This window comes from Leucobacter sp. cx-42, assembly GCF_014529985.1.
Taxonomy (GTDB): Bacteria; Actinomycetota; Actinomycetes; order Actinomycetales; family Microbacteriaceae; genus Leucobacter.
In genome coordinates this window covers 1-55,625 of record NZ_JACVMU010000013.1, presented here as the reverse complement: position 1 = coordinate 55,625, position 55,625 = coordinate 1, and the positions used below count along the sequence as shown (strand labels likewise).

Annotated in this window: 56 protein-coding genes and 3 tRNA genes (1 of these 59 running past the window's edge); 27 read left to right on the top strand and 32 right to left on the bottom strand. The window is 61.3% G+C overall.

What is annotated here, in order from left to right; genetic code table 11:
* A protein-coding gene (gene pknB / locus ICM05_RS11760) for a Stk1 family PASTA domain-containing Ser/Thr kinase (protein ID WP_188024819.1) crosses the window boundary here: on the top strand, positions 1-333 show its end. Its footprint begins 1,365 nt before the window's first position; the window shows 333 of its 1,698 coding nt (coding positions 1,366-1,698); the start codon falls outside the window, past its left edge; its stop codon occupies positions 331-333.
* A 251-nt stretch (positions 334-584) separates the two neighbouring features.
* Here pknB and ICM05_RS11755 read toward each other — a convergent pair whose 3' ends face one another.
* From ICM05_RS11755 to ICM05_RS11740, 4 genes are all read right to left on the bottom strand, one after another.
* Positions 585-3,263 carry a fibronectin type III domain-containing protein gene (locus ICM05_RS11755; protein ID WP_353055900.1) on the bottom strand — a complete coding sequence of 893 codons (2,679 nt, stop codon included), beginning with the start codon at positions 3,261-3,263 and terminating at the stop codon, positions 585-587.
* 311 nt (positions 3,264-3,574) lie between these two features.
* On the bottom strand, positions 3,575-4,210 hold the full coding sequence (locus tag ICM05_RS11750) for an aminodeoxychorismate/anthranilate synthase component II (RefSeq protein WP_188024818.1): 636 nt from the start codon (positions 4,208-4,210) through the stop codon (positions 3,575-3,577).
* 15 nt (positions 4,211-4,225) lie between these two features.
* The gene (locus ICM05_RS11745) at positions 4,226-4,381 is read right to left on the bottom strand and encodes a hypothetical protein (protein ID WP_188024817.1); all 156 of its coding nucleotides are present in this window, start codon (positions 4,379-4,381) and stop codon (positions 4,226-4,228) included.
* Between the two features lie 9 nt (positions 4,382-4,390).
* Positions 4,391-5,137, bottom strand: coding sequence for a class E sortase (locus ICM05_RS11740; protein ID WP_188024816.1), 747 nt, complete (start codon positions 5,135-5,137; stop codon positions 4,391-4,393).
* Between the two features lie 62 nt (positions 5,138-5,199).
* Between ICM05_RS11740 and ICM05_RS11735 the strand changes: the two genes are divergently transcribed.
* On the top strand, positions 5,200-5,472 hold the full coding sequence (locus ICM05_RS11735; RefSeq protein WP_188024815.1) for a cell division protein CrgA: 273 nt from the start codon (positions 5,200-5,202) through the stop codon (positions 5,470-5,472).
* Positions 5,473-5,592: 120 nt separating this feature from the next.
* On the opposite strand, the gene ICM05_RS11730 is transcribed toward ICM05_RS11735, so the two are convergent.
* Both ICM05_RS11730 and ICM05_RS11725 read right to left on the bottom strand, forming a co-directional pair.
* Positions 5,593-6,345, bottom strand: a complete 753-nt coding sequence (locus ICM05_RS11730) for a rhomboid family intramembrane serine protease (protein ID WP_353055899.1) — start codon at positions 6,343-6,345, stop codon at positions 5,593-5,595.
* A 179-nt stretch (positions 6,346-6,524) separates the two neighbouring features.
* On the bottom strand, positions 6,525-7,034 hold the full coding sequence (locus ICM05_RS11725) for a peptidylprolyl isomerase (RefSeq protein WP_188024813.1): 510 nt from the start codon (positions 7,032-7,034) through the stop codon (positions 6,525-6,527).
* Between the two features lie 177 nt (positions 7,035-7,211).
* Between ICM05_RS11725 and ICM05_RS11720 the strand changes: the two genes are divergently transcribed.
* A complete protein-coding gene (locus ICM05_RS11720; RefSeq protein WP_188024812.1) occupies positions 7,212-7,712 on the top strand; it encodes a DNA/RNA helicase in 501 nt (166 codons plus the stop codon).
* A gap of 215 nt (positions 7,713-7,927) precedes the next feature.
* Here the strand turns inward: ICM05_RS11720 and ICM05_RS11715 are convergent, their stop codons facing one another.
* From ICM05_RS11715 to ICM05_RS11695, 5 genes are read right to left on the bottom strand one after another with little or no spacing between them, the layout of a single operon-like run.
* A complete protein-coding gene (locus ICM05_RS11715; RefSeq protein WP_188024811.1) occupies positions 7,928-8,482 on the bottom strand; it encodes an NUDIX hydrolase in 555 nt (184 codons plus the stop codon).
* A 10-nt stretch (positions 8,483-8,492) separates the two neighbouring features.
* A complete protein-coding gene (locus ICM05_RS11710; RefSeq protein ID WP_188024810.1) occupies positions 8,493-9,530 on the bottom strand; it encodes an alpha/beta hydrolase in 1,038 nt (345 codons plus the stop codon).
* Between the two features lie 32 nt (positions 9,531-9,562).
* A complete protein-coding gene (locus ICM05_RS11705; protein ID WP_188024809.1) occupies positions 9,563-10,531 on the bottom strand; it encodes a DUF4097 family beta strand repeat-containing protein in 969 nt (322 codons plus the stop codon).
* Entirely contained in the window at positions 10,528-11,232 is a 705-nt protein-coding gene (locus ICM05_RS11700) for a response regulator transcription factor (protein ID WP_188024808.1), read from the bottom strand. Before ICM05_RS11700 ends, ICM05_RS11705 begins: the two co-directional genes overlap by 4 nt.
* Positions 11,220-12,452: a histidine kinase gene (locus ICM05_RS11695; RefSeq protein WP_188024807.1), complete on the bottom strand. Its 1,233-nt coding sequence runs from the start codon at positions 12,450-12,452 to the stop codon at positions 11,220-11,222. The genes ICM05_RS11700 and ICM05_RS11695 overlap by 13 nt, the downstream gene beginning before the upstream one ends.
* A gap of 310 nt (positions 12,453-12,762) precedes the next feature.
* Between ICM05_RS11695 and ICM05_RS11690 the strand changes: the two genes are divergently transcribed.
* The 3 genes from ICM05_RS11690 (at position 12,763) to ICM05_RS11680 (ending at position 16,137) form a co-directional block, all read left to right on the top strand.
* Positions 12,763-14,775 carry an Ig domain-containing protein gene (locus ICM05_RS11690; protein WP_188024806.1) on the top strand — a complete coding sequence of 671 codons (2,013 nt, stop codon included), beginning with the start codon at positions 12,763-12,765 and terminating at the stop codon, positions 14,773-14,775.
* Between the two features lie 85 nt (positions 14,776-14,860).
* Entirely contained in the window at positions 14,861-15,202 is a 342-nt protein-coding gene (locus ICM05_RS11685) for an antibiotic biosynthesis monooxygenase (protein WP_188024805.1), read from the top strand.
* 8 nt (positions 15,203-15,210) lie between these two features.
* A complete protein-coding gene (locus ICM05_RS11680) occupies positions 15,211-16,137 on the top strand; it encodes a dihydrodipicolinate synthase family protein (RefSeq protein WP_188024804.1) in 927 nt (308 codons plus the stop codon).
* 53 nt (positions 16,138-16,190) lie between these two features.
* Here the strand turns inward: ICM05_RS11680 and ICM05_RS11675 are convergent.
* The 12 genes from ICM05_RS11675 to dnaA form a co-directional block, all read right to left on the bottom strand.
* Positions 16,191-16,266: transfer RNA gene (locus ICM05_RS11675), tRNA-Ala, on the bottom strand.
* A 186-nt stretch (positions 16,267-16,452) separates the two neighbouring features.
* A tRNA-Ala gene (locus tag ICM05_RS11670) sits at positions 16,453-16,525 on the bottom strand.
* 245 nt (positions 16,526-16,770) lie between these two features.
* A complete protein-coding gene (locus ICM05_RS11665; RefSeq protein ID WP_188024803.1) occupies positions 16,771-17,325 on the bottom strand; it encodes a hypothetical protein in 555 nt (184 codons plus the stop codon).
* Between the two features lie 11 nt (positions 17,326-17,336).
* On the bottom strand, positions 17,337-17,903 hold the full coding sequence (locus ICM05_RS11660) for a M57 family metalloprotease (protein ID WP_188024802.1): 567 nt from the start codon (positions 17,901-17,903) through the stop codon (positions 17,337-17,339).
* Between the two features lie 396 nt (positions 17,904-18,299).
* A tRNA-Ile gene (locus tag ICM05_RS11655) sits at positions 18,300-18,376 on the bottom strand.
* Positions 18,377-18,445: 69 nt separating this feature from the next.
* Positions 18,446-18,853 carry a DUF3566 domain-containing protein gene (locus tag ICM05_RS11650; protein WP_188024801.1) on the bottom strand — a complete coding sequence of 136 codons (408 nt, stop codon included), beginning with the start codon at positions 18,851-18,853 and terminating at the stop codon, positions 18,446-18,448.
* Positions 18,846-21,431: a DNA gyrase subunit A gene (gyrA, locus tag ICM05_RS11645; RefSeq protein WP_188024800.1), complete on the bottom strand. Its 2,586-nt coding sequence runs from the start codon at positions 21,429-21,431 to the stop codon at positions 18,846-18,848. Before gyrA ends, ICM05_RS11650 begins: the two co-directional genes overlap by 8 nt.
* Entirely contained in the window at positions 21,409-23,397 is a 1,989-nt protein-coding gene (gyrB, locus tag ICM05_RS11640; protein WP_188024799.1) for a DNA topoisomerase (ATP-hydrolyzing) subunit B, read from the bottom strand. Before gyrB ends, gyrA begins: the two co-directional genes overlap by 23 nt.
* Before the next feature lie 357 nt (positions 23,398-23,754).
* Positions 23,755-24,171 carry a DUF721 domain-containing protein gene (locus tag ICM05_RS11635; RefSeq protein WP_251364655.1) on the bottom strand — a complete coding sequence of 139 codons (417 nt, stop codon included), beginning with the start codon at positions 24,169-24,171 and terminating at the stop codon, positions 23,755-23,757.
* 77 nt (positions 24,172-24,248) lie between these two features.
* Positions 24,249-25,445 carry a DNA replication/repair protein RecF gene (gene recF / locus ICM05_RS11630; RefSeq protein ID WP_188024797.1) on the bottom strand — a complete coding sequence of 399 codons (1,197 nt, stop codon included), beginning with the start codon at positions 25,443-25,445 and terminating at the stop codon, positions 24,249-24,251.
* A gap of 9 nt (positions 25,446-25,454) precedes the next feature.
* Positions 25,455-26,597 carry a DNA polymerase III subunit beta gene (dnaN, locus tag ICM05_RS11625; RefSeq protein WP_188024796.1) on the bottom strand — a complete coding sequence of 381 codons (1,143 nt, stop codon included), beginning with the start codon at positions 26,595-26,597 and terminating at the stop codon, positions 25,455-25,457.
* Positions 26,598-26,996: 399 nt separating this feature from the next.
* Positions 26,997-28,427 carry a chromosomal replication initiator protein DnaA gene (gene dnaA / locus ICM05_RS11620; protein WP_215401778.1) on the bottom strand — a complete coding sequence of 477 codons (1,431 nt, stop codon included), beginning with the start codon at positions 28,425-28,427 and terminating at the stop codon, positions 26,997-26,999.
* A gap of 399 nt (positions 28,428-28,826) precedes the next feature.
* Here dnaA and rpmH point away from each other — a divergent pair, with 399 nt between their 5' ends.
* From rpmH to ICM05_RS11580, 8 genes are read left to right on the top strand one after another with little or no spacing between them, the layout of a single operon-like run.
* On the top strand, positions 28,827-28,964 hold the full coding sequence (rpmH, locus tag ICM05_RS11615) for a 50S ribosomal protein L34 (RefSeq protein ID WP_188024794.1): 138 nt from the start codon (positions 28,827-28,829) through the stop codon (positions 28,962-28,964).
* 21 nt (positions 28,965-28,985) lie between these two features.
* Positions 28,986-29,369, top strand: a complete 384-nt coding sequence (gene rnpA, locus ICM05_RS11610) for a ribonuclease P protein component (protein ID WP_188024793.1) — start codon at positions 28,986-28,988, stop codon at positions 29,367-29,369.
* Positions 29,366-29,677 carry a membrane protein insertion efficiency factor YidD gene (gene yidD, locus ICM05_RS11605; protein WP_188024792.1) on the top strand — a complete coding sequence of 104 codons (312 nt, stop codon included), beginning with the start codon at positions 29,366-29,368 and terminating at the stop codon, positions 29,675-29,677. The genes rnpA and yidD overlap by 4 nt, the downstream gene beginning before the upstream one ends.
* A 4-nt stretch (positions 29,678-29,681) precedes the next feature.
* Positions 29,682-30,659: a membrane protein insertase YidC gene (gene yidC / locus ICM05_RS11600; RefSeq protein WP_188024845.1), complete on the top strand. Its 978-nt coding sequence runs from the start codon at positions 29,682-29,684 to the stop codon at positions 30,657-30,659.
* A gap of 11 nt (positions 30,660-30,670) precedes the next feature.
* Positions 30,671-31,168, top strand: a complete 498-nt coding sequence (locus ICM05_RS11595; protein WP_188024791.1) for a R3H domain-containing nucleic acid-binding protein — start codon at positions 30,671-30,673, stop codon at positions 31,166-31,168.
* Between the two features lie 18 nt (positions 31,169-31,186).
* Positions 31,187-31,861: a 16S rRNA (guanine(527)-N(7))-methyltransferase RsmG gene (gene rsmG, locus ICM05_RS11590; protein WP_370566783.1), complete on the top strand. Its 675-nt coding sequence runs from the start codon at positions 31,187-31,189 to the stop codon at positions 31,859-31,861.
* Positions 31,854-32,756, top strand: coding sequence for a ParA family protein (locus ICM05_RS11585; protein WP_188024790.1), 903 nt, complete (start codon positions 31,854-31,856; stop codon positions 32,754-32,756). Before rsmG ends, ICM05_RS11585 begins: the two co-directional genes overlap by 8 nt.
* 2 nt (positions 32,757-32,758) lie before the next feature.
* Positions 32,759-33,784, top strand: coding sequence for a ParB/RepB/Spo0J family partition protein (locus ICM05_RS11580; RefSeq protein ID WP_188024789.1), 1,026 nt, complete (start codon positions 32,759-32,761; stop codon positions 33,782-33,784).
* A 120-nt stretch (positions 33,785-33,904) separates the two neighbouring features.
* Here ICM05_RS11580 and trxA read toward each other — a convergent pair whose 3' ends face one another.
* From trxA to ICM05_RS11565, 3 genes are all read right to left on the bottom strand, one after another.
* Entirely contained in the window at positions 33,905-34,228 is a 324-nt protein-coding gene (gene trxA / locus ICM05_RS11575; protein WP_188024788.1) for a thioredoxin, read from the bottom strand.
* Positions 34,229-34,244: 16 nt separating this feature from the next.
* Positions 34,245-35,174, bottom strand: a complete 930-nt coding sequence (trxB, locus tag ICM05_RS11570) for a thioredoxin-disulfide reductase (protein WP_188024787.1) — start codon at positions 35,172-35,174, stop codon at positions 34,245-34,247.
* Between the two features lie 85 nt (positions 35,175-35,259).
* Positions 35,260-37,509 (bottom strand): DUF6049 family protein, encoded by a 2,250-nt coding sequence (locus ICM05_RS11565; RefSeq protein ID WP_188024786.1) that lies wholly within the window; start codon positions 37,507-37,509, stop codon positions 35,260-35,262.
* 41 nt (positions 37,510-37,550) lie between these two features.
* Between ICM05_RS11565 and ICM05_RS11560 the strand changes: the two genes are divergently transcribed.
* From ICM05_RS11560 to ICM05_RS11550, 3 genes are all read left to right on the top strand, one after another.
* Positions 37,551-39,047 (top strand): CCA tRNA nucleotidyltransferase, encoded by a 1,497-nt coding sequence (locus tag ICM05_RS11560; protein ID WP_353055898.1) that lies wholly within the window; start codon positions 37,551-37,553, stop codon positions 39,045-39,047.
* Positions 39,040-39,864 (top strand): PIG-L family deacetylase, encoded by an 825-nt coding sequence (locus ICM05_RS11555; protein ID WP_188024785.1) that lies wholly within the window; start codon positions 39,040-39,042, stop codon positions 39,862-39,864. The genes ICM05_RS11560 and ICM05_RS11555 overlap by 8 nt, the downstream gene beginning before the upstream one ends.
* Positions 39,865-39,978: 114 nt before the next feature.
* On the top strand, positions 39,979-41,043 hold the full coding sequence (locus ICM05_RS11550) for an inositol-3-phosphate synthase (protein WP_188024784.1): 1,065 nt from the start codon (positions 39,979-39,981) through the stop codon (positions 41,041-41,043).
* A 319-nt stretch (positions 41,044-41,362) separates the two neighbouring features.
* Here the strand turns inward: ICM05_RS11550 and ICM05_RS11545 are convergent, their stop codons facing one another.
* Positions 41,363-41,779 carry a hypothetical protein gene (locus ICM05_RS11545; protein WP_188024783.1) on the bottom strand — a complete coding sequence of 139 codons (417 nt, stop codon included), beginning with the start codon at positions 41,777-41,779 and terminating at the stop codon, positions 41,363-41,365.
* Between the two features lie 57 nt (positions 41,780-41,836).
* Positions 41,837-43,060 (bottom strand): glycosyltransferase, encoded by a 1,224-nt coding sequence (locus ICM05_RS11540; RefSeq protein ID WP_188024782.1) that lies wholly within the window; start codon positions 43,058-43,060, stop codon positions 41,837-41,839.
* 215 nt (positions 43,061-43,275) lie between these two features.
* Between ICM05_RS11540 and rpsF the strand changes: the two genes are divergently transcribed.
* The 7 genes from rpsF to ICM05_RS11505 all read left to right on the top strand — a co-directional run bounded on the left by rpsF (position 43,276) and on the right by ICM05_RS11505 (position 48,047).
* On the top strand, positions 43,276-43,638 hold the full coding sequence (gene rpsF / locus ICM05_RS11535; protein ID WP_188024781.1) for a 30S ribosomal protein S6: 363 nt from the start codon (positions 43,276-43,278) through the stop codon (positions 43,636-43,638).
* A 3-nt stretch (positions 43,639-43,641) separates the two neighbouring features.
* A complete protein-coding gene (gene ssb / locus ICM05_RS11530) occupies positions 43,642-44,169 on the top strand; it encodes a single-stranded DNA-binding protein (RefSeq protein ID WP_188024780.1) in 528 nt (175 codons plus the stop codon).
* Positions 44,170-44,221: 52 nt separating this feature from the next.
* Entirely contained in the window at positions 44,222-44,482 is a 261-nt protein-coding gene (gene rpsR, locus ICM05_RS11525; protein WP_188024779.1) for a 30S ribosomal protein S18, read from the top strand.
* A gap of 12 nt (positions 44,483-44,494) precedes the next feature.
* Positions 44,495-44,944 (top strand): 50S ribosomal protein L9, encoded by a 450-nt coding sequence (gene rplI / locus ICM05_RS11520; protein WP_188024778.1) that lies wholly within the window; start codon positions 44,495-44,497, stop codon positions 44,942-44,944.
* Positions 44,945-45,585: 641 nt separating this feature from the next.
* On the top strand, positions 45,586-46,965 hold the full coding sequence (gene dnaB, locus ICM05_RS11515) for a replicative DNA helicase (RefSeq protein ID WP_188024777.1): 1,380 nt from the start codon (positions 45,586-45,588) through the stop codon (positions 46,963-46,965).
* 147 nt (positions 46,966-47,112) lie between these two features.
* Positions 47,113-47,703 (top strand): DUF308 domain-containing protein, encoded by a 591-nt coding sequence (locus tag ICM05_RS11510; protein ID WP_251364654.1) that lies wholly within the window; start codon positions 47,113-47,115, stop codon positions 47,701-47,703.
* A gap of 56 nt (positions 47,704-47,759) precedes the next feature.
* Positions 47,760-48,047: an ABC transporter ATP-binding protein gene (locus ICM05_RS11505; protein ID WP_188024775.1), complete on the top strand. Its 288-nt coding sequence runs from the start codon at positions 47,760-47,762 to the stop codon at positions 48,045-48,047.
* 248 nt (positions 48,048-48,295) lie between these two features.
* Here the strand turns inward: ICM05_RS11505 and ICM05_RS11500 are convergent, their stop codons facing one another.
* The 4 genes from ICM05_RS11500 to ICM05_RS11485 all read right to left on the bottom strand — a co-directional run bounded on the left by ICM05_RS11500 (position 48,296) and on the right by ICM05_RS11485 (position 51,632).
* Positions 48,296-49,138 (bottom strand): siderophore-interacting protein, encoded by an 843-nt coding sequence (locus ICM05_RS11500; RefSeq protein ID WP_188024774.1) that lies wholly within the window; start codon positions 49,136-49,138, stop codon positions 48,296-48,298.
* A gap of 71 nt (positions 49,139-49,209) precedes the next feature.
* Positions 49,210-50,589, bottom strand: a complete 1,380-nt coding sequence (gene purB, locus ICM05_RS11495) for an adenylosuccinate lyase (RefSeq protein WP_188024773.1) — start codon at positions 50,587-50,589, stop codon at positions 49,210-49,212.
* Positions 50,590-50,718: 129 nt separating this feature from the next.
* Complete coding sequence (locus ICM05_RS11490; RefSeq protein WP_353055897.1) at positions 50,719-51,207, bottom strand: low molecular weight protein-tyrosine-phosphatase; 489 nt, start codon at positions 51,205-51,207, stop codon at positions 50,719-50,721.
* Between the two features lie 14 nt (positions 51,208-51,221).
* Positions 51,222-51,632 carry a phage holin family protein gene (locus ICM05_RS11485; RefSeq protein ID WP_188024772.1) on the bottom strand — a complete coding sequence of 137 codons (411 nt, stop codon included), beginning with the start codon at positions 51,630-51,632 and terminating at the stop codon, positions 51,222-51,224.
* Positions 51,633-51,790: 158 nt separating this feature from the next.
* Here ICM05_RS11485 and ICM05_RS11480 point away from each other — a divergent pair, with 158 nt between their 5' ends.
* The 3 genes from ICM05_RS11480 to ICM05_RS11470 all read left to right on the top strand — a co-directional run bounded on the left by ICM05_RS11480 (position 51,791) and on the right by ICM05_RS11470 (position 55,416).
* Positions 51,791-52,984 carry a thiamine pyrophosphate-dependent enzyme gene (locus ICM05_RS11480; RefSeq protein ID WP_188024771.1) on the top strand — a complete coding sequence of 398 codons (1,194 nt, stop codon included), beginning with the start codon at positions 51,791-51,793 and terminating at the stop codon, positions 52,982-52,984.
* On the top strand, positions 52,985-53,986 hold the full coding sequence (locus ICM05_RS11475) for an alpha-ketoacid dehydrogenase subunit beta (protein WP_188024770.1): 1,002 nt from the start codon (positions 52,985-52,987) through the stop codon (positions 53,984-53,986).
* A 65-nt stretch (positions 53,987-54,051) separates the two neighbouring features.
* A complete protein-coding gene (locus ICM05_RS11470; RefSeq protein WP_188024769.1) occupies positions 54,052-55,416 on the top strand; it encodes a dihydrolipoamide acetyltransferase family protein in 1,365 nt (454 codons plus the stop codon).
* Positions 55,417-55,625 lie beyond the last annotated feature (209 nt).

Below are 55,625 nucleotides of genomic sequence, written 5' to 3'. Positions count from 1 at the left end.
TTGCGCGTGGGTGAGATCAACCAGAGTGATGATCCGCTGCCGGCCAACCGCGTGCTCGAGGTCGTCCCTGAACCCAAGACTGAGCTGCGCTCGGGCTCGACCGTCGACATTACGGTGTCGAGCGGCCTCGTCGAGATTCCCGACCTCACCGGCCAGTCGCTCGAGGTTGCGCGCTCGCTCACCTCGTCGCTCAACGTGAAGCTGCAGCTGCGCCCGCTCTCCACTGCCGATACCGGCTGTGAGGTTGGCGAGAGCCTCCCAATCATGGAGCAGTCGCTCATCGGCCGCCAGCCCCAGGGCTCGGCGCTGGAGCTCACCTACTGCACCGGCTAATCTCGCCGACCAGGCCGAACGGCCGACCGCACGAATAGGCCCCGTTCCTGCGAGATGACCAGTTTCATCCGCAAGAACGGGGCCTTTTCGATGGAACGGGGCGTTCTCGGCAGGTTGCAAGCTGCCCGTCACCCGGGTGACAAGATGTGGCGCTCACTCCGCTGCACCGCGCGTGAGCCGGTGTTGCAAAGCCATCGGCCCCAACCGCGTGGAATACGCAGCTGGGGCCGATGACTTCCGGGAGCGAGTCGCTACGCGCTCGCCCGCTGACGTCGGCGGATCACGACCGCCACACCAGCTGCCAGCAGCAGCGCACCGGCAACGCCGAGCGGGAGCAGACCAGCTGCACCGGTATTGGCGAGGCCAGGGGCGCCGTTAGTCGCGGTTCCGTTCGAGCCCGAGCCGGAACCCGAACCACCTGCGGAGCCGGAACCGGAACCGTCAGTCGAACCCGATCCGCCGTCAGCACCACCATCGGTGCCGCCGTCAGTCCCGCCACCGGGCTCGACGGGCGCAGCTGCGGTCACGGTGAGCGGTGTCGAGACCGACTTACCGTTCGGGAGCACGACGACGAGTTCGTGCGGGGTATCGGTCGCGGCGTCCGCCGGGATGGTGACGGTCGTCGAGAACGCGCCATCGGCGTCAACGGTTGCGGTGCCGAGCTCGACCGGGTCAGAGTGAAGTTCTACCTTCAGCTCACTCTCGGGGGTGAAGCCCGTACCTGCGATGGTGAGATCCGCGCCCTGCTGGACCTCGGTTGCGCCGAGCGTCAGCTCAGGTCCCGCCGGTGCATCAACGCCGGGCTCAGTGACCCACTTGGTGTCGGTCGCGTACTTGGTGACGGTGAACTCGTCGAAGAGCTCGCCGACCTGCGGCACTGCCTTCTCGGTGTAGACCGGGCGCTCGCCACTCGCGTCGGTGAGCGTGAAGCTCTGTGCGCTCGCGGGGCGCTCAGCGACGTACGAGCGGTAGGTCAGCTGATCCTCGGTGACGTCGATGACCTGGTAGGTCGTGACGTCCTGGGCGCGGATCCGCTGAATCGCACCATTGTTCGTCCACACGTTCTTCTCTTCGGTCTCGAGGTCGTAGTGCTTCGCGCCCGAGTTCGAAACAGCGTAGACGGGACCGGTCGTAAGGCCGGAGGTGTCGGTGAGGTCGGCGGTGTTGTATCCGCGGCCGTAGGTGTGGTCGTGCCCCATGAGCACGAGATCAATGTTGTTCTCTTCGAAAACGGGAACCCAGTGCTTGCGCAGGACCGCTTCGTCACGTCCCGACGAGGTCGAGTAGACCGGCTGGTGGAAGGTGACGACGTTCCACTTCGATGCGCTGTTCTTGAGCACGTAGTCGAGCCATGCCGCCTGGTACTCGGTCCAGAGCTCCTGCACCTTGCCGCTCGGGCACTCGGTGCCGGTGCACGCGGGGAGGTTATCAGGCTTCAGGAAGGTGGTGTCGCGAGTCGCGTTGAGCGTGATGAAGCGTACGCCCTGGTAGTCCGTGAAGTACACGGTCTCTGCCGCGAACTCTGCCCAGCGCTCGAAGTACGCCGCGTACTGCTTCGCCGCGTCGGTGTCGCCCTGTGCGAGCGCCGCGAGGTCACCGATGGTCTCGGTTCCTGGCTGGTTCAGCGGGTATTCGAAGTGTGCCTTCCACGACTGGAGCAGCTTGTCGCCCGAGTATTCGTGGTTGCCAGGCGCGGCCATGACGTTCGTGCTCGTTGCTGAGCGCTCCATGCCCTTGAACCAGTTCTGCCACTCGACATCATTGCTGCCGGTGTTGATGAGATCGCCAGCGTGCACCGAACCGATCGAATCGGTCGCCTTCGCCTCGGCCTGCTGCACGACCGAGGGCCAGGTCGTGTCGAGGCCGATCTGCGCGTCACCGTAGTACACGAACTGGAAGTCGGTGTCGCTCGGGTCAGCGGTCGTGAAATCAAACCACTCGCTCCACGCGCCGGGCAGGCCGACACGGTAGCGGTAGTCAGTTGCGGGCTCGAGGTCTGCAACCGTCGCCGAGAAGTGCGGGTTGAGGTTGCCGTTGACCTTGCCAGCTTCGTACGCGTCGATCACGCGGGTCGATGCGGGGGCGGATCCCGCTGCCGCATCGCCAACCGCACCAATCTCTACCTGGCCGATCGTGTGACCTGCGTCACCAGCCATCCACGAGAACGACTGTGAGGTGGTGGGAGTCTCGGTCGGGGTGAGGATCACACGCGACGGTGCCGCCGCCACCGGGTCAACCGAGCCGTCTTCGTTCTTCGGCTGAAGCGTGAGGCTCGTCATGTCGAAGTAGGCGTCGGACGACGACTCGCGGTCCTGGTACAGGGCGACCGCGATCGTGTTCGTGCCGTCATGCAACAGCGCCGGATCAATGGCGAACGTGCTCTTCGCTGGGTCACCAGCGGAGTTTCCCGCGTACTGCAGGTTCGACGGGTTCGCATCGTCAACGCGCTCGTCAACAAAGCCCGCCACCTTCTCACCGTTGACATACACGCGCAGTGCGTCGTCGTAGATGACCTCTGACTTCACGGCGCCGATCTGCGCCGCAGCACCCTCAGCGAGCTCGAAGCTCGTCCGGAAGAAGTAGGTCGGCACCGTCGGCGCCGCGGTGTCATTGATGTAGTGCTGCAGCTTGGTCTTCGGGGTGTACGGCCCGACAGCGGCAAGCTTGTTGCCCTTCACACCGAATGCGCCCGGCGCCACGGCCCAAGCATCATCTGCGAAGTCTGGGGCGGTCCAGCTGTTGCGATCCGCGCCCCCTGCCGAGGGATCAACCGCGGTATCGAGGTAATGCCACTCAGTTCCCGTGGTCACGAGCGGAGCAGTCGGGAGTTCGGGCGTCGTCGCGGCAGCAATTGGTGCGGCGAAAGCGGAGCTTGCGACGGGCAGCGCGAGGCCGCCACCAACAAGCGCGGCGAGGGTGACCAGCGTCACACCTCGCCTCACCCGCGGAGCACGGGCAGAGATCATCATCATTCCTTTGGTCGGATGCACATCTTGCACCGGCTGCTGCCGGCCATGTCCATCCCACCTCATGCGAGTAAACCGCTGATCGCCCGAGGGTTGCCCCGCGGTGAACGAGAGTGAACGTGAGTGAGCGGGGCGGGCCCAGACGCAGTAAACCCCTCAAAACAAGGCGATTCTCCCGAGGAGCGGCCTTTCATACGGGTGAAAGGGGCGATCTCGACAGAACGGGCCTGTTTCGAGGGGTTGGACCTGAGGGTCTGGGGGCCTGAGGCGAAAATCTACGAGCGGATCAGCGGCGACAGCGCACGCGCCGTCTCCGCAGCGTTCGTGAGCCCCGCGATGCGGAGCCAGTTGCCGAGCTGCTGGTAGCCGCCCTCGGTGAGCACCGACTCAGGGTGGTACTGCACGCCGAAGATCGGGCGATCGCGGTGACGCACTGCCATGACCACACCATCGGCGGTCTCAGCGGTGATCGCGAGCGACTCGGGCACGGTGCTGCGCACGATCGCGAGCGAGTGGTACCGGGTGGCCGCAAACTCAGGAGCGACGTGCTCGAAGAACTCGTCGCCCGTGTGCTGCACGCGCGAAACCTTGCCGTGCATGAGCTGTTCAGCGTGCGTGACGACGCCGCCGAGCGCCTCTGCGATGGCCTGGTGGCCCAGGCAGACGCCGAGCAGCGGGATGCCCTCGCGGACCGCGAGATTCACCATGGGAATGGAGACGCCTGCCTCAGCGGGAGTGCCGGGGCCAGGCGAGACGAGCACACCATCGAAGCCGCGCACGAGCTCTTCGAGCTCGCCGACCGTCACGTCATCATTGCGAATCACGTGGGTCTCGGCGCCCAGCTGCTGCAGGTAGCCGTTAATCGTGTAGACGAAGCTGTCGTAGTTATCGATCACAAGGATTCGGGTCATCAGGATACCTCTGGGTTATTCGACAGTGACTTCGGGTTCGGGCAGCAGGGTCGCTACCCACGGGTAAATGTAGAAGATGAGCGCGTACACGAGCACAGCTGCCGCGAGGAGCAGGATGATCACGCGCAGCCAGGCAGGTCCGGGGAAGAAGCGCCAAAGAATGGAGAACATATCGCGGCCTTAACCTTTCAACTCAGGGTTCAGCTCGAGCAGCTCGGCCGGCGGGCCTTCGTTGCGCGGCTGGAAGTCTTCAAGCACGGAATACGCAATCACACGCTCGTAAGCACCCCAGTGCTTCGGGTGGCAGCTCGTGAGCGTCAGAATCTGGTCGTCACCCGCTGGCCCTTCCAAGCGCGGGAACGGGTTCAACACGTCTACCTCACTCGGGTCGACATACTCTGCCGACCGGAAGCGGTAGGTGTACCAGCCCTGCTGAGTCTCCAGGAATAGCGGATCACCGATCCGCAAATTCATGATCTCGCGGAACGGCTGCGTGTGACTGCCAGAACGGTGAGCGGCCCAGGCGGTGTTGCCCGGTTCACCCGGCATCGAAGTATCGGTGTAGCGGCCGATACCCTTTTCATCGAGGTCGAGCACGAGATCGCGGTTCGTTCCCTCTGCCACACGGTTCGTATAGGTCTTACCGAATGCCGGGACATGCAGGACCCCGAACACTTCACCCTCAGCGGGACGAGCAACAGCGGGAACGCCCTCGATGCTCGGGTCGTGAACGAAGTCCTCTTCCCACTTCGCGGAATCTTCAGCCGTCAACGTGGTCTGCTTCGCGCCAACCGTGAGATTCACGTACCAGGGCTGCCAGACGATGAATCCGAGCACAGCGATGCCCGCGACCAGCAACAGTTCACCGATCACCGTGAGGGGGCTCAGGCGACGACGCCGAGCCTTTCCAGGTGCGACCCTATTCATAGTCCCTTATCTTACGGGTGACCCATCGAATTTTTCCGGACTCTCGCTGTAGACTCAGGGACATGGTTGCATCAGGAAAGCAAGTGCAGAAGAACGGCAAGGCAGAGGTCGCTAGCGCTGAAGCGCGCCGTGCTGCACGCAGTGAGGCTCCGAACCCCGTATGGTTCAAGCCCGTCATGTTCGGTTTCATGTTGATCGGACTCCTCTGGATCGTGACGTACTACGTCACGAGCTCAACCGTCGGCTTCCCTATTCCTGCACTCGGGAACGGCAACATCTTCGTCGGTTTCGGCTTCGTGCTGATCGGCTTCCTCATGACTCCCTGGTGGAAGTAACCACAAGAATTACACCCATGTAGTTTCTCCCCAGACTGGGGAGAAACCTGTGGATAACTGAAGGCCCCCGGCGCAATGCCGGGGGCCTTCAGTGTTGTATGGCGGATCTATGCTGCCGCGTTAGTTGAGCACCAAGCTTGGCGAAACCACAAAGTACGCAAAGCTCAGGGCAATCAGGAGTGCAGCTTCGAGGGTGAGGAAGGTGATCCGCGCCCCACGCTTGCGTGGTCCCTGCGTGCGCACGAGGATGAACATCGTGAGCGCACCAATCAGGAAGCCACCGAGGTGTGCCTGCCACGCGATACTGACACCGGGCAAGAAGCCAATACCGATATTGATCGCGAGCAGCACAACCAGCGACTTCGTGTCGACCTGCATCGCCTTCATCGCAACGAACATCGCGCCAAGGACACCGAAGATCGCGCCAGAAGCGCCCACCGTGGGAACCAACTGCGCCGACGGCTGAACGTAGGCCCAGAACATGACGCCGAGCGATCCACCGATACCGGAGAAGACGTAGAGTGCGGCGAAGGCCGTACGGCCGATCCGCCGCTCAATCTCGCGACCGAAGACCCACAGTGCGTACATGTTCATCACAATGTGGAGCCAGAACCCGGTCGAATGCGTGAACATCACTGTCAGCATGCGCCAGGGTTCAAAGACCTCGGGGCGTGAGTACAGCGGGGCATACCACAGCGCCGTCGTCACCAGGTCAGAAGCAAAGTAGTGGGTGATGAGCTGCAAGACGAAGACCACAGCGCAGATCGCGATGATCGCCATCGTGACCGGAGTTTCCATCATGCTGATGCGACGCCCGAGCACTCGGGTCGCGCGGCCAGCACGCTTCGCACCACTGGGTGTTGCCTCACGCACGCAGTCAGGGCACAGCAGGCCCACCGCGGACGTTACCTGGCATTCACCGCACACCGTCCGACCGCAGCGCTGACACAGCGTGAAGCTGGGCCGCGTCTTATGGCGGTAACACACGTCATTGGCCCCGTACTCAGCGCGTTCGCCGAATACGGGGCCAGAGCCGTTAGTTGACAACGGAATTAGACCGCAGCGATCTCAACACCGGTGATGACGACGTCCTCAACGGGGCGATCCATTGCGCCGGTAGCAACCGACTCAATTGCGTCAACGACAGCCTTCGAAGCATCGTCAGCGAGCTCACCGAAGATGGTGTGCTTGCCAGTGAGCCATGCGGGCTCGGTGGTGGTGATGAAGAACTGCGAGCCGTTGGTGCCCGAGAGGCGGCCGGTCATGTCGGGGCGCTTGCCAGCGTTCGCCATAGCGAGCTGGTACTTGCGGTCGAACGAGAGCTCGGGGTGGATCTCATCGTCGAAGTTGTAGCCGGGGCCGCCGGTACCGGTGCCGGTGGGGTCGCCGCCCTGGATCATGAAGTCCTTGATGATGCGGTGGAAGATCACACCGTCGTAGAAGCCCTTGTTTGCAAGGTCTTCGAAGTTCTTCACGGTCTTCGGTGCGTGGTCGCCAAAGAGGTTGATCACGATGTCACCGTGGTTGGTGTGAATGGTCGCAACAGAAGTATGAATGGTCATGTACTCAGTCTACGGGGAGGTGCTCTGAGTACAACCGGGCAGATGCGTTGAGTTCACTCGGAAAGCGAGATGAGAAACTGCAGGAAATACCAGGACGCGCAGGCAGATTCGGTGTAGCGTTGGAGCAACTGAAGTGTTCCGCATGGCGCCGACCACGCGGACTGGAGGAGGAGTCGAATGAAGCTCTCACGTAAACGCCGCCGCGAGCTCCGCCGTCTGCGCGCTGAAGCACAGGAGCTGCTCGACCAGCAGCGCGTCGTGCTCGGCCAGGCCGGCGAGGTTCTGAACCACGCAGGTCGCCAGGCCCGTCACCTCAGTGACGAGCACCTCGCTCCCCGCGTCGAGAAGACGTGGAACCGCGTCCGTCCCGGCGTTGAGACTGGCATCGAGAACGCGCGCCGCACCGCAGAGCAGGTACGCATCGCGACCGCTCCCATGGTCACCAACGCACTGCAGGGCACCATTCGTACCCTCGATCGCTTCGAGAACCAGAACGCTGCCAAGCAGGTTCGCCGCTTCGGCGAGCGCACCGGCTACATCGCACCCGCGAAGAAGCGCTCGGGCGCTGGCAAGTGGATCGCAATCTCGCTCGGCGTCGCAGCTGCAACCGCTGTTGGCGTGCTGCTCACTCGCGCGTTCAGCACCGACGAAGATCTTTGGGTCAGCGCAGAGGGTTAATCTCTTCGTGTGATTCCGCGAGGCGGTCAGGGGTTTCCCTGGCCGCCTTTGCTGTGTGTTCTTGCGGCCCGGCGCGGTGGCCCGGCGCGGCCTGCGCGATCCGCCAAACCCGCGAAACGGGCACTTGTTGCCGAGATCGAGAGTTTCTACGCGCAGAAAGGGTCGATCTCGAGAGAAAGGGGTCTTCTCGCGGGGTTCACCCGCACCCGCGAGGGCTATGCGCTCGGTGAACCCGAGTCACCGCCCGAGCCTGAGCCATGACCTTGGCCCCCTTGGTTGCCCTGGCCGCCGTTCTTCCCACCGCGCTTGCCTGCGCGCTTTCGGCGCGGGTTGCGTGCAGCAACGGGACGGTTCTGAATGCCAGCCATCCGCATACCGGTTCGCACGAGCGAAAGTGTCTTGAGTGACTTGATTTCGCGGATCGGAACCCAACGTGCCTCGTCGGAGGAACCGTCAATTTCGTGTACGAGCGGGCCGTCTTGAACAGACGCACGGTACACGATGCGGATGGTGTGCAACTCGGGAGTCTGTCCGTCTTCAACGTCTTCGCGCACCATTACGCGAGAGTCGACACCAAGCAGACGACCTGCCTTCGCGGTCAGACCGGTCTCCTCGAAGATTTCGCGCACAACGGCGTCGCGCGGATCTTCTCCGTCTTCTAGCCCGCCGCCTGGCAACGTCCAGCCGTGCAGGTGCCCACGACGCCAATGCGTCAACAGGATCTTGCCGCGCCGCTCAATGACTGCGTATGCAGCAACTCGTAGATCCATACGTATGAGCTTAGCTTGCTCGCCACCCTGTGACCCAGGAGTTTAACCGCGCGTATGCTTCCGTGCGGGCATCTTTTCGCGACAGGAACACGTCGTGCAGCGCGTTCGGGATGCGTTCGATCGTGACTGAGCGTCCTAGCCTCGTCGCCGCTGACGCGACCGCCTTCACCGACAGCACCGTGTCAGCGGTCGTGAGCGCGTCGCTCCACCGCAAGGGTGCTTCGTCGTGGTCAGACATGATCACGCAGACCGGGATCGTGAGGTGTAGCCCCTTCTCAACACGCTCGTGTCCAGTAAGCACGGCACGGAGCCAACCGCTGTAGACCGCGTGAGACTTGTCTGGCCGCCACTCGTGGTTGAGCCGGTCGAGCACTTCAGTGGGGCCGACCTCACGCTGCGCACGGCTGTAATACCCGAAGTCGAACTGCGGACTCGCCTCGCGAGGAGCGATCCACGCACTCATATTCATAATGGGCATCATGAGCTTGCGCGCAACGGAAGAGAGTTGGAATTCAAGCCAGGGACTGTTCAGTATGAGCGCGCTTGCCACCCCAGGGTTGTTTGCCGCCCAGAGGCTGAGCACAAGCCCGCCCGTCGAGTGGCCGAGGAGGACGAGCTCGCGGCCGGTACTGCCGTGGTTCGCGCCGCTCGCGCTGCCTTCTCCCCCGATGATCGCAACCGCTCGCGCGATCTCGGCGTCGTATTCATCGAGCGATTCGATGTATCCCGGGGTCTGCCCTGGCCGCAAGCTGCGCCCGTACTTTCGCAGGTCGAGTGCGTAGAAACGGGCGCCGCGAGCGGTCCAGTATTGCGCGAGCGGAGTTTGGAAAAAGTAGTCAGACCAGCCGTGGACGTACAGCACGTCGACGTTGGAGAGGTCTGGCTTTTCTGGGGGCGCGGATCGCAGCAGCCGCTGCCACAAGCTCCGCTCTGCAGGCAGGGATCGCACCAGAGTAGCAACGAGGGGACCTTCGGTGTCTTCTCCCAGGTCGATATCGGTGCACTCGAAGCCTTCACCGAGCACATCAGGGCGCCACTCTACAGTCATGGGTTCAGACTAGCTGTGGTGCAGAGTCTTTCCTAGCGAAGTGTGAGCTCTCCCATTTCAGCGCTGACATCAACCACGTTTGGAGATTTCGGATCGTGTGTGAGGAGGTTGGTAATGCTGCCCATCTCAGACTGAGTACTCACTCGATAACCGCCAGCCGGCAATGTCACATCGGCACTACCGAGCTCGACATCGACTGTGACACTCGCAGGCTGTTTTCCTTCGGCCGTGATGGTGGCCTGCCCCATACCTACCGAGGCATCGATAGTGCGTGCCTCGGTGACCTTGAGCGTTGCATCGCCCACGCCTACTTCGAGCTCCACTGCGGTCGCGGTTCCTGTGTAGTCAACACGGCCAGCCTCAACGTTTATGTCGAGCATTACGAAGTCACCCGCGAGCGATAGGTCCCCCGCGCCAACGTTGATTTCGGCACTGAGCTTCCCGTCGTATTCGACAGGAAGTAGAAGAGTTGCTTGTTCGTTGTCGTTCATCTGCATCGGATTCGCGTTGCCAGTGCGCTCGATTTGTAGTGTGCCCTCGTCGTTGTACGCGGACCATTGGTAGCCAAAGTTCCCTTCGATACTCAGCGTCGGGACTTCGATGTCAGTGAACTGAACGGTCATTGCAGACGCTGCCGCGTTCACTTCAATCGCGCGCACGTTCGTGAGATCAAGATCGATCGTCCAACTGCGTTCTCCGTGTTGCTGCGGGTGGACCTTTCCGTCGTTCGCAAAGCCCTGTGAAGTGGCCGCTCGTGACTCGCTCGCAGCAGTCGCTTCATAGGCGAGACTCGCAAGCCAGATGCCAGCAGCGCTAAGCATTCCAAGCGCCACGACACCGCCAGCAATACCGACGCCAATTGCTACACCGCGGCGCCGCTTTGGACGCTGGGCGGAGGCCGGCTGCTGCGGCATCTGCGTTGGTGGGTGCGGCTGTTGCATCGATTGCGGCAACTGCTGCGGTTGCTGTTGCTGCCCTGTGAAATTCTGTTGGTCGGTCATGCGCCCATTCCGTTCTGCGGTCGATTCGTGTGAGCGGGCCCGCCCGCGCTCTCAATATGCGCGATCGCGGCGAGCACTCGACGGTTTCCGTCTTCGGCCTCAAGCCCGAGCTTCTGGAAGATCGCGGTGATGTTCTTTTCGACGCTCGCCTCAGAGATGAAGAGGAGCTCAGCGATCAGCTGATTCGAGCGCCCTTCGGCGAGCGCTGCCAAGACTGAACGCTCACGCGGGGTGAGCTGCTGCATGCGCTCGTCTTTGGCACGGCGGGCGAGGAGCTGAGCTACGACCTCAGGGTCGAGTACCGTCGCACCTTCACTGATCCGTTCAATTGCTGCGATGAAGTCACCGACGTCTGCAACGCGGTCTTTCAAGAGATAACCGAACGCACCAGTTTGCACGCCGCTCGGACCTGCTCCGATGAGCTCGCTCGCGTATCGCTCCTCCACATATTGTGAGAGGACGAGGAGCGGCAGCTCTGGTCGCGTTTGGCGTAGCTCGAGAGCCGCGCGGATTCCTTCATCAGTAAAGGTTGGCGGGAGCCGAACGTCAAAGATACACAGGTCGGGGTTGGCTTCTGCCACCTTTTCCATGAGGCCCGTGGTGTCGGGCAAGGCTGCTACAACCTCGTGTCCACCGTGTTCGAGGAGACGCACAAGCCCCTCGCGCAGCAATACAGAGTCTTCACACATTACGATGCGCATGGCACGCTCACCTCCAGAGTAGTTGGGCCGCCCTTAGGGCTAGCAAGGGTACTCGTGCCGCCCGCTGCAAGCACGCGGTTCTGTACACCGTCTAGGCCACCACCCGGTACTACGGTGGCGCCACCGATGCCATTGTCTTCGATTCGCGCCCAGAGTGTGCCATCATCTCGGAGGCGCACTATGACTCGACATTCACTCGCACGCGAGTGCTTAGCCGCGTTGGTCAGCGACTCTGCAATCACGAAGTAGACGGCTGCCTCAGCTGTACGGCTACACCGACCGGTGAGCTGCACATCGAGAGTTACTGGGATGTGTGACCGTGCGGCGAGCGCGGAGAGCGCTGCGTCGAGACCACGGTCATCGAGAACGGAAGCATAAATGCCTCGGGCGAGCTGACGCAGCTCAGTGATCGCAGCCTTCGTTGAGGTGTGGGCCTCAGCGACGAGCGTCTTTGCTGTTTCAGGATCAGTGTCGATCATCTCTTTTGCGAGCCCAAGGGTCATCGCAGTTGAGACGAGTCGAGGTTGTACGCCATCATGTAGGTCGCGTTCGACTCGGGTGCGCTCAAGATCTGCTGCGCGTACCGCGCCTTTGCGCTGTTCTTGCGATGCCGCAGCTCGCTCTTCGAGCTCTGCTTCTCGCACGGCCGAACCGATGAGCGCGATCGAGAGCAGTCGGTGCAGCATGGCTGCGCCGTACAGGCTGCCCAGCCAGAAAAAGAAGCCCGCAACCGCGATTCCCATTCGCACTCCCGAAGATGCCGCAGAGTTACCCCAAATGAGGGACTGCACCGCATCAAACGACGTTTGGAAAACCCACTGCAAGATCACGAGGAGCACGAAACCCAGCGCAATGGTCAGGAGCGAGTTCGCGAGCGCGCGCCACATGCGTGCATCAACCGACTGCCGCAGCACTGCCTTCAGCCACCCGCCAAACGTCGGAGTCTCGCGGCGGGTGAAGCGCAGGTCGGGAATGCCAAGGTCGTAGAGCTCTGAGACACGACGAGTTTCAAACCAGCCGATGCCGAACAACGCGTACACAGCACCAACGAGCATGACCAGGCCGATGCCCGCGAGTGGGATGAGCCCGATCGAAATCGCGATGTAGCTCGCTCCCCCAACCACGAGCCCAAACCCAATGACGCCGTACGCCAGCAGGTGCAAAATCGTCAGCCCGATACTCAGCGGCGGCTTCTGCCGGCTCGAGGTGTGTGTGTTCATACCTCTAAATTACGGTGCGACTGCATGCGGGAGTAGCCCGATACCCGGAGAGATGCTTTCTGGGTTTCCCTACCTTTTGCCATCTTTCGGCACGAACCGCCCACTGCGAAGTGCACTTCTTCCACGAAAACCCAGGGTTACGCCACACCATCCTGGGCCGGCCTACGATGTTTCCCGTGAAACAGTGAAGCTGATCCGCGCCCATACTGACGCTGTTTTCTAGCGACGCACGCCAGTAAGATCCGTCATATAGCTACGTCTCCGTCAAGCGAGTGCGTGGTCGATCTTTCCACGATGGAGTGAACCAGACATGAAGATGCGCACAGGACTGAGCATTGGAGCCGTCATCGGCACCGTGTTGCTCGGAGTAACCCTCGCACCAGCCAATGCCGCGGAAGTATTAGAAGTTGCGCCGGCAGATCCCTCTCCTCCGAGTCCAGATATGAATGTCGAAGACCCGCGCATTCTTGGTGGGGAACAGGCTGCTGTGAGTGATGCGCTTTCGATCCGCATTCCCGTCATGCGAGACCCGGCACTTGCCACGAGCACCGAACTTGAGAATGCGCAACCGTGGTCTCTCACGCTCAGCCGCACCGGCACATACGCCTACGCAACATCTCGCGCGTCTACAGACACCCCAGCGAACAGCTTCCGTGATCTGTATGTCTTTGATCTGGAATCACGCAAACACGTCAAGACGATCCGGTTCGACGTTCCCGGGCAGATTTCACCACTGTCTGCGGCGCGCGATGCTGACGTACTCGCGTTCTCCGTTGGTGGCACGCACGTGTTCACGCTCAACACCCTGACGAACGAGCTAGTCGGGGCGCCCCTGCCAGTTCCTTCGTCGAGTTCGTACCGTGACACCATCAGCACAGATGGCCAAAGCTATTACATGGCCGATGTGTACGGAACTGTCAGAAAGCTAGATCTCTCGACCGGCACGATCACCGCATCGCAGAGCATCGGGGTCGACCGTACTGGATCAATCACGTTGAGCGCCGATGGAAACTCCGTCATTGTCGGCTCAGGTGGACGTGCGTTTGATGGCGCGAGCATCACTGTTCTCAACGCGGCGACGCTTGCTATTGAGAACGGCCCCAACACTAACTTTGCTACCTGGCAGTTCGATCGGATTCGCTCAGACCTCAAGACCGGATCACTCTTTTCTACCGGCTATTCCTGGTATGTGGAGCGCTACGATCCGAATTCAGGCGAGCTCACCGGCTCGGTAGCCATCGCGCGGTACATGAATGACTTCATTGTGGATCCACGCAACGATCCGTCAGAAGGTAGCGCACGCGAAGATCGCGCCTGGGGTCTCACGACCGAATACGATCTTGTCGCCCCTGCAATCTTTGGCAATGAGGTCGCTGGCACCGAGGATCGGCGATCAGACAGCTTCCGCGACACCGACGGTGTCCCCATCTACATGGATCAGCGCGCTACGTGCGCCGACGAGGCCGCATTCCCAGAAAGCTGCACCGACATCGGCGAAATCGTTGTGAGCAACGGTGGCGGATCAGCACCCGACACCGACAACAGCATCACCGTGCTCTTGCCACCTGCAATCACCACACAGCCATTGAATGCCGCGGTCACTCGACTCGGCGACTCAGCCCGGTTCGCGGTGACGCTCGACGGGGTGAAACCAGACGCAGCCAGCAACATCACTTGGCAGTCCTCCCCCGACGGCACCGCCTGGACCGATCTCGATGAGCACTCCACCACGCTCGATGTAGAAGCAACCGAAGAGAGCGTCGCACTGCAGTACCGTCTCGCGTACGTCGACGACTTTTGGAATGTGTCTGGCGCATCTGAGCCTGTTTCAATCACCGGTCCCGCCCCGGTGATCACCTCACAAGCCCCACAGAACACCATGCGTGTTGGCGAACCGATCGCCCCGATCACACTCAGTGCGAACGCACAGGGCAAGCAAACCTGGTCGATGGACGGCCTGCCAGCAGGGGTCACCTTCAATGCGAACTCCAAGCTTTTGAGTGGCACTCCGACAGAAGCTGGCAACTACACGGTCGTCGCGACCGTTACTGATGTGTTCGGCAGTGCAACGCAGACCGTTGACGTGACGGTCGAAAAGGCCACTCCGGGGCCAGACCCGGAGCCAAAGCCAGACCCGGAGCCAAAGCCTGACCCGGAGCCAAAGCCGACTCCGGGCAACCCAGGAAACGGTGGGCACACCACCGGTGCCAGTAACCTCGCCCATACTGGCGGCGCAGGTTTGACCCTGGTTGCCGGGGCAGCTGGCCTTCTCACCATCATCGGGGCAGGCGCCGTCTTCCTCGCTCGCCGAGGCCGCGCATAGCGCTGTGGTGGGGCTGGATGCGGATCCGCGCCACGCCCCACCACCCCCCTCGCGCACTCGCGCACTCTCCTGCGAGAATCAGGGCATGACAACGAAGCCAACATTCAGCTCCACCTTCATCTTCGAGGTCGGCAATCTCACTGACGAGTTCCACCGCATCGATAGCGAGATTGCGCAGCGCGCACGTGAGATTCCGGGGTTCCTCGGCGAAGAAGCGTGGCACAACGAGGACACCGGCCTGCACGCAGAGGTGTACTACTGGTCGAGCATGGAGGCGCTGCGTGCGCTAGTATCCATGGACACCCATCAGCTCGCGAAGGCACGCTACGGCGAGTGGCTTGGCGAATACCGCGTGGTGATCTCCGAGGTCCAGGCGGTCTATGGCAACCCTGCGCTCGGTCTCGAGCACATTCCCGCTAGCGTCTAGGGTCCGCGGTGTCTCTTTTCACCGGCCTGAGTGCCTTCCCGCTCACCCCAATGAGCGCGGATCGCGTCGACGAAGCCGCATTCGCGGCCATCATGCAGCGCCTTGTCGCCGCCAGCGTTGACTCGATCACCGCGCTGGGATCTACCGGATCCTATGCCTATCTCACCCAAGAAGAACGTGCCAGCGTCACCAAACTTGCTGTGGACAACGCTGGAGATGTGCCTGTGTTCATCGGCGTTGGAGCGTTGCGCACAAGCCACATGCTTGAGAACGTTTCCGTCGCCGAGCGTGCTGGCGCCGCGGCCGTGCTCGTTGCACCTGTGAGTTACCAGCCGCTCACCCACGATGAGGTGTTTGATGTGTTCCGTGCGGCAACCGAGCGCTCATCGCTTCCCGTCATCGTCTACGACAACCCACGCACGACTCATTTCACCTTCGATCTCGACCTGTACGCACGCATCGCAGCGCTTCCTGGCATTGCTTCGATCAAGATTCCCGGGGTGCCCGGCGATCCGGCTGAGGCCGAAGCACACGTTTCCCGGATCCGCGCAGTCATACCGCCCCACGTCACCATCGGTGTCTCAGGCGACCAGAGTGCAGCGACCGGGCTGGTGGCCGGCTGTGACGCGTGGTACTCCGTGCTCGGTGGAACGCTCCCCGACCAAGCTCTCGCCCTGACCCGCGCAGCTCAGAGCGTACGCGCTGGCGACCCACAGAGCGCGGATCGTCTGCGCACTGTGACGAGCCAGCTCGCGCCGCTGTTGGATCTATTCACCGAGCTTGGCGGTAGCCTCCGCCCGATAGCAGCCGTTGCAGAGCTGTTGGGCTACGCGGAGCCGTCGTGCCTTCCGCTCCCCGTGCAGGGGCTCGGTGCAGCCGATCGTGATCTGGTTGCTCGGGCACTCGATGTCATGAGTATCAACGCGCACAACTGAGCACCCAGTCCCAGCCACAAACAAAGAACCCCGCCTCACTGAGGCGGGGTTAGTGGTGGATCCTGCGAGAATCGAACTCGCGACCTCCTGCTTGCAAAGCAGGCGCTCTACCAATTGAGCTAAGGACCCGTTGTCTGCTCGGATCTTCCCCGTGCGAACTCATTAACTATATCCCAGAATTTCGGGGAGTAAAAATCGGGCGCTAACTCATGGGCGTTTCGCGGATCTCTCGTGAGCGTGAGCGTGAGCGTCACCAGGTCCCAGCTCCCCAGACACAACAAAAGAACCCCACCTCTATGAGGTGGGGTTCTACCGTGGATCCTGCGAGAATCGAACTCGCGACCTCCTGCTTGCAAAGCAGGCGCTCTACCAATTGAGCTAAGGACCCGTTATCTGACCGGGAGGAACCCGTTCCGACTCAAGAAACTATAGCGCCTTCCCAGCCCTCAGTGCAAAATCGCGACACGCCGAGAGGCGAGCGAGGGCTTCTCACGAGGCCCGCGCAAAGTCCCCGCACGGTCTCACGGCCGTGTGCAACAGGACCCGGGCGGCTCGATCCGCCAACGGTGTGGACGGCGTTCATGCGCCGCCCACACCTCGGTGACTGCGTTGATTCACCGCGTTTCTGACCGGCTAGTTGTCAGCGATCGCGGCAATGACGTCTTCGAGTAGCACCACATCGGGCAGCTCGGGTGACTCAGGATCAAGCTTGATGAATTCACTCCCCCGGGTCTGCTCGTAGACGCCGGCATAGACACCGGTGACAGCGTACTTTCCAGTGGCGACTCCTGGCTCAAACTCGTACTCGGTCAGGAAGAGGAGATCTTTCTTCCCGGGCTGAAGCGCACCCTCGGCATGCTGCGTTCCTACGCTCATCACCGTCACCTGGTCCGTTGCAGAACCTTTCAGCACTTCACTCGGATGCACCACACGGTCAGTGAACGGGAGACCATCCAGTTCGGTTTCGGTGAACTCTTCGCTGATATCTGCGACAACGATCAGATCGCTCCCTGCGGCGAGATCCGCGATGGTGTCATACGTCATGATTCGACTGACTTCATAGCTCTCCACTGGCGCTTCAACGCTGCCAGCGACCGTACTCGCGCTCGCCCCCGAAGACGCACAACCGACGAGTCCTGTGAGGACAAGCGCCGCAGCACCCACTGCTGCGAACTTGCTTGCAAACATGTACCGCTCCCCTAGTAAATCTTGTTGATGCCGGCGATGTCATCCGCCCGCGGAGTTGAAATCTTGCACTGTGCATACCGCACCTGGCTCGAGCGGTGCATAACCGCGAGCTTGGAGCAGGTTCCAGTGTCCTTGTGGGCGAGGCCGAGCGCATGACCAATTTCATGCGTGAACACCGACTTCTTCGCCGCTGCCGGATAGCTATTGGTGTACTTCGTATTGAGCCACGCGAATGCGGTGGAGGTCCAGGCACCGTTCTTGCAGCCGGGCGCTTTGAGCGAGGTTCCGGACTTCATGATTCCGTCGAACCCGGTTGTCCCAAAGTTGCCATTCGCAACGGTGAGCTGTGCCCCCGTGGTCACCTTCTTGAAGGTGACCTTTGTGCTGGAATTCCATGCGCTCACGGCGCTCGATGCAGCAGAGCGATAGGCGGCGTCTGTAGTGGCGTCTTTCCAGAGCACAGTCCGCGTCTTGATCTTGCATCCTACGAAGTTTGCGGCTTCGGCCGCATCCCCGTTCACTACCGGGAATGAGACCGCGAGTAAAACCGCAAGAGTGCCAATCAGAACCTTCTTCATGCGTTCCCCTTATTCGGTAAGTACACCTCATCGTGACCTTGGAATTCAGTTTGGTAAAGCTATGAAGTTCACACAAGCGCGTTTATGTACAAGGCGTTGTTTCCCTAGTCATACGTTCATCTCTGGTGTAATTTCCCGATTTGGGGACGCGGATCGCAAGGCATGGCGCTCAGCCGCGCGAAATGGCCACGAGAGCGCCCAAACGGTGAGCGGCCAGAGCTGGGCGCCGAGTCGAAAGAAAGCCGCTGAGAGAGGCACATGCGACAGCTCGCCGTTACTCGAGAAGGCGCGGGGTTCTCGAAGGGACATGAGCCGGAATGGGCTGGAGGATCCGCCGCCGTGAAACACACGCAGAAATGACGAAAGGCAGTTGATTTCTCAACTGCCTTTCGGTTTTGGTGGGGCTACCAGGACTTGAACCTGGGACCTCTTCATTATCAGTGAAGCGCTCTAACCACCTGAGCTATAGCCCCGCAACCAAGAGTTAACTTTATACGGTCAATCCTTGGCCGGCAAAATCGACGCCGCCTGTTCGGCGTGTCTTAGTTGCTGGTGAAACCGAGCTGGAAGCCGCCAACAACCCGCACAATGAGGTTGTAGAGCAGCGCAGCGATCGCACCGAGTACGGTACCGACGACGACGTTCAATACGCCGACGATCACCGAGAAGCCGAAGACCTGGGCAAAGCCAAGGATGTTCAGCAAGCTGTACTCGCCACCGGTGATGTCCATGAAGAGCTGGTTGATCTGGTCAAGCACACCAGTCTGGACGAGCACGAAGTACACAAGGATCGTCGCGACGATGCTCACTACCGCGAGGCACACCGACACGAGGAACGAGAACTTCACGGCCGACCAGAAGTCGACGTAAACGAGCTTCAGGCGGACCTGCTTGGTCGGCGCCTTCTTACGGCTCTTGTTCGCGAGCTTGTCTGCGACTGTATTACTCATTCACGTTTTCCTTGTTCTCTGGGGTCTCAGATTCAGAATCTTCAGAGGTGCCCTCATCGAGACCGCGCTCCGAATTCCGCGCGATCCCAATAATACGATCCTGCTCTGGGAACCGTGCAAACACGACGCCCATGGTGTTACGGCCCTTGGCAGGGACCTCGTTCACGTTTGAACGAACAACCTTGCCACTTGCGAGGACGACAAGAACCTCGTCGTCCTCCCCGACGATGAAGCCGCCGACAAGATCGCCGCGTTCCTCATCAAGCTTTGCAACCTTGATGCCGTAACCGCCGCGCTGCTGGACTCGGTACTCGTCTGCAGCGGTGCGCTTTGCGTAGCCGCCCTCGGTGACAACAAAGACAAATCCCTGATCATCGGTCAAACGCGAGGCCGCAAGCAGCGAATCTCCCTCACGGAAGTTCATACCGCGAACACCGCTGGTCGAGCGACCCATCGGACGGAGCGCATCATCGCTCGCCGTGAAGCGGATCGACATTCCGTGCTTCGAAATCATCAGAATGTCATCATCAGCCTCTGCAACCAACGCAGAAATGAGCTCGTCACCCTCGCGGAGCTTGATCGCGATAATGCCGCCGGTACGGTTTGTGTCGTACTCAGCAAGCGCCGTCTTCTTTACCAGACCGTTACGGGTTGCAAGCAGCAGGTAGCCGGCATCCGAGTAGTCACGGAGGTCGAGAATCTGCGTCACCGTCTCATCAGGCGCAAGCGCGAGCAGATTTGCAAGGTGTTGGCCCTTCGCGTCACGACCACCCTCAGCGAGCTCGTACGCCTTCGCACGATACACACGGCCGGTGTTCGTGAAGAACAACAGCCAATGATGCGTCGTGGTCACGAAGAAGTGCTCAACGATGTCGTCAGCACGCAGCTGCGCGCCCTTGACACCCTTGCCGCCGCGGTGCTGCGAACGGTAGTTGTCGATGCGCGTACGCTTCACGTAGCCGCCGCGAGTAACGGTGACAACCATTTCCTCTTCGGGAATGAGGTCTTCCATCGACATGTCGCCGTCGTAGCCGTGAAGAATCGTGGTGCGGCGATCGTCGCCGAACTTCTGCACGACCTCGTCAAGCTCCTCAGCGATGATCGAGCGCTGCTCTTCAGGCGAAGCGAGGATGCCCTCGTAGTCCTTAATGAGTGCTTCGAGCTTTGCCGCGAGATCAAGGATCTTCTGGCGCTCCAGCGCTGCAAGTCGACGCAGCTGGAGGGCAAGAATTGCGTCAGCCTGAATCTGATCGACGTCGAGGAGTGCCATGAGGCCCTCACGAGCCTCGTCGACCGTCGGCGATCGGCGGATCAGTGCGATGACCTCGTCAAGCGCATCGAGCGCCTTGAGGTAGCCACGCTGAATGTGTGCCTCAGCCTCAGCCTTCTTCAGGCGGTACTCGGTACGGCGGACGATGACCTCGACCTGGTGACGTACCCAGTAGGTAATGAAACCGTCGAGCGGCAGCGTGCGGGGCACACCGTCGACGATGGCAAGCATGTTCGCGCCGAAGTTCTCCTGCAGCTGCGTGTGCTTGTACAGGTTATTCAGTACTACCTTTGCGATCGCATCGCGCTTGAGCACGATGACGAGGCGCTGACCGGTACGACCACTGGTCTCATCGCGAATATCCGCGATGCCCTGGATCTTACCTTCCTTCACGAGGTCGGCAATCTTGATCGCGAGGTTATCCGGGTTCACCTGGTACGGGAGCTCGGTAACTACGAGGCAGGTACGACCGTGGATCTCTTCGATCTCCACAACCGCACGCATGGTGATCGATCCGCGTCCCGTCGTGTACGCATCGCGGATACCGCGGGTACCGAGGATGCGCGCACCCGTCGGGAAATCGGGACCCGATACGCGCTCCATGAGGGCTTCGAGAAGCTCTTCCTTAGAAGCGTCGGGGTTCTCAAGGTGCCACTTCGCAGCGCTTGCAACCTCACGGAGGTTGTGCGGCGGAATGTTCGTCGCCATGCCGACCGCGATACCCACCGAGCCGTTCACCAGCAGGTTCGGGAATCGCGCCGTCAGAACCGTGGGCTCCTGGGTACGACCATCGTAGTTGTCCTGGAAATCGACGGTGTCTTCATCAATATCGCGCACCATCTCCATGGCGAGCTGGGACATCTTGGTCTCGGTGTAACGGTGTGCAGCAGCGCCGTCGTTACCCGGCGAACCGAAGTTACCCTGACCAAGCGCAAGCGGGTACCGCATTGCCCATGGCTGCACGAGGCGAACCAGGGAGTCGTACACCGCCGAGTCACCGTGCGGGTGGAACTGACCCATGACGTCACCGATTACACGGGTGCACTTCGAGAATGCCTTGTCCGGTCGGTAGCCACCGTCGTACATCGTGTAGATCACACGACGGTGAACGGGCTTCAAGCCGTCACGAACGTCAGGAAGCGCACGACCGACGATCACGCTCATTGCGTAATCGAGGTACGAACGCTGCATCTCGGTCTTCAGCTCGATCTGCTCGATGCGTCCCTTGGGTGCATCGGTGCCGGTGTGCTCAGTGCTCACGCTCTCGACCTCCGGGGTCTCATTGTTAGATGTCAAGGAAACGCACATCCTTCGCGTTCTGCTGAATGAAGCCACGACGTGCTTCCACGTCCTCGCCCATCAGCGTTGCAAATACCTCGTCAGCGACGGCGGCGTCATCCATAGTGACCTGGAGGAGCGTACGCGTCTCGGGGTTCATCGTGGTCTCCCAGAGCTCTTCGTAGTTCATCTCACCAAGACCCTTGTAGCGCTGCACGCCGCTCTCCTTCTGGAGGCGCTTGCCCGAAGCGGCGCCGGCCGCGAGGGCCGCGTCACGCGCTTCATCACTGAAGACATACTCGTGATCCGCGTTGGTCCACTTGATGCGGTACAGCGGCGGCTGAGCGAGGTACACGTAGCCCATATCAATCAGCGGACGCATGTAGCGGAAGAGCAGCGTCAGCAGCAGCGTAGTGATGTGCTGACCATCGACATCAGCATCGGCCATGAGGACGATCTTGTGGTAGCGCGCCTTCTCTGCGTCGAAGTCTTCGCCAATGCCCGCGCCGAACGCGGTGATCATTGCCTGAACCTCTGCATTGTTGAGTGCGCGATCAAGGCGTGCCTTCTCAACGTTCAGAATCTTGCCGCGAAGGGGCAGAATTGCCTGGGTCTCGGGGTTACGTCCGGTCTTTGCCGAGCCACCTGCCGAGTCGCCCTCCACAATGAAGATTTCGGAAACGACGGGATCCTTGCTCGTGCAGTCCGAAAGTTTGCCGGGCATGCCGCCCGACTCGAGGAGGCCCTTGCGGCGGGCAGTCTCGCGCGCCTTACGCGCAGCGAGACGAGCAGTCGCAGCCTGGATAGCCTTACGGATAATGTCCTTCGCGGGGCCGGGGTTGCGCTCGAGCCAGTCGCCCAACTCGGTCGAGACGACCTTCTGGACGTACGCCTTTGCTTCGGTGTTACCGAGCTTGGTCTTTGTCTGGCCTTCGAACTGAGGCTCCCCCAGCTTGACCGAGATAACCGCAGTCAAACCCTCACGAACGTCATCGCCAGAAAGATTGTCGTCCTTCTCTCGGAGGATATTCTTCTCACGCGCGTACTTGTTCACCAATGTGGTGAGTGCCGCACGGAAACCTTCCTCGTGAGTACCACCCTCATGCGTATTGATGGTGTTCGCGTAGGTGTACACGCTCTCTGAGTACGATGTAGTCCACTGCATCGAGATCTCTGCCGAGATCTTTCGTTCAGTGTCTTCTGATTCGAACGAGATGATGTCGTCGTGAACGACCTCTGCACGCTTCGAAGCGTTGAGGTGTCGGACGTAGTCCTCAATGCCACGCTCGTACATGAAGCTGTCATGCTGCGGAGCGGGTGCTACGAGCTCGCCGTCTGCGTTCTCCACTGGCTCCTGCGGGCGAAGATCCGTGAGCTCAATGCGCAAGCCCTTGTTCAGGAACGCCATCTGCTGGAAGCGAGTGCGAAGAGTGTCGTAGTCGAACTCAATCGTCTCGAAGATCTCAGCGCTCGGCCAGAACGTAATGGTGGTACCTGTAGCGTCGGTAGCTTCACCCTGCGCGAGCGGTGCGTCCGGGACACTGTTCGTGAACGACATGTTCCACGTGAAACCCTGACGCTTTACGGCGACATCAAAACGAGTCGAAAGCGCGTTTACCACCGAGGAGCCAACGCCATGGAGGCCACCCGACACTGCGTAGCCGCCACCGCCGAACTTGCCACCCGCGTGAAGAACTGTGAGGACCACCTCGACGGTCGAGCGGCCTTCGGTGGGGTGCTCATCAACTGGAATACCGCGGCCATTATCGATTACTCGAACACCACCGTCTTCCAGAATGGTGACTGAGATGGTGTCGCAGTATCCCGCGAGCGCCTCATCGACAGAGTTATCTACGATCTCGTACACCAGGTGGTGCAGGCCACGGGGACCGGTCGAGCCGATGTACATACCGGGGCGCTTGCGAACTGCTTCGAGACCCTCGAGCACTTGGATGTTATCCGCACCGTACTCTTGGGTTTGCTGCTCTGAACTCATGTTGCGTTACACACTCTCTGTGGATCGCCAGGCGACAGAATTGTCGCGGCACACTTCAGTACCCAAGTCTACCCTTTTTGAGGCGAAATACGGCCATTTGCGTGCGTTCTGAGACATGTTTTGCGGCACGGCTCCGTCATAATTTCAGTTTCCGAAGAAGCCTGTCCACCAGAACGGCCCTAGCTGCCCATCTAAGAAAACACGGTTTCTGGTTTTCTTAAGCTAGATGGGGTAAACGTCTGATGAGCGAACCGCCGGTGTTTCACGTGAAACGAGTTAACCCAGATGCGCTCCATGGGAGAATGAGCCAAGATGGACTCCAGATCCAGTCGAAACCGCAGAATCGATCTGAGAAAACTATCCGTAGGTGTCTCGGGGGCCTCTACCAGGCACAACTCGTCGACCATGCCGCCAGGTTGGAGCCCCCGGAGCCATGAACTTGATATCGCGAATCTCGGAATCTGGATAGTCAATCAGAATTCGGGTAACGAGTTCAGCACGCAACCGTCGGAGCTCAGTCGCCCAGGTCGTCGAATCGCACTGCACCTGGAGGATGCCATTCTCGATGCCGACCACGGTCGTGTGTGCGGCGGTGGACTCCCCCGCGAATGCAGGCCACTCGGACACCAGGCGAGCCTGATCAAGCTCACCACGCCATCCCATGTCTTGCGCGACGACATCGAGAAGGTCGCCGAGCGCGCGCGGGTCCCGTCCCTTGGCGAAGGGACGAGTGATCCCTTCGCCATCTTGGGCGGCAAGACGACGGCGTCGCATAGGACGCCCCTTCCATACCGACTTCGCACGCAGGTATGCGTCGGCAGAGAAGCCTGGACTACCTGGCGCCACCATCCCTAAGCTTCCTCTACAAGCTCGCCGGCGATGACCTGTACTTCGTGCCAGTCCAGCCCTGCGGGGATATCTTCACGGACAGCGGAGGTGACAATAACCTGCTCAAAATCACTCACCGCATGCATCAGGCGCTCACGACGCCCAGCATCCAACTCAGCAAAGACGTCATCGAGCAGAATCACGGGATCGCCGGCAGAAGACTCTGCGCGAAGGACATTAGCGAGTCCTACCTTGAGAGCGAGCGCGAATGACCACGACTCACCATGGCTCGCGTATCCCTTTACTGGCAACGAATTAAGCGAAAGCAGAATGTCATCGCGATGGGGTCCAACCAGAGTCACTCCACGATCAAACTCGCGCTGTCGTACCAGTTGAATTGCCTCGTGGAACTGCTCAGTGAGCGTTTCACGTGAAACCAATGACTCCTCTATTGTCCGAGAAGCGTGCGAAGTGCGGACCCCTGTTTCACGTGAAACACGATGCGAACTTGATCCCTCGAGTACGTCAGCAACTGATTCGAAGACACGCATCGTGGGTGAATGGTCCGCCCCGACAAGTGAAGTGTAGGCGTCGCGCATGGGTGTTTCGAGGTCGGTGATTAAATCACGACGTGCCAACATGATTCGCACACCGTGCTCAACGAGCTGCTCATCCCAAACGGAGAGAGTCGACTCAATAGCCGACCGTGGCTGTGTGCGCGCCGACTTAAGTAGCGCAGTGCGCTGTTTGACGATCTTCTCGTAGTCATTCAGAGCTCCGCCGGCAACCGGAAGGCGTGCCGCGAGTGCATCATCCATGAAGCGACGACGTACGGATGGTTCACCACGAACGATCGTAAGATCCTCCGGTGCGAACAGAACTGAGGAGAACCAGCGAGTGAGCTCACGTGCGCGAACAGGATTTCCGTTCAACTGCGCACGATTAGCGCCAACGCGGTTGATCTGAGCCTCGAGAATGACGTCGCGATCCCCCGCTGCGACCTTCATGCGTGCAATTGCTGCCGGTGCATCTCCGCGTACCATCGCGGCATCCGTGCTCACACGGTGTGATCGAAGCGTCGAGAAGAACCCGATTGCCTCAACAAGGTTGGTCTTGCCCTGTCCATTCTTACCGAAGAGCAGGTTCGGTCCCGGTTTGAGCGGGAGTTCCGCAGAAACGTAGTTCCGAAAATCCTTCAGAGAAAGGTGCGCGACGCGCAACGCTGCCTCTTATCGGAGCAGCAGGTTAGGCTGCAGCAGGTAGCGGAAGCTCTCATCATCAGCCTCGTCCTTGCTGCGCTGGCTCGTGATGAGCACGGGCCCCGGCTTTCCCGGATTGTCGGTACGAGTGAAGCCAATGCGGGCAAACTCTGCATGAGTCGAACGCAAGCCATCGAGCAAGAACTGCGGCTTGAGCGAAACGATCATGTCGTCACCAACGAGATGTGCATCAACGGTTTCCTGAGCCTGAGCCGACTCCGTACCCGCAGCCTCGAGCACCACAGTTCCTTCGCTGAAGGAGAAACGGAGCGCCGCCTCGCGCTCGAGAACAAGCCCGACGCGGCCTACAGCCTCGATCAGTTCGCTCGTGCTCATAACCGCGTAATTCGTCACCTGATCAGGGAAAAGGCGGCCAACGGGCGGGTAATTGCCCTTGATGAGAAGCGAGGTTACCGTCTTGTTGCCACCGCTGAAGGCGATGAGCTCACGCTCACCATCCTTGATGATGGAAAGTCGAACCTGACCCTCATTCGAGAAGGTCTTTCCGACCTCGGTGACGATCTTCGCCGGCACCAGTGCCTGAGAAGGAACGTTCTCAGACTGCTGCTCCCAATCGATGCCGCGGGTAGCCACACGGTAACGGTCGGTAGCAGTCAGGGTCAGTACGTTTTCTGCGATGTCGAAAAGTACACCGGTGATTACCGGAGTGACATCATCCTTTGACGCAGCAAGTGCGACCTGAGAAATTGCCTTCGCAAATTCATCTGCGGGAACGACACCTGAAACAGTGTCCACAACAGGAACCTGCGGATACTCCTCAACTGGCATCGCGGGCAGGCTGAAGGATGAGGATCCACATCGAACCTCAACGCGGCTCTCCACGAGAGAGATTTCAACATCAGAGTGGGGCAAACGGTTCGCAATTTCGCCAAGAAGGCGTCCTGAAACCAACGCACGTCCAGCGGTGCTTACCTCTGCAGCGATTTCCGTGCGTGAGGAGACCTCATAGTCAAAAGACGAAATCGTCAGTGACTGATTCTCAGCCTCGAGAAGCACACCGCTCAACAATGGCTGAGTTGGTCGCTGAGGCAAAAGCTTCGCTGCAAACGAAACGGCATCGCTGAATACATCCCGATGGACCGTAAAACGCATATTGCATCCCTTTCGAAGCTGAGAGTGAGGGCTTGTGCCCAGACTCACATATCTTTGCACATTCCAAGATTCTTGGCATTCGTGTCGAGCACTTCGCCGTCGGTAAAGAGTGATGGAGTGCCCATGAAAGTTAACAAGAATCTGTAATCGTAATAGGCCCTGTGGATACTGTGGATAACTTCGCCGAAGCTAATAATTACAAGGGAACTACACGAATGTCACCTGTTGAAGGATCTTGAATACCTCCACATCCTTGTGATTCCGCGAAACTTACAAAAACCACGCAATTCACAAGCAACCGGCCTGAGTGCACAATTTTTGTGAACTTGTCCACAGTTATCCACAGGCACCATGTTGAGAATGACAAATCTTTTGTAAAAACCCCGGGTGAACGCGGTGTTACGAGGCGCTTTGCTTGATGCGAGTGGTGAGTTCCGTGACCTGGTTGTACACGGAGCGGCGCTCGGCAATCAGCTGCGTAATTTTCTTGTGGGCGTACATCACCGTGGTGTGATCACGCCCGCCAAAAAGCTGACCGATTTTCGGAAGTGAAAGAGGCGTCAGTTCTCGGCAGAGGTACATTGCGATCTGTCGCGCAAGCGCAATTTGCTGTGCGCGCGATGGTCCATAGAGATCATCAACGGCGAGATCGAAGTAGTCAGCGGTTTGGCTAATGATCGATGACGGTTGAACTTCGTTGTCAGCATCGAGAGTGATGAGATCTTTGAGGACGGTGTGCACCAGCGCCATGTCAATTCGCTGCTGGTTCAGGCTCGCGTATGCCGTCACGCGGATCAGCGTGCCTTCGAGCTCGCGAATGTTTGACGAGAACTTACTCGCGATGAATTCGAGGATGTTGTCATCTACCTCAAGGCGTTCGCGCTGTGCCTTCTTACGAAGAATCGCGATTCGAGTTTCGAGGTCGGGAACCTGAATATCGGTGAGAAGACCCCACTCAAAACGTGAAAGCATGCGCTCTTCAAAACCGCGAAGCTGCTTCGGCTGCACATCACTCGTGATGACGACCTGCTTGTTGTGATCATGCAGGGTGTTGAATGTGTGGAAGAACGCTTCCTGCGTTTCAACCTTGTCGGCCAAGAACTGGATGTCGTCAATGAGGAGCACATCGACGCTGCGGTATCGAGCGTGGAACGCCGATCCTTGGTTATTCGCGATCGAGTTAATGAAATCGTTCGTGAAATCTTCCGAGCTCACGTACTTCACCTGAATATCGGGGAAGAGCTCGATCGCGTAGTGGCCAATTGCGTGAAGCAGGTGAGTCTTGCCCAAACCTGAGTCACCATAAATGAACAACGGGTTGTAGGCACGGGCCGGCGCTTCTGCGACAGCAACGGCCGCAGCGTGAGCAAACCGGTTTGACTGACCAATAACGAAACTATCGAAGCGATACTTCTCGTTGAGTCGTGGTGGCTCCACCTGTGAGCGCGATTGTGCGCGAACGGAAGGAGTTTCCACTGGGCGACTCGGCTCCACGGGACGCGCAGAATCGTTTCTGGAGGACGAAAACTCGGAAATATCGCTTCCAGAGCCCGAAGTGGGCCGGGAAACGTCAAAAGTCTTCTCCTCAAACGATTCTGGCTCGAGAACAGGCTGAGCATCTGCGTCGACAATGACGATGAAGCTCTGAATCGGTTCTGCGCCGGGCACTTCAGCGAGTGCCTCCATGATCGCGGGGCGAAGTCGGTTCTCCAGAAGCTTCAGGGTGAACTCAAGCTGAACCGCAAGATACAACGTGCCTGCAGCCAGTCCTCGCGGGAAAGCGAGAGCAAGCTGAGCGCCAACTGCCGGCCCCACTGCGGGATTCGACATCACAATTCGAGTGACTTCCTCCCAGATTTCGCTGAGTTCCGCGTCGTTCAATGCACACCTCTAGAAATCTGTGGACAAAAGTTATACCCAAGCATCGAGCTATATGTGAATAACTCAAAAAATCGCGCGGATATGCGGCAAAGTGCCGCTTTTTCCACGTTACCCACAGATTTGTCCACAGGCAAGTCCACAAAGGCGGGTTTACCTGAGAGTGTCTCCAAGGTGGCTCACATTGACGCACGTTCAATTCCCGCGTAAACTCAATACCTTGTATGGGCGCCCGCTCGCCTGACGTGCTGCGTAAGCAAACGTCAGAACGAATGCTGAGTGCCTAGCGTCCGACTTCCTCTTCGCCTGGAGCGCAAGGGGATCTGTTCCAAAAGTCACGGAGTCTGCATTATGACCAAGCGTACGTTCCAGCCCAATAACCGCCGCCGCGCAAAGAACCACGGTTTCCGCGCACGCATGCGCACCCGCGCAGGCCGCGCAATCCTCGCGGCACGCCGCGGCAAGGGCCGCACGAAGCTCAGCGCGTAATTCTCGAAACCGGGGTGCGTCATGCCGTCACGGCAACACCGCATTACTCGGGGAGATGATTACCGCCAGACCGTCAGGTCTGGACGCCGCGTGGGAGGTGCTTTTTGCATCACCCACGCGGTTTCTCATTCTCGGGGGGCTGAATCAGTTCCCCAGGAATCATCTCCTGCGAGGTTCGGCTACATCGTTTCGAAAGCGGTGGGCAATTCCGTCACCAGGAATCTCCTGCGTCGGCGCATGAAGACCATTTCAGAGCGCCTCATTCATGAAGGCCTTGTGAACGTGGACATCGTGTTCCGCGCACTTCCAGCGTGCGCGGATGCGTCCTTCGTCGACCTCGAAGCTGAGCTTCGGCGCGGTGTGGCGAAGGCGATGGAGCCGCGGGCCCGAGGCGAACGACGATGATTCGGCGGATCGTGATGGAGCTGTGGTTGCTCCCCCGCAACATCGCGATCGCGATCATGAAGCTCTACCGACTCGCGATATCCCCCCTCTATGGAGATGTCTGCAGGTATTACCCGTCATGTTCCCGGTACTCTGTAGAGGCATACCAACAGCGCGGTTTCGTCACCGGAGTCGCGTTGACGCTGTGGCGCCTGCTCAGGTGTAATCCCTGGAGCTCGGGAGGCATCGATGATGTCCGACCGCCCCGCCGCGTAACAACTGAACTTAATTCCAGCGGATACGTCCGCCCGCTTGACCGAAAGGCCTGATCAGGTGCAATTCTTCGAGACAATTCTGTGGCCACTCCGGTGGCTCGTTGAGCTTGTGCTGGCGGTCTGGCACCGCGCATTCACCTTCATTGGCATGGATGCTGATTCGGGTCTGACCTGGGTCCTTTCGATCATCGGTCTCGTCATCGTCGTGCGTGCGGCACTCGTGCCCGTGACGGTTCGCCAGATCAAGTCGCAGCGTCGCATGATGGATCTTGCGCCTGAGATGAAGAAGATCCAGGCGAAGTACAAGGGCAAGAAGGACCAGTACTCGCGCGAGGCCATGAGCCGCGAGACGATGGCGCTCTACAAGAAGCACGGTACGAACCCGTTCGCTTCGTGCCTGCCGATCCTGATCCAGATGCCGATCTTCTTCTCGCTGTTCTACGTGCTGCGTCAGGCATCGGGTGCGATGGGCTCCGGCGCGGGTGACGGCAAGGGCCAGGCCGGCATCGGCGCAATGACGCAGGAGCTGACTGACAGCTTCAATAGTGCAACGCTCTTCGGCGCTCCGCTGAAGATGACCTTCACTCAGGGCTGGGAAGCTCAGAACTGGGTTGTTGTTGTTCTTCTCGGCGCGATCGTGATCCTCATGATCGCTTCGCAGTTCTTCACCCAGCTGCAGATCATGTCGAAGAACGTTTCTGACGAGACGAAGAACTCGCCGATGTACCGCCAGCAGAAGATGTTCCTCTACATCATTCCGTTCGCGTTCCTCTTCTCGGGTGTTACCTTCCCGCTCGCACTGAACATTTACTGGTTCACGTCGAACATCTGGACCATGGGTCAGCAGGCGATCGTCATCAACAAGATGCCGACCCCGGGCAGTGACGCATGGCGCGCACGCCAGGCTCGCCTCAAGGCGAAGGGCAAGCTCACTGATGAGGAGCGTGCAGAGCTCGACAAGATCGAGAACCCCGAGATCAGCCAGGGCCAGCGTCAGCAGCCGGTGAGCTCGAAGCGCGCGAAGAAGAAGAAGTAAGTAGGCGTACGGTGACGAACGAAACTCCAATCGAGCAGCCCGAAGAGCTCTCGCTCGAGGCACTTGAGGCTGACGGCGATCTCGCCGCAGATTACCTCGAGGGACTGCTTGACATCGCAGATCTCGACGGTGACCTTGATATCGAGGTGCGTAACCAGCGTGCATACGTTTCGGTGACCGGTGGCGACACTGGCCTCGACGCGCTCGCTCACCCGGACGCAGTGCAGGCACTGCAGGATCTGACCCGCCTTGCGGTGCAGGCCAAGACCGGTCGCTTCACTCGCCTGATCGTCGATATCGGCGGATCGCGCGATGCCCGTGCACAGCAGCTGACGTCGCTCGTCGACGCCGCGATCGCTCAGATTGCTGCTGGCAAGGACGAGGTCGCCCTCGAAGCGATGTCTTCATACGAGCGCAAGCTCGTTCACGACGAGGTCGCAGAACGCGGCTACGTCTCGGAATCGATCGGCGAGGGCCGCGGCCGTCGCCTCGTTATTCGACCCGCCTAACGAACCAGAGAGTTTCACGTGGAACGCGACGCTAACGCACCTGACAGCCCCTCAGTGGCAACCATCGAACCCGAACCGGCTGCCGCCGCCCAAATCGCGGGCGACCAGATCGATAAGCTTCGCGCATTCACGGCGGATCTCGCAGAGCGCGGGGAGACTCTCGGCCTTATTGGACCGCTAGAGCTCCCCCGCCTCTGGACTCGTCACATTCTCAACTCGGCGATTCTGGCCCCGCTGCTGCAGGCAGGTGGCCGAGTCGGCGACATCGGCACCGGAGGCGGCATGCCTGGCCTAGTGCTTGCGATCGTTCGCCCGGACGTTGAGTTCTTCCTGATTGAGCCCATGGAGCGACGTTGCGCATGGTTGAACGAACAGGTCGAACTCCTCGGACTCGAGAACGTTCAGGTTAAGCGCGGCCGCGCTGAAGAATTCCACGACGCTTTCGAAGTTGACCAGGTCACTGCTCGCGCAGTCACCGCACTTCGTAAGCTCGTCCCCCTCACCGCTCCCCTGGTGAAGGCTGGCGGCGAGATGCTCTTCCTCAAGGGCGCTGCTATTTCGGAAGAGATGGACGCCGCAGCGAAGATCATGAAGAAGTTCAAGGTCCGTGAGCCGAAGGTCGAAATCCTTGGTGAAGGACAATTGGCCGAAACGACTCGCGTATTTCGGGCTAGGGTAGATTTCCATGGCTGAGAAATCGGTGGTTGGTGACCACATCGTAGATAAGGTTCGTCGCCGTCGCCGTCTTGCGGAGATCACCTCGCCGCTCCCAAAGAAGACTCGCATCATCACGGTGTCGAACCAGAAGGGCGGCGTTGGTAAGACAACGACGACCGTCAACCTGGCGTCTGCGCTCGCTCGTCGCGGCGCAAATGTGCTCGTGATTGACCTCGATCCGCAGGGAAACGCATCGACCGCGCTTGGCGTCATGCACCGTCCCGAGGTGACGAGCGTGTACGACGTGCTGCTGGGAAACGCAGAGATCGCTGACGCGGTCCAGCCCAGCACCGACCACGAGAACCTCATCTGTGTGCCCTCGACGATTAACCTCGCTGGCGCCGAGATTGAGCTCGTCTCACTCGTTGCGCGTGAGCAGCGTCTGCGCACCGCGGTTGAGGACTTCCTCACCACGACGGATCGTGAGATCCACTATGTCTTTATTGATTGCCCGCCCTCGCTCGGCCTGCTGACGGTCAACGCATTCGTTGCGGCGAACGAGGTCCTCATCCCCATCCAGTGCGAGTACTACGCGCTCGAGGGCTTGAGCCAGTTGCTCGGCAACATCCAGCTCATTCAGAAGCACTTGAACCCGACGCTGAAGGTGTCGACGATCCTGCTGACTATGTACGACTCGCGTACGAACCTCTCGCAGGAGGTCGCCGGCGAGGTGCGCACGCACTTCCCGAACGAGGTCCTGTCGGCGGTCGTTCCCCGCTCGGTGCGCATTTCTGAGGCACCGAGCTACGGGCAGACAGTCCATGCATATGATGGCGGATCGATCGGCGCTCTCGCCTACCTCGAGGCTGCTGTAGAAATCGCAGAGCAGCAGGCTTTCAATGGCCGTGGCTCGAAGACTGAAGGAGCGTAACTGTGGCAGCAAAGAAGCGAACTGGCCTCGGCCGTGGCATTGGCGCGCTCATCCCCCAGCCCAGCTCTGGCGAGCGCCCCGTTGACGTGTTCTTCCCGGCTGCAGATGATGCCGCTGCTGCGAAGGCTGACGTCACGACCGACACCACGAAGGCTGAGCAGGACATGGCAGTAGCCACCGAGGAGCCCGACGCGAACCTTCGCGAGGTGCCCGGTGCGCAGCTGCGTCGTCTGAACCTCAGTGAGATCGTTCCCAACCGGGTGCAGCCGCGTACCGAGTTCGACGAGGAGGCGCTCACTGAGCTGACCCACTCGATCCGCGAATTCGGCGTTTTCCAGCCGGTGGTTGTGCGCGAGATTGAGGGCGCGGTCGCTGGCGATGAGCCGCGCTACGAGCTCATCATGGGTGAGCGTCGTTTCCGTGCCTCGAAGCGTGCTGGCAAGGACACGATCCCCGCGATTGTTCGTTCGACCGCTGACGAGCACATGCTGCGCGATGCGCTCCTCGAGAACCTGCACCGTGCGCAGCTGAACCCGCTGGAAGAGGCGTCGGCGTACCAGCAGCTCCTCGCTGACTTCGGCATTACGCAGGAGCAGCTTGCCGAGCGCATTGGCCGCTCGCGCCCGCAGATCTCGAACACGATTCGCCTTCTGAAGCTGCCTGAGCAGGTGCAGTCGCGTGTTGCGGCTGGCGTGCTCACCGCTGGTCACGCGCGTGCGATCCTGTCGCTCGACGGCGATGCTGACGCGATGCTCAAGCTCTCGGACAAGATCGTCAATGAGGGCCTCTCGGTTCGCGCGGCTGAGGCAGTTGCGAGCGAGGCGCCGAAGAAGAAGACTCCGAAGCCGCGCGCAGGTGGCGTGCAGGCACAGCTGGGCGAGATCTCTGAGCGACTCGGCGATCGCTTCGATACCCGCGTTGCGTTGAAGCTGGGTGCGAAGAAGGGCCAGATCATTATCGATTTCGCGACCGTCGCAGATCTCAAGCGGATCTTGCACGAGCTCGGCGATCCCGGCTTCGGCGCGTAACTTACCGCGTCACGGCTTGGCCGCGCACGCGCGCAAAGCCAGCCAGGCCACAAAACAGCAAGAGGGCGGACACCACACGGTGTCCGCCCTCTTGCGTTGCAGGGAATCCTGCGGGATGTCTTAGATGACACCCTCGAGGTTGTCGAGGATCGCCTTCTTCGGCATTGCGCCGATGATTTCGCGGATCTCTTCGCCGTCCTTGAAGACCTTCATCGCCGGGATCGAGGTGATGCGGTACTGCGCTGCAAGGTTCGGGTTCTCATCGACGTTGAGCTTGACGATGCGAATCTTGTCGCCCTGCTCTGCTGCGATCTCTGCGAGCACGGGAGCTACGGCGCGGCAGGGGCCGCACCAAGCTGCCCAGAAGTCCACGAGCACGGGGATCGGGCTCTGCAGAACGACGCGCTCGAAGCTCTGCTCGTCTACGTTGATGGGTTCAGTCATGATGCTCTCCTAAAAATTACTTGTCTGCGAGCGCTGCGAGGTAGTGCTCTGCGTCGAGCGCAGCGACGGTGCCCGATGCTGCTGCGGTGATCGCCTGGCGGTAGCTCGGATCGATGACATCGCCTGCTGCAAAGACGCCGGGGATCGAGGTGCGCGAGCTGCGGCCATCGACCGCAATGGTGCCCTCTTCGGTGAGCTCGAGCTGGTTGTGTACGAGGTGGGTACGCGGGTCGTTGCCGATTGCCACGAAGACGCCGGTGACGTCGAGTTCGCTCTCGGTGCCGTCAACGGTGTTGCGCAGGGTCACGCCGGTGAGCCCTGACGAGCCGTGGAGCTCCTTGATCTCGGTGTTCCAGATGAACTCGATCTTCTCGTTGTCGAAGGCGCGCTGCTGCATGATCTTCGATGCCTTGAGCTCGTCGCGGCGGTGGATCAGGTAGACCTTCGATGCGAAGCGCGTGAGGAAGGTCGCCTCCTCCATTGCCGAGTCGCCGCCGCCAACAACAGCGATGGTCTGGTCACGGAAGAAGAAGCCGTCGCAGGTCGCGCACGACGAGACGCCGTGGCCGGTGAGGGTGTCTTCACCTGGGACGCCGAGCTTGCGGTAGGCCGAGCCGGTCGCGAAGATGACCGTCTTTGCCTCGTGGACCTTGCCGTCGCTTGAGGTGACGCGCTTGACGTCGCCATCGAGCTCGACCGAGGTTACGTCGTCGTAGACGACCTCGGTGCCGAACTTTTCCGCCTGGTCCTGCATGTGCTGCATGAGCTCGGGACCCTGGATGCCCTCGGGGAAGCCGGGGAAGTTCTCAACCTCGGTGGTGTTCATGAGCTCGCCGCCGAGTGTGACCGAGCTTGCGAACAGGAGGGGCTTCAGACCTGCGCGTGCTGCGTAGATGCCCGCGGTGAAGCCTGCGGGGCCGGAGCCGATGATGATGATCTCGTGCATGTTTCTCCTTGTGCGGGACGTCGCTTGAACCGCGATCACTGGGTATAACCCATCCTAGAGTCGCGGTATTCCGTACGTCAGCTGATTACGCTGTGGGTGATTCGGTTTCTGCGGCCAGAGCTGCTTCCGTCTTCGCCTTCTGGCGGCCGCGGATACTGCGGAAGATGCCGAACCCAACGAGCAGGACGGCGCCGGCGCCGAGTGTGATGAGGGCGATGCTCTCGATGGTGGCAGTGACGGAGATCTCGATCTCACCGCTGTGCGCTGTGACCTCGCCTGCGGCGTCCTGAAGGGTGACGACGAGCGATGATTCGCCGTTCGAGACACGACTCTTCACTGGCACGAGGATGGTCTGGGTCGACTTTGCCTCGATCAGGACGTCCTGGAACGTCTCTTGGCCGACCGCGAGTACGGCCGAAGTCGGGCGCACTTCGATGCGCACGTTCGCATTGAACGGCAGCAAGTTTTGCACCTGGATTGGCACGCGCGTTGAGCTGCCGACGAGCTGGGTGTGACGGGTGTCGATGATCCGTACACCGCGCTCAATCTCGGCGTCTCGCTCGGCGTAGGCCTCTGCAACTGCCTCGAAATCGCTGTCTGGGTTTGCCAGATGTGTTGCAAACAGGTCGAGCATGCGTGCGCGCTGATACCCGGTGACGTAGTCGGGATGCACGTACAGGGCGCGGATCGCGGTGACTTCTGGCTCACGTTCCTCTGCGAGGGCGAGTGCTTCGAGACGGGCGGGATCGGCGTCAGCTGGATTCGGGGTGACGCGGGTGAGCGTCGCTCGTCCCTCTGCCTGCGCCGTGAGCGGTGTCGGTGTGAGCCATGATTCGCTGGTGAGTGACGTGAGCTGTTCCCAAGGGGAGGTGCCTGCCGCGATCATTCCGCGGTCGACGGCGAACATGACACCGGTCGGCTTGGCCGCTGCAAGCGCGGTCAGCTTCGCCTGGAACTGGGCCGTGCCGAGCGCCCGTTCTGCCGGAGTTGCTCCCTCCACAGCGAGGGCAGCGCCTGCTGCAAGGTCGGTGTCTGAGACATATGCCTCCGATACCCCGGAACCCGCGGCGCGCAGGGTGACGCGCGGCGAGGTTGCGCCCTCGACGTTGCTCGAGTCGAGCACCGTGGTCGGCAGCGCTGACTCGCGCAGCAGGTTGAGGGTGGCAGAATCGACGGCCCCTTCTGCTGGCCAAGCGGCCGGAATGCCCTGTGGCCAGGCCAACAGTGCCTCGAGCGAGGTCGGGTCGGCGGGTTCGGTTTCCGCAGGCTCTGGTGTTTCCGCACTGGGGGCGGTCGGCTCAGCTGGTGCGGCTGGTTCAGCCGGTGTGCCCGGGGTAGCTGGGGCTGCGGGATCCGCCGCCGACTCAGGAGCCTCGAACGTGCCAAGACGCGTGAGGAAGTCGAAGGAGGTCGGCGCGAGCAGCGCGTCGGCGTCGAGGGCAGCTTGGGCTGCCGGATCCGCGTCCGCATACTGCAGCAGGAAGCTCTGTAGCGGGGAAGCTTCGAGCGTGGCAAGGAACGTGCGCGCGGGCTCTGGCGCATCGAGGCCGTAGCCGCGAATGGCGACGATAATGCGCGGATCGATCGCGAGCGTCGCCTGTTGTTTGAGTGCGTAGTTGTACGCAGCCTCAAGCTCGGGGATGGCGCGGGTGAGCTGGCGCGGGGTCGGCGTCGACTGCACGACGTCTGGCAGAACGAGCGGAACAACCGTGCTGAGTTTGACGGTTTCGCCGGTGTTGATTCCGCGCCAAATGACCGGGCTGGTTGCGACCGCGAGCGGGCCGGGAGCACCCTCGTCAGCCGTCGCCGATGCGGTGAAACGTTCTCCTGGCTCTGGCGTGAATGCGGCCTGGAGCGCGAAGACGCCCGGCTGCTCGGTAGCTGCGAGCGGCCAGAGATCGCGCGGAATCTCGATCGTGATCGACTGATCGCTGTCAGCGGGGGTCTCGCGCATGGCCTGGCTCACGAGCACCTTCGCGGCGTCATCGAAGGCGGGTGCGGCGGTGCTGTCCGCGGCCGCGATCCGTGCACCGAGCGCGAGATCGATGGTGCCTGCTTCGATCGCGTCTTCACCCGCGTTGCGCAGGGTGACTTCGACCAGAATTGGGTCGTTTCCTGGGCGGATCAGCGCCTGAGCCGGCGCGACAAACAGCGTGACGGGTGCAATGTCAGTGGTCTCATCTACCGTGGAATCAACGGTCGAAATGACCGTCGGAGCCGCGTAGGCACTGGGGGCAGGCGCAGTAAGTGCGCCAACGCCCACAATGGTGAGCGCGGCCACAGTGAGCCCACCGATCATGCGCGCACAGTGGCGGCCTCCGCGAGAAAGTCCCATACCGACAGTTTAGAGATAGGAGCACCGAGTACCCTTAGTGGGTGACATCCTTCGCTGATTCAATGGCCGCAATGCGTGAGCGCGCGTCGCTCCCGCCCGTGTCGATTCTTGCAACCGCCTTCGATGAGGCCGGTCATGAGCTTGCGCTTGTGGGCGGTCCGGTGCGTGACGCCCTGCTCGGGCGTCCGGTGCACGACCTTGACTTTACAACGTCTGCGAGCCCTGATGAGACCCGCGCGATCCTTGAGGGCCTGACGAAGCAAATTTGGGATGTCGGCCGTGACTTCGGCACGATCGCCGCGAAGGTGGCTGGTGAGGACGTCGAGATCACGACGTACCGCGCCGACACGTACCGCGAAGACTCGCGCAAGCCCGTCGTAGAGTTCGGCGACAACATTCAGGGCGACCTGGTGCGCCGTGACTTCACGATCAACGCGCTCGCGCTCATGCTGCCGTCGATGGAACTCGTCGACGTGTCTGGCGGTCTCGAAGACCTCGCAGAGGGTCGCATCAAGACGCCCGGTTCGCCCGAGGTGTCGTTCACTGATGATCCACTGCGCATGCTGCGTGCTGCCCGCTTCGCGTCGCAGCTCGGCTTCGAGGTCGAGGCTGAGACCGAGGCAGCAATGGTCGTTTTCGCCGATCGCCTCGACATCATCTCGGCAGAGCGCGTGCGCGACGAACTCGTTAAGCTGCTGCTCACCGATGACCCCGAGCCGGGCCTGCGCCTGCTCGTTGATACGGGCCTTGCGCAGCGCTTCCTGCCCGAGCTCACCGACCTGCTCACCACGCAGGACGACCACGGTCGCCACAAAGACGTCTACGAGCACAGCCTCGTCGTACTGCGCCAGGCAATCGCGCTCGAGAAGAGCCGCTCACATGAGCCCTCCCCCGACCTCGTGCTGCGCCTCGCGGCGCTCCTGCACGATATCGGCAAGCCAGCGACCCGCAAGTTTGAGCGCGGTGGCGTCACCTTCCACCACCACGACATGGTCGGTGCGAAGCTCACCCGCAAGCGCCTGCGTGCGCTCCGCTTCGACAACGACACCGTGAAGCGTGTCGCACGGCTCGTCGAGCTGCACCTGCGCTTCTTCGGCTACAGCGACCAGCAGTGGACCGACTCGGCAGTGCGCCGCTACGTGCGAGACGCCGGTGACGAACTGCAGCGCCTGCACATCATCACCCGCTCTGACGTGACGACCCGCAACCGCCGCAAGGCGGAGCGCCTCGAGCACGCCTACGACGACATCGAGCGTCGCATCGATGAACTCGCGGCAGAGGAAGAGCTCGCGGCCGTGCGCCCCGCGCTCGACGGCGAAGCAATCATGCGCATCCTCGACCTGCCGCCAGGGCCGGTCGTGGGTATGGCTTACAAGTTCCTGCTCGACCTGCGCCTCGACGAGGGTCCCCTCGAAGAAGCCGACGCGATCGAGCGGCTGCGCGCCTGGTGGGCAGCACAAGACACCGAAAAGCTGACTGCTGCGCGTGGCCGCGGCCCGCGCGACAAAAAGAACACCGCTGGAGGAAGCAATGACTGAGACAGACGTCACCGAATGGTTCGGCGGCCGCGTTCGCGTCATGTTCGTGCACGCACACCCCGACGATGAGACGATCACGACCGGCGGCACGCTCGCGGCGCTCGCCGCAGCAGGCCGCGAGCCGCTGCTCGTCACCTGCACCCGTGGTGAGCAGGGCGAGGTGGTTGAGGGTCCGCTGCAGGCACTCGTCCAGCTGCACGGTCTGCCGATCGCACGCCAGAACGAGCTGAAGACCGCACTCGGCATGCTCGGCATTGAGCGCCACGTGTTCCTCGGCGTTGAGCCGGCACGCGCCGAGGGCCTCGCGCCCACAATCTACGAAGACTCCGGCATGGAGTGGTCTGACGCTGACCCCGATACCGGCGAGCGCCGTGCGATTCCGTCGCCAGCAACCGGACCCGACGCGTTCACGACCGTGCCTGCCGTCGAGGCGCTCAACGACCTCCTCACCGCCGCGCACGCCGCTGGCGCGCAGGCGATCGTGAGCTACGACAACGGCGGCGGATACGGTCACCCCGACCACGTCCTCGCCCACCGCCTCTCGCGTGCGGTCGCTGCCGCGCTCGGCCTGCCGTTCTGGGAGATCGTCGGGGACGATGTCGTGGAGACCGCGCCCGCGGCTGAGACTGATGATGAGGGGGCGGATCCGCGCCCCATCGAAAGCTACGACGTCAGTGCGTGGCTCGACCGCAAGACCGCAGCGCTTCGCGCTCACCAGACCCAGCTCGTGGTCGAGGGTGACGAGATCGTGCACGTCGGTGGACAGCGGGAGCCGATCCGGGCAACGGAGCGATTCCGTCGCGTCGTCGGTATGTAAGTGCCCTGCCGAGGAACGTAAGTACTTCGGCAGGTGGCAATGAATTTGAGTCGGCGTAGACTGACTCGTTGGAAAGCCCGGCCGTATGCCGGGAAGATGTACAGGGATGGTTCAATGAGTGTGAAGGTAGCCCTCGCGGGTGTAGGTAACTGCGTAAGTTCGTTGGTGCAGGGCGTCGAGTACTATCGCGGTGCGGCTGACGACAAGCAGGTTCCGGGCCTGATGCACGTTCGCCTTGGTGGATACCACGTCTCGGATCTCGAGTTTGTGGCAGCGTTCGAAGTTGACGCTGCAAAGGTTGGCAAGGACCTGTCAGAGGCGATCTGGGCCGGCCACAACAACACCATCAAGTTCTCGGACGTGCCGAACCTCGGTCTTGAGGTCCTGCGCGGCCCGACGCTCGACGGCTTCGGTAAGTACTACCGTGCAGTCAGCGAAGAGTCGACCGCAACCCCCGTCGACGTGGCACAGGTGCTGCGCGATTCGGGTGCAGAGGTACTGGCTTGCTACCTGCCCGTCGGCAGTGAAGAAGCAGTGAAGTTCTACGCGCAGGCAGCGCTCGAGGCAGGCGTCGCGTTCGTGAATGCAGTGCCCGTGTTCGTCGCGTCTGACCCCGTGTGGGCACAGAAGTTCGTTGATGCGGGTCTCCCCATCGTCGGCGACGACATCAAGAGCCAGGTCGGCGCAACCATTACGCACCGCGTGATGGCACGCCTCATGGAGAGCCGCGGCATCGCGCTCGACCACACCTACCAGCTCAACGTCGGCGGCAACATGGACTTCATGAACATGCTGGAGCGTGACCGCCTCGAGTCGAAGAAGATCTCGAAGACGCAGGCAGTGACCTCGAACATCGACGTCGACCTGCCCGCAGAAGACGTGCACATCGGCCCGAGCGACCACGTGCCGTGGCTCGAGGACCGCAAGTTCGCGTTCGTGCGCCTTGAGGGTCGTGGCTTCGGCGACGTTCCCATGAGCCTCGAGTACAAGCTTGAGGTCTGGGACTCCCCCAACTCGGCAGGCACCATGATCGACGCGATCCGCTCGGCAAAGGTTGCACTCGACAAGGGCATCGCTGGCCCCGTCGAGTCGGCATCGGCGTACTTCATGAAGTCGCCCGCTGTGCAGAAGCCTGACGATGAGGCACGCGCAGAGCTCGAGGCATTCCTCGAGGCGTAATTGCGCGGTGCGCGAGCAGCGCTTGCGCTGACGATTTCTTGAGAGGGAGTCCGGAGTGTTCCGGGCTCCCTCTCTTTTTGTTGGCCGGGGCGGGGCCAACCCCTCGAAACGGGTAGTTATTGCCGAGATCGATCGTTTCTGCGCGTTGAAAGGGGTGGTTTCGAGAGAACGAGGTCGTTTCGGCGGGGTTGCTCTTGAGTTGTGGCGGATCCGCCCCGATTTCACGGATCTCTGCGGCGTTGTGGCGCTTTGGTGAGTGGGAATGGCGGCCGCTGGAGGCCTGAGGTCCTGGGCGGCGTGATCCGCGCCTCTACCGGGGCTATTCGGTATCCGTGCTCGCCAAATGTGTGAGCAACGCTTGCACATCGGGCTTGGTGACCCGGCCGCTATCGCGCAGCGTCGCCGCGAGCGGATGTACGATCAGCCTGCTCACTTCAGGCGAAAGGTAGTCGAATAGCTCCGGCCATGTGTGCGCAAAAGCGAGGCGATGCCAGCCGGTATACATCGCGTCGAAGAGGTAGTCGTCGAGGAGTCCGTCGTCCACGGCCTTGGCAATCTCTTCCCAGGGAGCCGGCGCAGAAAGGGCGATGACATTGCCCGCTGCTTCCTGCGTAATGGTCACGTGCTGGAAGTGGTGCGCGTTTGCCATGAGTTGGTCGCGACTGAGAGAGCCCTTTGCATACAGCACGCAGAGCTCATAGGCAGACAGCCGTGCTTGCTGATCCTCCAACTGCATGACGCCCGCCTAACGCGTGGGTGACGATAATTTCGCCCATCTTAGGCAGAGGATCGTTCATAAGTCACGCATTAGCGACTCATAGATGCGAAGGAGTTTCGTCGCGTGCGCATCCCAATTGTGCGCCTCGGCGTGCGCGCGACCGCGAATCGCATATTGCGCGCGAAGATCCGGGTCCCTGAGTAGGGCGCGGATCGCTTCAGCCCATGCGCGCGGATCCCGATCGGCAACGTGCACGCCTGCCACGCCTGCCGGCGCGGCCTCAAGGAGCCCCGTGTGCGCCCCCACAACGGTCGGCACCCCGCTGGCCGCAGCCTCAAGCGCCACGAGCCCGAAGGTCTCAGACCGTGAGGGGACGAGCGCCAGGGTGCTCCGTGCGAGCAACGCTGCGGCAGCTGTTCGTGACTGTGCGGGGAGGAAACGTACGCGGTCTGAGATCCCAGACTCCGTCGCACGTGTGCGCAGCGACTGTGCGTAGTCCTCCGCACCAGGAGTTGGCTCCCCGGCAATGACGAGCTCGGTGCGCTTAGCGAGTGCCGGATAAACTTCGGTCAGCTCTGCCATCGCCGCAACCGCGAGGAGCTGCCCCTTGAGTGGTTGCACCCGGCCGAGCACGGTAATCGTGAAGTCGGCGGCGTCCGAATCTGTGCCCGCAGGTGGTGGCGCGAACAGATCGGTATCAACGCCAGGGTGAATCACTGCGTTGCCCACAGCAGGGGTGCCGTATCCGGCCACAATGCCTGCGAGCTCGCTATGGCTTCCCGCGATGACGAATTGCTCAGCTGTGAGCAACGCTTCGGCGTCGAGTCGGGCCTGAGGTTCCGGGCGATCACCTGGCGCCAGGTGTGCGTTCTTCTGCGCGGCAACCGTGTGGAGCGTGAGTACGGGGGTGGTTACCTGTCCAGTCGTGTGGGACTGCGCCGCTGCGGCTGCCGTTGCCGCAACCCCACTCAACCAGTAGTGGCCGTGAATCGCGTCGAATGGACCGAACTCTGCGATCCGCGCCCCAAATTCGGTGGCGAGGTTCGGAAGCGCTTCCTTGCGTAGGTCAGGTGGGCCTACCGCGAGTGAGATGAGACGGGGGCCAGCTGGGTGCTGTGGGTCGAGCGCCTGCTCCCCCGCGGGAAGATCGGAGGTTGCGCGGGTGAACACCTCAACAAGGTGACCTTGCCGTGCGAGGGCGTGGGCAGCCTCGGCGACGACCACGTTCATTCCGCCAGCGTCACCGCTCCCGGGAACTGCACCGGGCGACGTGTGGAGCGAAATGAGGGCGATGCGCATGGCACCCATCGTCCCATGTGAAATAGGACGCAGCGTGAACGGCAAGAGGGCCTGTGGAAAAACTCCGTGGACTGGCCTGACAGCGGAGCCAATCAGTGGTAGGCTTTCCAAGTTGTCTGTGCACCCGTATCCTTCGGAGTGCACGACACAATGCACAAACACCCTCCTGTCACAGAAATCCTGTGGCCGTGAAGTCCGAAGGAGGTGGGTCAGTAATGCATCCGTACGAACTCATGGTGATCCTCGATCCCGGTATCGACGAGCGCACTGTGGCCCCCAGCATGGACAAGTTCCTCGGCGTCATCCGCAATGCGGGTGGCTCGGTTGAGAACGTTGACATCTGGGGCAAGCGCCGTTTCGCATACGAAATCCAGAAGCACACCGAAGGCATCTACGTAGTTGTGAACTTCACCGCTACGCCTGAGGCTACCGACGAGCTCGATCGTCAGCTTGGTCTCTCCGAGGCAGTCCTCCGCACCAAGGTGCTCCGCGCAGACGAGCTCATGGCTCAGCGTGCAGCACAGGCAAAGCGCGACGCAGCTAAGGCTGCACGCGCTGCTGCGAAGCAGGGCGCGTAGCTCATGGCCGGCGAGCCGCTGATCACAGTTGTCGGTAACCTTGTTGCCGATCCCGAGCCTCGCGTAAGCCAGGCCGGTAAGTCTTGGGTTACCTTCCGTATCGCCTCGACTCCGCGCGTGCGTGACCGCCAGTCGGGTGATTGGTCGGACGGCGAGCCGCTTTGGCTCGGCTGCCGTGCCTTCGGCGAATACGCCGATAACATCGCCGCATCGCTCACTAAGGGCATGCGCGTGATTGTTCAGGGCCGGCTGACGCAGCGAAGCTACACCGATAACCAGGGGCAGCAGCGCACCTCTCTCGACCTTGATGTCGAAGAAGTAGGTCCGTCGCTCCGCTTCGCAACCGCACAGGTGAGCCGTGGGCAGTCCCGCGGCCAGGTTGGCGGTTTCGGTGGCGGTCAGCCTGCAGGACAGAGTGGCTGGAACAAGCCTTCTGCTCCGCAGGACAACCCCTGGACCAACTCGGGCCAGCAGGGCAACTCGTCTCCCGCCGACTTCGGTGGCGGATTCGACGACGAGCAGCCCTTCTAAAACAGTTTTGTCCCAGACTTCGGTCTGAGGCGCAGTACGAAAAGAGACCATCATGGCAGGTAAGTCCAGCGGCGCAGGCCGCAAGCCGGGTCGCGGCAAGAACGCAAAGCCCGTCGCACCCGCGAAGAAGCAGACCGTCGGCGTCATTGATTACAAGGACGTCGCAACGCTTCGCAAGTTCGTTTCTGAGCGTGGCAAGATCCGCGCACGCCGTATCACCGGTGTTTCCGTCCAGGAGCAGCGTCTCATCGCAAAGGCAGTTAAGAACGCCCGCGAGATGGCACTCCTCCCCTACGCCGGCTCGGGCCGCTAAGGAGAACACATCATGGCGAAGGTAATTCTCACGAACGAGGTCCAGGGCCTCGGTTCCGCAGGCGACGTAGTCGAGGTTAAGACCGGCTACGCACGCAACTACCTCGTACCTCAGGGCTACGGCGTTCACTGGACTCGCGGTGGCGAGGCTCAGGTTGAGCAGCTCCGTGCAGCTCGCGAGGCACGTGCTCTCGCATCGGTCGAGGACGCTCAGGCACTCAAGGCAAAGCTCGAGGCAGGCAAGATCCGTCTCTTCGCTAAGGCTGGTGCAGAGGGTCGTCTCTTCGGCGCAGTAAAGCCCGCTTCGGTGGCTGCAGCTGTTGCTGAGCAGGGCCTCGGCGAGGTTGACAAGCGTAAGATCACCGTTCCGGCGATCAAGACCACCGGTGAGTACAAGGCAACGATCCACCTCCACGAGGGTGTCGACGCTAAGGTCACCGTTCAGGTTATCGCTCAGCGCTAATCTCGGTTACGAGAAGACCCCCGTTCACTTCGGTGAGCGGGGGTCTTTTGCGTGTGTGGAGACTCGCTACTCAACCTCGCGGGACGGGTCGTCTCCTGCGAGAGCGTGCCTGGCGGGCGCGGTGAAGCAAACGCAAGGGATACGGCAATACCCTCCATGCAGTGAACTATCTGCAGCGCGGGCATCAGGAATCGGCACATGTGGATGCGCATCGCGCAAGACACCGTGCGTTAAATATTGTGAACGCTATGTAAACACTAGTTTTCTGCTGTCCGACTGCGCTTCGCTGGCATTTTCTTCAATGTGTGCTGGATAGCTATACGATCTCGATGACTTTGTCCACAACTTTTCGCGAGGTGTCTTCCTTCAAGTCCTGGCTGAATGTTGAATAAGTTTGTCATTGTGGAAATGTAAAAACCCAGGTCAGAGCGTAGATAAGAATACTTATTCAACAACGATCCACAAGTTATCCCCAGAAATGTGGACAACTTGTGTGGAAACGCGGCAGATTATTCACACAGTTATCCACAGGTAGACTTGAGGGGTAGGTATTGTTGGGTAATTCCGCAATTATGGACGTTTCGGGAGTGCTGATCCGCGCCACCCACCCGTCCCAATGAGGTCTTGCAAGGAGCGAACGAGTGTCTATCGCACACCTGGGTATTTCTGCCCCGTCTGAGGAGCCGCGTAGCGCCGGTGATTTTGAGCGCACCCCTCCGTATGACCTGCTCGCTGAGCAGAGTGCGCTCGGTGGCATGCTGCTCTCGAAGGACGCCGTTGCTGATGTGACGAGTGTCGTGCGCGGCAATGACTTCTACGTGCCCAAGCACGAGGTCATTTATGAGGCAGTGTTGTCGTTGTACTCGCGCGGCGAGCCGACCGACGTCATCACGGTGACCGACGCGCTCACCAAGTCTGGCGATCTGCAGCGTGCGGGAGGCGCAGAGTATCTGCACCAGCTCACCGCGATCGTGCCGACGGCCGCCAACGCGAGCTTCTACGCAGAAATTGTGGGCGAAAAGGCCTTGCTCCGTCGCCTAGTCGATGCAGGCACACGCATCGTCCAGATGGGCTACGCGGGCGAGGGCGAAGCTATCGATCTCGTCAACGTTGCGCAGTCCGAGATTTACGGTGTGACCGGCGAAGCGCAGGGTGAGGACTACGTTCCACTCTCACTCGCGGTCGATGCCGCCCTCGAAGAGATCAACAAGGCGAACAGCATGCCCGACGGCATGCTCGGTGTTCCGACAGGCTTCGCTGAGCTCGACGGCATGACCAACGGCTTTGCCGGCGGCCAGATGATCATCATCGCTGCACGACCTGCAATGGGTAAGTCGACGCTCGCGCTCGACGTCGCCCGCAACGCTTCGGTGCACGCGAACGCCTGCACCGTCTTCTTCTCGCTCGAGATGGGTCGCGCCGAGATCGCGATGCGTCTGCTTGCGGCAGAGGCCACGATTCCGATGCAGACCCTGCGTAAGGGCTCACTCGATAACCGCGACTTCCAGAAGCTCGCAGCGACCCAGGCACGCATTGCTGAGGCGCCGCTCTTCATTGATGACAGCGCAAACATGACGCTGGTCGAGATCCGCGCCAAGTGCCGTCGACTCAAGCAGCAGCACGGCCTCAAGATGGTCGTTATTGACTACCTGCAGCTGCTCTCGAGCGGTAAGAAGAGCGAAAGCCGTCAGCAGGAGGTCTCGGAATTCTCGCGTGCGCTCAAGCTGCTCTCGAAGGAGCTTGACGTCCCAGTCATCGCACTGTCGCAGCTGAACCGTGCGTCGGAGCAGCGCGCCGACAAGATGCCTGCGATCAGTGACCTTCGTGAGTCGGGCTCGCTCGAGCAGGACGCCGATATGGTCATCCTCCTCCACCGCGAGGCCGTTGGCGACCGCGATCATCCGCGCGCTGGCGAGGCTGACTTCATCCTCGCGAAGCAGCGTAACGGCCCCACCGGCACGGTCACCGTGGCCTTCCAGGGCCACTACTCCCGCTTTGCCGATATGCCGCAGGGCATGTAATTCGGGAGTATGGGCCGCGGATCGGGGCAGCGTGCATCGCACCCCAACGATCCGCGCCCGCTCTGTGTGCTGCGCGCCACACCCAGCTGACTGTCAGCGCACAGGGAGAGCGAGTACAATCGCTGGGGGCCAATGAAAGGGGTCGATATGAGTGTGTCTGCACAGCGCGAAACCGTGACTACGGGTTCGGCTCAGGAATCTGTCTCTCGACTCGCCCCACGAGGCGTTCGCATTGCGCGCGCAATCGTGCTGTTCGCGGTGGGTATGATCGTGACCTTCTCGGCCACCATGCACTCGAACTTCAACTTTGATTTCCTTGTCACCGCGGGTGGCCTCGCGATCATCGGCATCATGCACCTCGTTGAGTGGTTTGCGCGCAAGGACGAGGCACGTTCGGTGATGCCGTTGCTGCTTGGCCTCGTCTCACTTGTCGCGACCGTCGTGCTCCCGATGACCGGCGAGGTCGTTGGCTACGCGATCATCGTCGCAGTTTGGGCACTCATCAGCGGCCTCCTGGAGTTCGTCGCGATGGTCACGCAGCCCGGTACACGCCAGGATCCCGCACTGATCGGTGCGGCAGGCCTGCTCCTCGCAATTCTCGTGCTGTTGGCACGCAACGACGCCGTCGCCGTGCTCGGCTTCTTCGGCGCGTACACCATCATTGCCGGTGTATTCCTCGGCATCGCAGCTTTTGACTCGAAGCGCAACGGCGTCAGCGCCGCGCAGAAGTCTGAGTAACTGCGCGCGCAGTACTCACCACGGAATCTAGTTACGAAGAAACGAAGAAAGCAGTCATGACGAAGTCGAATGATCCCAAGCAGTCTCAGTCGCACGAGCCCCTGCGCAAGGACCGTATGCGTCCCGTAGAGCTGCTCGTGTTCTCGGGCGTTCTCGCGGTCTTCGCGGGTCTCGTTGTTGTCTTCGCGACGCGCGACATTCGCCTCGCCCTGATCTTCGCTCTTGTTGCGTTCATCGTTTCGGTCATGGGTGTTGCCCTGCTCGGCCTCGGTGGCAAGCGCAGCGAAGAAGACGAAGAGGCTCGCAAGGTGCTGCAGAAGCCGAGCACGGACGACGCACACTAAGCGCAAGTTGTGGAAAAAGCCCCGGGATTGCCCGGGGCTTTTTGCGTTTCTGGGGCCTGTGCAACGCTCAACCCCTCGAAACAGTTCGTTTCTCTCGAGATGAGGCTCTTCATGCGCATGAAAAGGTGCTTTTCGAGAGAAGCAGCCTGTTTCGAAGGGGTAAGGCGGGGCGCCAGGAAGCCAGGCAGCCAGGCAGCCAGGGCGGCGGGGCAACTAGCCGCGTACGCCGGGCTGCCCCGCCTCCGCCCTTACTCCCCTGCTTCGGGCTCGCTCGGGTCGAGCGGGCCGTGGTGATCGAAGTTGGCCTCGCCGCGACGCCAGTAGCCGCTCACGGTGTACTGCTCGCGGGGCAGCCCGATCTCGTCACGGATAGCGCGGCGCACCGGAATCAGGCTCGTTGCCTCGCCGGCGACGAATACGTACGTACCCGCGCCGACTTCGCTGTCGAGCATGGCCTGCGCGAGTCCGCCGAGGGGTTCACGGACGAGGATGTCTCGGCCCGTTGAGATGCGCAGGTACTCTTCGACCCACTCGATGCTTGCCGGGTCGACATCTGCGACGACCTCGATGTCGGAGACGTTGGGGAGTCCGGCGATCCAGCGAGTGACCGCGGGCAGCGCGGTGGGGTCGACGATGCACACGAGGCTGTCGATGCCCTCGGGGATGCCACGCGAGCCACGCGGGCCCGCGACGACGATGGTGTCGCCAATGACCGCCTTTTCGGCCCAGGCGGACGCAGGGCCGGGGTTTTCATGAAGAACGAAGTCGAGGTCGAAGCAGACGCCATCGGCCGTCTCACGGACGTTGAGGGGCGTGAAGTCGCGTGGGAACGTCTGGCCGTCGGGACGAATGATGCCATCCTCGCCGGGGCCAACAGCCTTGGGTGCCAGCAGCTCACCGGTGACGGGGTGCGGGAAGAATGCCTTCACGTGATCGCCGGGGCCGGTCGCGGTGAAGTCTGCGAGGTCATCGCCGGTGAAGGTGAGGCGCGCAATGGTGGGTACGGGGCGATAGACCGCGATCACCCGTACCTCTCGTGCGGTAAATCGGTGCCGAGTGGTGGAAAATGCGAAACGGGGTGATGCAGTCATGCATTCAGCATGGCCTGAATCACCCCGTCTCAGCAATCAGCTGCGAATCAGGAAGACCTGAGCAGTAACCCCTAGAGGTACTTGAGGAGCTCGGTTGCGCTGCCGATGTAGGTAGCGGGGGTGAGCTTCAGGAGGCGCTGCTTTGCCTCGTCACCGATTTCGAGAGCCTCAACGAACTCGACGAGCTCTGCCTGGCCGATACGGCGGCCGCGGGTGAGCTCCTTGAGTGCTGCGTACGGGTCCTTGATAGACGAGCGACCAGCGGTCACCTCTGCGCGGATCACGGTCTGGATCGCCTCGCCGAGGACCTCCCAGTTGTGATCGAGATCGTACGCGAGTGCCTCAGGCGCTGCGTCGATCTGGCCGAGGCCCTTGAGGATGTTGTCGAGTGCGAGCACCGAGTGGCCGAATGCGACACCGATGTTGCGCTGTGCCGACGAGTCGGTGAGGTCGCGCTGCCAGCGGCTGGTCACGAGGGTTGCTGCGAGCGAGTCGAGCAGTGCGTTTGAGAGCTCGAGGTTTGCCTCTGCGTTCTCGAAGCGGATCGGGTTGACCTTGTGGGGCATGGTCGACGAACCGGTTGCGCCAGCAACGGGGGTCTGGCGGAAGTAACCGATCGAGATGTAGCTCCAGATGTCGGTCGCGAGGTTGTGCAGGATACGGTTTGCGTGAGCCATACGGGTGTACAGCTCTGCCTGCCAGTCGTGCGACTCGATCTGCGTGGTGAGCGGGTTCCAGTCGAGGCCGAGGCCCTCAACGAACTCGCGCGAGATCTTCTCCCAGTCAGCTGCGGGGTCTGCTGCGAGGTGCGCAGCGAAGGTGCCGGTCGCGCCTGAGAACTTGCCGAGGTACTCGATGCGGTCGATCTGCTCGAGCTGGCGGCGGAGACGGTAGACGAAGACCGCGATCTCCTTGCCGAGGGTGGTCGGCGTAGCGGGCTGACCGTGGGTACGGCTCATCATGGGGAGCTCGCGGTACAGCTCAGCCTGGCGAGCGAGCTCGTCGATGACCGCGACGAACTTCGGACGCCATGCGTCAGCAACAGCGTGCTTGACGGTGAGTGCGTACGACAGGTTGTTGATGTCTTCGCTGGTGCAGCACACGTGGGTGAGCTCAGCGAACGCTGCGAGGCCCTGTGCCTCGAGGCGCTCACGGATGAGGTACTCGACAGCCTTCACGTCGTGGTGGGTGACTGCCTCGATGCCAGCAAGCTTGTCGATCTCGGTCTGGCCGAAGTTCGCAGCCCACTCGCGGAGCGATGCGAGCTGGTCGTCAGCGATCGGGCTGCCGCCAAGGAGCGAGTTCGAGGTGAGGTAGGCGAGCCACTCAACCTCAACGTGCACGCGTGCCTTGTTCAGGCCCGCCTCCGAGAGAGTGTTGCCGAGCTCGGTAACGGCTGCGCGGTAGCGGCCGTCGAGGGGGCTGATGGGCTGCGGGGGAAGATTGGTCATTGCATCTCCGTGCGATCGTGACGTGTGGCTCACCCGTATGGGAGAACCGAAATCGTTCTTCTATTCTTTCACGTTCGCACGGGGGCGCCAGCCTGGGGGTCGCTTACCCACAGGAAGTGCCCCAAACTCCTACGAGGTGAGGGCTGTGAGCAGCGCTCGGCAGCTGCGTTCCACCTGGTCTCGGACGTCGTCGAAGGCGGCCGCGTCTGAGTAGTAGGGGTCGAACACGTCGGGATCCGCCGGTGACTCAGGATCGTACGCAGTCAACAGCTCAATGCGGTCAGCTCCGCGCCCCCGCATGATCTCCTCGTGGCCGCGATCGAGCGCAATCAGCAGGTCGTGCGACGCGATGTCGCCATCAGACAGCTGAGCGGCGCGGTGGGCGCTGCCGTTGTATCCGGCTTCGGCGAGCGATGCCACGGTGCGCGGATCAGCGCCATTGCCCACGTGGTAATTGTGCGTGCCGCGTGAGGTGATGACGAAGCGCTCAGCAACGCCAGCCTGCTCGGCGAGCTCGCGGAAGATCACCTCACCCATGGGTGAGCGGCAAATGTTGCCGGTGCAGACGAAGCTGATGTGGAACGGCGAAGCGGCCGAAGCCGAAGCGGGTGCTGACACAGGGGGACTCCTCTTTACTTACGGTTCTTGCTCTTCTTCGTGCCGAGAATCGAGTTCATGAGGCTCGCAAGCAGCGACATCACGAACGCGCCAAGCACGCCCCACCAGAAGCCGCTCACCTCAAGGCCGAATCCAGCCAGGTCAGACAGCCACACGACCACAGAGACCATGATGCCGTTCACGATGAATGCGAACAGACCAAAGGTGATGATGTACAGCGGGATCGACACAAACCGCACGATCTTGCCGAGCGTCGCGTTCACGAGACCGAACGCGAGCGCGACCAACACGAGGGTCACCACGTGTGCCTGCTCGGTGGGCTCATAGGCGCGCACCCAGAACCCGTGGTCACCGCTGCCACCCACGATGAGGGTCGTGAGCCAGAGGGCGAACGAGCTGACGGCAATACGAAGAATCATGCGCATGCGAACCATCCTCGCATCGAGCGCTGACAACCGACCAGAGAACATGGGCGCGGATCGGGCAGCGACACCACGCCTCCGATCCGCGCCCCCGCAAACTCCCAGCAAACGACGCGCCCATATAACGATCTGAGAACGGACGCTAAGTAGACTCGGGAGCTATGAGCCAAAACCTCACTCTTGGCTTCGATATGAGCGATCCGGAACCCATCCGATTCCTCGACGAAGCAGGCAACTACGCCCCCTCAGACACCGCCGTCGAGTACGCAGAAGAACTCGAGGCAGCAACGCTCGACGACTTCAAGGAGTGGTACAGCGACATGGTCGCGACCCGTGCGTTCGACACGGAGTGCACGCACCTGCAGCGCCAGGGCCAGCTCGCCCTCTGGGTACCGAGCGTTGGTCAGGAAGGTTGCCAGGTCGGCCTCGCGCACGCGGCAGCGCCCCAGGACCACATCTTCCCCGCGTACCGTGAGCACGCGATCGCGCGCATCCGCGGCGTAGACCTCGCAGAACTCGCACTCCTCTTCCGTGGCTTCTCGCACGGCGGCTGGGACGTGACCGATCCCGCGAACGGGAACTTCCACCTGTACACGCTCGTGCTCGGCGCTCAGGCGCCGCACGCGACCGGATACGCCCTCGGGCAGGTGCTCAACGCCAAGCGTGACGCGCTCGCCGCAGGCGGATCCGCCCCCATGACGCTCGACCCGGGTGAGGCCGCGGAGCCGACCGGCGAGGCAACCATGGTCTTCTACGGTGATGGCACCTCGAGCCAGGGCGACGCGAACGAGGCGCTCGTCTTCGCTGCGAGCTACCAGACCCCGCAGGTCTTCGTTGTGCAGAACAACAAGTGGGCAATCTCGGTGCCGGTGACGCGCCAGACGCGCACTCCCCTGTACCGTCGCGCGCTTGGTTTTGGCATTCGCGCGGTGCAGATTGATGGCAACGATCCGCTCGCTGCGTTCGCAGTGGGTCGCCGGTTCATGCGCCTCGCGCGCGAAGGCGGCGGACCGAGCTACATCGAAGCCCTCACCTACCGCATCGGCGCGCACACGACGAGTGACGACCCCACGCGCTACCGCGAGAACGAAGAACTCGAGTCCTGGCGCGACCGCGACCCCATCGAGCGCATGGAGATCTTCCTGCGTTCGAAGGGCGTCGAGGACGAGTTCTTTACTCAGGTCGCAGAAGTGGCGGATCGCGAAGCGAAGCGTATCCGCGACCAGATTCTCACCGCTCCGGCCCCCGAGGCTGACTCCATGTTTGCCAACGTGTACTCGGCTGAGCATCCGCGCATTGAAGAACAGCGCGCATGGCTCGAGCGCTACGAAGCATCGTTTGAGGAAGGCGCCTAAATGAGCGACGCAGAGATTACCGCGGGTCGTCAGACCCTGCCCATGGCCCGTGCGATCAATGAGGGTCTGCGCGCGGCGATGAAGAATGATGACCGAGTCCTCATGATGGGCGAAGACATCGGCCCGCTCGGTGGCGTGTTCCGCATCACCGACAAGCTGCACGCTGAGTTTGGTTCGGCGCGCGTGCTCGATACCCCGCTCGCAGAGGCCGGCATCGTCGGCAACGCGATCGGTCTTGCGATGCACGGCTTCCGCCCGGTCATTGAGATCCAGTTCGACGGATTCATCTTCCCGGCGTTCAACCAGATCGTGTCGCAGCTCGCAAAGTTCACCAATCGGCATGACGGCAAGGTGTCGATGCCGATCGTGATCCGCGTCCCATACGGTGGACACATTGGCGCGATCGAGCATCACTCTGAGAGCCCCGAGGCGTATTTTGCGCACACTCCGGGTCTGCGCGTGGTCGCTCCGTCGACGCCGAATGATGCGTACTGGATGATCCAGCAGGCGATTGAGTCGCCGGATCCCGTGCTCTTCTTCGAGCCCAAGGCGAAGTACTGGATGAAGGGCGAGGTCGACTTCGATCAGCCCGCAACCGACCTGCACACCGCCCGCGTTGCGCGCACCGGCACCGATTGCACCGTCGTTGGCTACGGCGCAATGGTGACGACCCTGCTCCAGGCAGCAGAGGTCGCGGCGACCGAAGGCACCAGCCTCGAGGTGGTTGATCTGCGCAGCATCTCCCCCATCGACTACGAGCCGCTGCTCGAATCCGTGCGCAAGACGGGACGCCTCGTCGTCGCGCAGGAGGCCTCGGGCAACGCGAGCGTTGGTAGCGAGATCGCGGCGTACGTTGCTGAGCACGCGTTCTATTCGCTGCAGGCTCCCGTGTTCCGGGTCGCTGGCTTCGATACGCCGTACCCTGCGGCTCGTCTTGAGGGACTGTTCCTTCCTGATGCGGATCGGGTCCTCGAGGCCGTCGACCGCACCATGCACTACTAAGCCCGGCCCGCGCCACGCGGATCGTGCGACATACTGAGACTGAACATCAGGCTTGAGGAGTCCTCATGAGTGAAATGACTTTCCCCCTCCCCGACGTTGGCGAGGGTTTGACCGAGGCTGACATCGTCAACTGGCTCGTAGCGCCGGGTGACACTGTCGAGTTGAACCAGGTCATCTGCGAGATCGAGACGGCGAAGTCGCTGGTCGAGCTGCCGTCGCCCTTCAGTGGCGTCGTGACCGAGGTGCTTGCTGCCGTCGGTGAGACTGTGCCCGTTGGCGCGCCGATCCTGCGCGTACGCGTTGCAGGCGGGGCTGACGAGGCCGCCGCTGGTGCGGCGTCGGTCGATGCTCCCGTCGAGAAGTGCGCTGATGGTGCTGAGGGTGCTGCGTGCGAGACCGCGCCCGCTGCCGAGGCTGCTGCGGCTGCGCCCGCTGCCGAGGTGCCCGCGGACGAAGAAGAGGGCGGATCCGTCCTCGTCGGCTACGGCAACGCCGGCACCGTGCGTTCGCGTCGTCGCAGTGGCGGTGAGCCGCTGCTCACTCCCCCGCCGATTCCCGTCGCCGAGGCAATGCCCGTGATCGCGAAGCCGCCGATCCGCAAGCTCGCGAAGGATCTCGGCGTCGACCTCACTCAGGTCGAAGGCTCGGGCATCGCTGGCGAGATCCTTCGCGACGACGTCGTGCGTCACGCGTCGCAGGCGAGCGTCTTCCGTAACCTGTCGACCCCTGAAGCATCGCCGCAGCGCGAGGAACGCATCCCGCTCAAGGGCATGCGCAAGCACATTGCGAACGCGATGACCCTCAGCTCGAACGAGGCGCCTCACGTGAGCGTCTTCACCGAGGTCGATGCGACCCGCACCATGGAATTCGTGAAGCGTCTGAAGACGTCGACCGACTTCGCCGGTGTGAAGGTATCGCCCCTGTTGATCTTTGCGAAGGCGATGCTGTGGGCGATCCGCCGCAATCCCGAGATTAACTCGACCTTCACCGAGACCGAGATCATTCGCCGGTACTACGTGAACCTTGGCATCGCGGCTGCGACGCCGCGCGGACTCATCGTGCCCAACATCAAGGACGCGCAGGAGCTCAGCCTCATCGAACTCGCGCAGGCGATCGAGCAGCTGACGATCACCGCGCGTGATGGCCGCACCAAGCCCGCCGAGATGCAGAACGGCACCATCACGATCACCAACATCGGTGTCTTCGGGATGGACTTCGGTACGCCGATCCTGAACCCGGGCGAGGTCGCGATCATGGCGATGGGCACGATCCGCGAGAAGCCGTGGGTGGTTGACGGCGAGGTTCGTCCCCGCATGGTGACGATGGTGGGCGGATCCTTCGACCACCGCGTCGTCGACGGCGACGTGATCTCGCGCTTCGTCGCAGACGTTGCTTCGGTGCTTGAGGAGCCCGCGCTGCTGCTCGACTAGTTCTCTTGCTTGGCGTGGCCGGCTCCGTTGCCCGCGAACCCCGCGAACCCCACGAAAAGGGCCCTTTCTGCCGAAACTCCTAGGGCGGTCTCAGACGGTGAGTGCAACACCTGCGAGATACTCACTCAGTGTCTCAGCAGGTGTTGCAAACTCCAAAGTCTGCCGAGGGCGACGATTGAGCTGGTTCTGCATAAACAGAATCTCAGCCT

What these genes read in the sequence shown, in the direction of transcription:
- ICM05_RS11750 (WP_188024818.1), bottom strand. Translation starts at nt 4,210, where the DNA reads ATGACCCGAATCCTTGTGATCGATAACTACGACAGCTTCGTCTACACG.
- ICM05_RS11745 (WP_188024817.1), bottom strand. Translation starts at nt 4,381, where the DNA reads ATGTTCTCCATTCTTTGGCGCTTCTTCCCCGGACCTGCCTGGCTGCGC.
- ICM05_RS11740 (WP_188024816.1), bottom strand. Translation starts at nt 5,137, where the DNA reads ATGAATAGGGTCGCACCTGGAAAGGCTCGGCGTCGTCGCCTGAGCCCC.
- ICM05_RS11735 (WP_188024815.1), top strand. Translation starts at nt 5,200, where the DNA reads ATGGTTGCATCAGGAAAGCAAGTGCAGAAGAACGGCAAGGCAGAGGTC.
- ICM05_RS11725 (WP_188024813.1), bottom strand. Translation starts at nt 7,034, where the DNA reads ATGACCATTCATACTTCTGTTGCGACCATTCACACCAACCACGGTGAC.
- ICM05_RS11720 (WP_188024812.1), top strand. Translation starts at nt 7,212, where the DNA reads ATGAAGCTCTCACGTAAACGCCGCCGCGAGCTCCGCCGTCTGCGCGCT.
- ICM05_RS11715 (WP_188024811.1), bottom strand. Translation starts at nt 8,482, where the DNA reads ATGGATCTACGAGTTGCTGCATACGCAGTCATTGAGCGGCGCGGCAAG.
- ICM05_RS11710 (WP_188024810.1), bottom strand. Translation starts at nt 9,530, where the DNA reads ATGACTGTAGAGTGGCGCCCTGATGTGCTCGGTGAAGGCTTCGAGTGC.
- ICM05_RS11705 (WP_188024809.1), bottom strand. Translation starts at nt 10,531, where the DNA reads ATGACCGACCAACAGAATTTCACAGGGCAGCAACAGCAACCGCAGCAG.
- ICM05_RS11700 (WP_188024808.1), bottom strand. Translation starts at nt 11,232, where the DNA reads ATGCGCATCGTAATGTGTGAAGACTCTGTATTGCTGCGCGAGGGGCTT.
- ICM05_RS11695 (WP_188024807.1), bottom strand. Translation starts at nt 12,452, where the DNA reads ATGAACACACACACCTCGAGCCGGCAGAAGCCGCCGCTGAGTATCGGG.
- ICM05_RS11690 (WP_188024806.1), top strand. Translation starts at nt 12,763, where the DNA reads ATGAAGATGCGCACAGGACTGAGCATTGGAGCCGTCATCGGCACCGTG.
- ICM05_RS11685 (WP_188024805.1), top strand. Translation starts at nt 14,861, where the DNA reads ATGACAACGAAGCCAACATTCAGCTCCACCTTCATCTTCGAGGTCGGC.
- ICM05_RS11665 (WP_188024803.1), bottom strand. Translation starts at nt 17,325, where the DNA reads ATGTTTGCAAGCAAGTTCGCAGCAGTGGGTGCTGCGGCGCTTGTCCTC.
- ICM05_RS11660 (WP_188024802.1), bottom strand. Translation starts at nt 17,903, where the DNA reads ATGAAGAAGGTTCTGATTGGCACTCTTGCGGTTTTACTCGCGGTCTCA.
- ICM05_RS11650 (WP_188024801.1), bottom strand. Translation starts at nt 18,853, where the DNA reads ATGAGTAATACAGTCGCAGACAAGCTCGCGAACAAGAGCCGTAAGAAG.
- gyrA (WP_188024800.1), bottom strand. Translation starts at nt 21,431, where the DNA reads ATGTGCGTTTCCTTGACATCTAACAATGAGACCCCGGAGGTCGAGAGC.
- gyrB (WP_188024799.1), bottom strand. Translation starts at nt 23,397, where the DNA reads ATGAGTTCAGAGCAGCAAACCCAAGAGTACGGTGCGGATAACATCCAA.
- ICM05_RS11635 (WP_251364655.1), bottom strand. Translation starts at nt 24,171, where the DNA reads ATGCGACGCCGTCGTCTTGCCGCCCAAGATGGCGAAGGGATCACTCGT.
- dnaN (WP_188024796.1), bottom strand. Translation starts at nt 26,597, where the DNA reads ATGCGTTTTACGGTCCATCGGGATGTATTCAGCGATGCCGTTTCGTTT.
- dnaA (WP_215401778.1), bottom strand. Translation starts at nt 28,427, where the DNA reads ATGTCGAATCCCGCAGTGGGGCCGGCAGTTGGCGCTCAGCTTGCTCTC.
- rpmH (WP_188024794.1), top strand. Translation starts at nt 28,827, where the DNA reads ATGACCAAGCGTACGTTCCAGCCCAATAACCGCCGCCGCGCAAAGAAC.
- rnpA (WP_188024793.1), top strand. Translation starts at nt 28,986, where the DNA reads ATGCCGTCACGGCAACACCGCATTACTCGGGGAGATGATTACCGCCAG.
- yidD (WP_188024792.1), top strand. Translation starts at nt 29,366, where the DNA reads ATGATTCGGCGGATCGTGATGGAGCTGTGGTTGCTCCCCCGCAACATC.
- ICM05_RS11585 (WP_188024790.1), top strand. Translation starts at nt 31,854, where the DNA reads ATGGCTGAGAAATCGGTGGTTGGTGACCACATCGTAGATAAGGTTCGT.
- trxA (WP_188024788.1), bottom strand. Translation starts at nt 34,228, where the DNA reads ATGACTGAACCCATCAACGTAGACGAGCAGAGCTTCGAGCGCGTCGTT.
- trxB (WP_188024787.1), bottom strand. Translation starts at nt 35,174, where the DNA reads ATGCACGAGATCATCATCATCGGCTCCGGCCCCGCAGGCTTCACCGCG.
- ICM05_RS11565 (WP_188024786.1), bottom strand. Translation starts at nt 37,509, where the DNA reads ATGGGACTTTCTCGCGGAGGCCGCCACTGTGCGCGCATGATCGGTGGG.
- ICM05_RS11555 (WP_188024785.1), top strand. Translation starts at nt 39,040, where the DNA reads ATGACTGAGACAGACGTCACCGAATGGTTCGGCGGCCGCGTTCGCGTC.
- ICM05_RS11550 (WP_188024784.1), top strand. Translation starts at nt 39,979, where the DNA reads ATGAGTGTGAAGGTAGCCCTCGCGGGTGTAGGTAACTGCGTAAGTTCG.
- ICM05_RS11545 (WP_188024783.1), bottom strand. Translation starts at nt 41,779, where the DNA reads ATGCAGTTGGAGGATCAGCAAGCACGGCTGTCTGCCTATGAGCTCTGC.
- ICM05_RS11540 (WP_188024782.1), bottom strand. Translation starts at nt 43,060, where the DNA reads ATGCGCATCGCCCTCATTTCGCTCCACACGTCGCCCGGTGCAGTTCCC.
- rpsF (WP_188024781.1), top strand. Translation starts at nt 43,276, where the DNA reads ATGCATCCGTACGAACTCATGGTGATCCTCGATCCCGGTATCGACGAG.
- ssb (WP_188024780.1), top strand. Translation starts at nt 43,642, where the DNA reads ATGGCCGGCGAGCCGCTGATCACAGTTGTCGGTAACCTTGTTGCCGAT.
- rpsR (WP_188024779.1), top strand. Translation starts at nt 44,222, where the DNA reads ATGGCAGGTAAGTCCAGCGGCGCAGGCCGCAAGCCGGGTCGCGGCAAG.
- rplI (WP_188024778.1), top strand. Translation starts at nt 44,495, where the DNA reads ATGGCGAAGGTAATTCTCACGAACGAGGTCCAGGGCCTCGGTTCCGCA.
- ICM05_RS11510 (WP_251364654.1), top strand. Translation starts at nt 47,113, where the DNA reads ATGAGTGTGTCTGCACAGCGCGAAACCGTGACTACGGGTTCGGCTCAG.
- ICM05_RS11505 (WP_188024775.1), top strand. Translation starts at nt 47,760, where the DNA reads ATGACGAAGTCGAATGATCCCAAGCAGTCTCAGTCGCACGAGCCCCTG.
- ICM05_RS11500 (WP_188024774.1), bottom strand. Translation starts at nt 49,138, where the DNA reads ATGACTGCATCACCCCGTTTCGCATTTTCCACCACTCGGCACCGATTT.
- purB (WP_188024773.1), bottom strand. Translation starts at nt 50,589, where the DNA reads ATGACCAATCTTCCCCCGCAGCCCATCAGCCCCCTCGACGGCCGCTAC.
- ICM05_RS11485 (WP_188024772.1), bottom strand. Translation starts at nt 51,632, where the DNA reads ATGCGCATGATTCTTCGTATTGCCGTCAGCTCGTTCGCCCTCTGGCTC.
- ICM05_RS11480 (WP_188024771.1), top strand. Translation starts at nt 51,791, where the DNA reads ATGAGCCAAAACCTCACTCTTGGCTTCGATATGAGCGATCCGGAACCC.
- ICM05_RS11475 (WP_188024770.1), top strand. Translation starts at nt 52,985, where the DNA reads ATGAGCGACGCAGAGATTACCGCGGGTCGTCAGACCCTGCCCATGGCC.
- ICM05_RS11470 (WP_188024769.1), top strand. Translation starts at nt 54,052, where the DNA reads ATGAGTGAAATGACTTTCCCCCTCCCCGACGTTGGCGAGGGTTTGACC.